Origin of the sequence: Cellvibrio sp., assembly GCF_046347455.1 — a bacterium.
Taxonomy (GTDB): domain Bacteria; phylum Pseudomonadota; class Gammaproteobacteria; order Pseudomonadales; family Cellvibrionaceae; genus Cellvibrio.
The window spans coordinates 1-57671 of the sequence record NZ_JAXMGC010000003.1 but is presented as its reverse complement, the minus strand read 5'-3'; the positions used below and the strand labels follow the sequence as shown (position 1 = coordinate 57671).

The 57671-nt window shown below is 45.9% G+C and carries 51 protein-coding genes and 1 riboswitch (1 of these 52 running past the window's edge); of the genes, 17 read left to right on the top strand and 34 right to left on the bottom strand.

All coding sequences use genetic code 11. The features are described 5' to 3' along the window. Together U1F02_RS06735 and U1F02_RS06730 are read right to left on the bottom strand one after the other, a co-directional pair. Nucleotides 1-51 carry the start of a methyl-accepting chemotaxis protein gene (locus U1F02_RS06735; protein ID WP_409989608.1) on the bottom strand. 1593 nt of this gene lie to the left of the window's left edge, so the window shows 51 of its 1644 coding nt (coding positions 1-51); the start codon lies at nucleotides 49-51; its stop codon lies beyond the left edge, outside the window. Between the two features lie 81 nt (nucleotides 52-132). Continuing rightward, entirely contained in the window at nucleotides 133-1848 is a 1716-nt protein-coding gene (locus U1F02_RS06730; RefSeq protein ID WP_409989607.1) for a potassium/proton antiporter, read from the bottom strand. Nucleotides 1849-2044: 196 nt separating this feature from the next. On the opposite strand from U1F02_RS06730, the gene U1F02_RS06725 reads away from it, so the two are divergent. From U1F02_RS06725 to U1F02_RS06710, 4 genes are read left to right on the top strand one after another with little or no spacing between them, the layout of a single operon-like run. Further along, the gene (locus U1F02_RS06725) at nucleotides 2045-4060 is read left to right on the top strand and encodes a VacB/RNase II family 3'-5' exoribonuclease (RefSeq protein WP_409989606.1); all 2016 of its coding nucleotides are present in this window, start codon (nucleotides 2045-2047) and stop codon (nucleotides 4058-4060) included. Between the two features lie 45 nt (nucleotides 4061-4105). Next, nucleotides 4106-4567 (top strand): EVE domain-containing protein, encoded by a 462-nt coding sequence (locus U1F02_RS06720; protein ID WP_409989605.1) that lies wholly within the window; start codon nucleotides 4106-4108, stop codon nucleotides 4565-4567. Between the two features lie 13 nt (nucleotides 4568-4580). Further along, nucleotides 4581-5099, top strand: coding sequence for an N-acetyltransferase family protein (locus U1F02_RS06715; RefSeq protein WP_409989604.1), 519 nt, complete (start codon nucleotides 4581-4583; stop codon nucleotides 5097-5099). A gap of 19 nt (nucleotides 5100-5118) precedes the next feature. Next, complete coding sequence (locus U1F02_RS06710; protein ID WP_409989603.1) at nucleotides 5119-5865, top strand: endonuclease/exonuclease/phosphatase family protein; 747 nt, start codon at nucleotides 5119-5121, stop codon at nucleotides 5863-5865. 39 nt (nucleotides 5866-5904) lie between these two features. Here the strand turns inward: U1F02_RS06710 and guaA are convergent, their stop codons facing one another. Together guaA and guaB are read right to left on the bottom strand one after the other, a co-directional pair. Next, complete coding sequence (gene guaA / locus U1F02_RS06705; RefSeq protein ID WP_409989602.1) at nucleotides 5905-7482, bottom strand: glutamine-hydrolyzing GMP synthase; 1578 nt, start codon at nucleotides 7480-7482, stop codon at nucleotides 5905-5907. Nucleotides 7483-7704: 222 nt separating this feature from the next. Then, a complete protein-coding gene (gene guaB, locus U1F02_RS06700; RefSeq protein ID WP_409989601.1) occupies nucleotides 7705-9180 on the bottom strand; it encodes an IMP dehydrogenase in 1476 nt (491 codons plus the stop codon). Between the two features lie 161 nt (nucleotides 9181-9341). On the opposite strand from guaB, the gene xseA reads away from it, so the two are divergent. Further along, the gene (xseA, locus tag U1F02_RS06695; protein WP_409989600.1) at nucleotides 9342-10715 is read left to right on the top strand and encodes an exodeoxyribonuclease VII large subunit; all 1374 of its coding nucleotides are present in this window, start codon (nucleotides 9342-9344) and stop codon (nucleotides 10713-10715) included. Here xseA and U1F02_RS06690 read toward each other — a convergent pair. Beyond that, on the bottom strand, nucleotides 10672-12165 hold the full coding sequence (locus U1F02_RS06690) for a sensor histidine kinase (RefSeq protein WP_409989599.1): 1494 nt from the start codon (nucleotides 12163-12165) through the stop codon (nucleotides 10672-10674). The genes xseA and U1F02_RS06690 overlap by 44 nt on opposite strands. A gap of 2 nt (nucleotides 12166-12167) precedes the next feature. Then, a complete protein-coding gene (locus tag U1F02_RS06685; RefSeq protein ID WP_409989598.1) occupies nucleotides 12168-13136 on the bottom strand; it encodes an ABC transporter substrate-binding protein in 969 nt (322 codons plus the stop codon). Between the two features lie 115 nt (nucleotides 13137-13251). Beyond that, a riboswitch (TPP riboswitch) is annotated at nucleotides 13252-13378 on the top strand. Nucleotides 13379-13431: 53 nt separating this feature from the next. Between U1F02_RS06685 and thiO the strand changes: the two genes are divergently transcribed. The 3 genes from thiO to U1F02_RS06670 are packed head-to-tail and all read left to right on the top strand — an operon-like array spanning nucleotide 13432 to nucleotide 15560. Further along, nucleotides 13432-14529: a glycine oxidase ThiO gene (gene thiO, locus U1F02_RS06680; protein ID WP_409989597.1), complete on the top strand. Its 1098-nt coding sequence runs from the start codon at nucleotides 13432-13434 to the stop codon at nucleotides 14527-14529. A gap of 18 nt (nucleotides 14530-14547) precedes the next feature. After that, nucleotides 14548-14751, top strand: coding sequence for a sulfur carrier protein ThiS (gene thiS, locus U1F02_RS06675; RefSeq protein ID WP_409989596.1), 204 nt, complete (start codon nucleotides 14548-14550; stop codon nucleotides 14749-14751). Nucleotides 14752-14753: 2 nt separating this feature from the next. Beyond that, nucleotides 14754-15560: a thiazole synthase gene (locus U1F02_RS06670; RefSeq protein WP_409989595.1), complete on the top strand. Its 807-nt coding sequence runs from the start codon at nucleotides 14754-14756 to the stop codon at nucleotides 15558-15560. Between the two features lie 14 nt (nucleotides 15561-15574). On the opposite strand, the gene U1F02_RS06665 is transcribed toward U1F02_RS06670, so the two are convergent. The 21 genes from U1F02_RS06665 to trmJ all read right to left on the bottom strand — a co-directional run bounded on the left by U1F02_RS06665 (nucleotide 15575) and on the right by trmJ (nucleotide 36664). Further along, nucleotides 15575-16924, bottom strand: a complete 1350-nt coding sequence (locus U1F02_RS06665) for an HD-GYP domain-containing protein (RefSeq protein WP_409989594.1) — start codon at nucleotides 16922-16924, stop codon at nucleotides 15575-15577. A gap of 20 nt (nucleotides 16925-16944) precedes the next feature. After that, nucleotides 16945-17838 carry an AEC family transporter gene (locus tag U1F02_RS06660; RefSeq protein WP_409989593.1) on the bottom strand — a complete coding sequence of 298 codons (894 nt, stop codon included), beginning with the start codon at nucleotides 17836-17838 and terminating at the stop codon, nucleotides 16945-16947. A gap of 66 nt (nucleotides 17839-17904) precedes the next feature. Continuing rightward, nucleotides 17905-19299, bottom strand: a complete 1395-nt coding sequence (gene der, locus U1F02_RS06655) for a ribosome biogenesis GTPase Der (RefSeq protein ID WP_409989592.1) — start codon at nucleotides 19297-19299, stop codon at nucleotides 17905-17907. A 151-nt stretch (nucleotides 19300-19450) separates the two neighbouring features. After that, complete coding sequence (bamB, locus tag U1F02_RS06650; protein WP_409989591.1) at nucleotides 19451-20662, bottom strand: outer membrane protein assembly factor BamB; 1212 nt, start codon at nucleotides 20660-20662, stop codon at nucleotides 19451-19453. Further along, nucleotides 20659-21363: a YfgM family protein gene (locus U1F02_RS06645; RefSeq protein WP_409989590.1), complete on the bottom strand. Its 705-nt coding sequence runs from the start codon at nucleotides 21361-21363 to the stop codon at nucleotides 20659-20661. The genes bamB and U1F02_RS06645 overlap by 4 nt, the downstream gene beginning before the upstream one ends. Before the next feature lie 35 nt (nucleotides 21364-21398). Further along, the gene (hisS, locus tag U1F02_RS06640) at nucleotides 21399-22670 is read right to left on the bottom strand and encodes a histidine--tRNA ligase (protein WP_409989589.1); all 1272 of its coding nucleotides are present in this window, start codon (nucleotides 22668-22670) and stop codon (nucleotides 21399-21401) included. A 24-nt stretch (nucleotides 22671-22694) separates the two neighbouring features. Beyond that, complete coding sequence (ispG, locus tag U1F02_RS06635; RefSeq protein ID WP_409989588.1) at nucleotides 22695-23819, bottom strand: flavodoxin-dependent (E)-4-hydroxy-3-methylbut-2-enyl-diphosphate synthase; 1125 nt, start codon at nucleotides 23817-23819, stop codon at nucleotides 22695-22697. A gap of 23 nt (nucleotides 23820-23842) precedes the next feature. Beyond that, the gene (locus U1F02_RS06630; RefSeq protein ID WP_409989587.1) at nucleotides 23843-24793 is read right to left on the bottom strand and encodes a helix-turn-helix domain-containing protein; all 951 of its coding nucleotides are present in this window, start codon (nucleotides 24791-24793) and stop codon (nucleotides 23843-23845) included. Nucleotides 24794-24803: 10 nt separating this feature from the next. Next, entirely contained in the window at nucleotides 24804-25595 is a 792-nt protein-coding gene (gene pilW / locus U1F02_RS06625) for a type IV pilus biogenesis/stability protein PilW (RefSeq protein ID WP_409989586.1), read from the bottom strand. Between the two features lie 37 nt (nucleotides 25596-25632). Beyond that, nucleotides 25633-26829 carry a 23S rRNA (adenine(2503)-C(2))-methyltransferase RlmN gene (gene rlmN / locus U1F02_RS06620; protein ID WP_409989585.1) on the bottom strand — a complete coding sequence of 399 codons (1197 nt, stop codon included), beginning with the start codon at nucleotides 26827-26829 and terminating at the stop codon, nucleotides 25633-25635. Nucleotides 26830-26853: 24 nt separating this feature from the next. Further along, nucleotides 26854-27279, bottom strand: a complete 426-nt coding sequence (gene ndk / locus U1F02_RS06615; RefSeq protein ID WP_409989584.1) for a nucleoside-diphosphate kinase — start codon at nucleotides 27277-27279, stop codon at nucleotides 26854-26856. A gap of 129 nt (nucleotides 27280-27408) precedes the next feature. Continuing rightward, the gene (locus U1F02_RS06610) at nucleotides 27409-27828 is read right to left on the bottom strand and encodes a SufE family protein (protein ID WP_409989583.1); all 420 of its coding nucleotides are present in this window, start codon (nucleotides 27826-27828) and stop codon (nucleotides 27409-27411) included. A 56-nt stretch (nucleotides 27829-27884) separates the two neighbouring features. Then, the gene (gene sufT / locus U1F02_RS06605; protein WP_409989582.1) at nucleotides 27885-28421 is read right to left on the bottom strand and encodes a putative Fe-S cluster assembly protein SufT; all 537 of its coding nucleotides are present in this window, start codon (nucleotides 28419-28421) and stop codon (nucleotides 27885-27887) included. 60 nt (nucleotides 28422-28481) lie between these two features. Then, nucleotides 28482-28844, bottom strand: a complete 363-nt coding sequence (locus U1F02_RS06600; RefSeq protein WP_409989581.1) for an iron-sulfur cluster assembly accessory protein — start codon at nucleotides 28842-28844, stop codon at nucleotides 28482-28484. A gap of 36 nt (nucleotides 28845-28880) precedes the next feature. Continuing rightward, on the bottom strand, nucleotides 28881-30122 hold the full coding sequence (locus U1F02_RS06595) for a SufS family cysteine desulfurase (RefSeq protein WP_409989580.1): 1242 nt from the start codon (nucleotides 30120-30122) through the stop codon (nucleotides 28881-28883). Next, nucleotides 30119-31420: a Fe-S cluster assembly protein SufD gene (gene sufD / locus U1F02_RS06590; protein WP_409989579.1), complete on the bottom strand. Its 1302-nt coding sequence runs from the start codon at nucleotides 31418-31420 to the stop codon at nucleotides 30119-30121. The genes U1F02_RS06595 and sufD overlap by 4 nt, the downstream gene beginning before the upstream one ends. A 3-nt stretch (nucleotides 31421-31423) precedes the next feature. Next, entirely contained in the window at nucleotides 31424-32209 is a 786-nt protein-coding gene (sufC, locus tag U1F02_RS06585) for a Fe-S cluster assembly ATPase SufC (protein ID WP_409989578.1), read from the bottom strand. A 312-nt stretch (nucleotides 32210-32521) separates the two neighbouring features. Beyond that, nucleotides 32522-33958 (bottom strand): Fe-S cluster assembly protein SufB, encoded by a 1437-nt coding sequence (sufB, locus tag U1F02_RS06580; RefSeq protein ID WP_409989577.1) that lies wholly within the window; start codon nucleotides 33956-33958, stop codon nucleotides 32522-32524. A 9-nt stretch (nucleotides 33959-33967) separates the two neighbouring features. Then, nucleotides 33968-35170 (bottom strand): aminotransferase class V-fold PLP-dependent enzyme, encoded by a 1203-nt coding sequence (locus U1F02_RS06575; RefSeq protein WP_409989576.1) that lies wholly within the window; start codon nucleotides 35168-35170, stop codon nucleotides 33968-33970. A gap of 32 nt (nucleotides 35171-35202) precedes the next feature. Continuing rightward, nucleotides 35203-35691 (bottom strand): Fe-S cluster assembly transcriptional regulator IscR, encoded by a 489-nt coding sequence (iscR, locus tag U1F02_RS06570; RefSeq protein ID WP_409989575.1) that lies wholly within the window; start codon nucleotides 35689-35691, stop codon nucleotides 35203-35205. A gap of 139 nt (nucleotides 35692-35830) precedes the next feature. After that, nucleotides 35831-36664 (bottom strand): tRNA (cytosine(32)/uridine(32)-2'-O)-methyltransferase TrmJ, encoded by an 834-nt coding sequence (trmJ, locus tag U1F02_RS06565; RefSeq protein ID WP_409989574.1) that lies wholly within the window; start codon nucleotides 36662-36664, stop codon nucleotides 35831-35833. A gap of 477 nt (nucleotides 36665-37141) precedes the next feature. Here trmJ and U1F02_RS06560 point away from each other — a divergent pair, with 477 nt between their 5' ends. The 3 genes from U1F02_RS06560 to U1F02_RS06550 are packed head-to-tail and all read left to right on the top strand — an operon-like array spanning nucleotide 37142 to nucleotide 42664. Next, nucleotides 37142-40432, top strand: coding sequence for a PAS domain S-box protein (locus U1F02_RS06560; protein ID WP_409989573.1), 3291 nt, complete (start codon nucleotides 37142-37144; stop codon nucleotides 40430-40432). Next, the gene (locus U1F02_RS06555) at nucleotides 40425-40886 is read left to right on the top strand and encodes a response regulator (protein ID WP_409989572.1); all 462 of its coding nucleotides are present in this window, start codon (nucleotides 40425-40427) and stop codon (nucleotides 40884-40886) included. Before U1F02_RS06560 ends, U1F02_RS06555 begins: the two co-directional genes overlap by 8 nt. A gap of 17 nt (nucleotides 40887-40903) precedes the next feature. Next, complete coding sequence (locus tag U1F02_RS06550; protein WP_409989571.1) at nucleotides 40904-42664, top strand: putative bifunctional diguanylate cyclase/phosphodiesterase; 1761 nt, start codon at nucleotides 40904-40906, stop codon at nucleotides 42662-42664. Here the strand turns inward: U1F02_RS06550 and U1F02_RS06545 are convergent. Continuing rightward, a complete protein-coding gene (locus U1F02_RS06545; RefSeq protein WP_409989930.1) occupies nucleotides 42651-42860 on the bottom strand; it encodes a DUF1289 domain-containing protein in 210 nt (69 codons plus the stop codon). The two genes, U1F02_RS06550 and U1F02_RS06545, sit on opposite strands and share 14 nt — an antisense overlap. Before the next feature lie 191 nt (nucleotides 42861-43051). On the opposite strand from U1F02_RS06545, the gene trxB reads away from it, so the two are divergent. Continuing rightward, the gene (trxB, locus tag U1F02_RS06540; protein WP_409989570.1) at nucleotides 43052-43999 is read left to right on the top strand and encodes a thioredoxin-disulfide reductase; all 948 of its coding nucleotides are present in this window, start codon (nucleotides 43052-43054) and stop codon (nucleotides 43997-43999) included. Between the two features lie 80 nt (nucleotides 44000-44079). Here the strand turns inward: trxB and U1F02_RS06535 are convergent, their stop codons facing one another. The 3 genes from U1F02_RS06535 to U1F02_RS06525 all read right to left on the bottom strand — a co-directional run bounded on the left by U1F02_RS06535 (nucleotide 44080) and on the right by U1F02_RS06525 (nucleotide 48884). After that, a complete protein-coding gene (locus U1F02_RS06535; RefSeq protein WP_409989569.1) occupies nucleotides 44080-45591 on the bottom strand; it encodes a SpoVR family protein in 1512 nt (503 codons plus the stop codon). After that, nucleotides 45588-46862: a YeaH/YhbH family protein gene (locus U1F02_RS06530; RefSeq protein WP_409989568.1), complete on the bottom strand. Its 1275-nt coding sequence runs from the start codon at nucleotides 46860-46862 to the stop codon at nucleotides 45588-45590. Before U1F02_RS06530 ends, U1F02_RS06535 begins: the two co-directional genes overlap by 4 nt. Before the next feature lie 99 nt (nucleotides 46863-46961). After that, the gene (locus U1F02_RS06525) at nucleotides 46962-48884 is read right to left on the bottom strand and encodes a PrkA family serine protein kinase (protein ID WP_409989567.1); all 1923 of its coding nucleotides are present in this window, start codon (nucleotides 48882-48884) and stop codon (nucleotides 46962-46964) included. A 326-nt stretch (nucleotides 48885-49210) separates the two neighbouring features. Here U1F02_RS06525 and aat point away from each other — a divergent pair, with 326 nt between their 5' ends. From aat to infA, 3 genes are all read left to right on the top strand, one after another. Beyond that, nucleotides 49211-49936 (top strand): leucyl/phenylalanyl-tRNA--protein transferase, encoded by a 726-nt coding sequence (aat, locus tag U1F02_RS06520; RefSeq protein WP_409989566.1) that lies wholly within the window; start codon nucleotides 49211-49213, stop codon nucleotides 49934-49936. A gap of 17 nt (nucleotides 49937-49953) precedes the next feature. Further along, entirely contained in the window at nucleotides 49954-50661 is a 708-nt protein-coding gene (locus U1F02_RS06515; protein ID WP_409989565.1) for an arginyltransferase, read from the top strand. A gap of 107 nt (nucleotides 50662-50768) precedes the next feature. Beyond that, nucleotides 50769-50987, top strand: coding sequence for a translation initiation factor IF-1 (gene infA / locus U1F02_RS06510; protein ID WP_189416300.1), 219 nt, complete (start codon nucleotides 50769-50771; stop codon nucleotides 50985-50987). Between the two features lie 91 nt (nucleotides 50988-51078). Here the strand turns inward: infA and clpA are convergent, their stop codons facing one another. Then, the gene (clpA, locus tag U1F02_RS06505) at nucleotides 51079-53379 is read right to left on the bottom strand and encodes an ATP-dependent Clp protease ATP-binding subunit ClpA (RefSeq protein WP_409989564.1); all 2301 of its coding nucleotides are present in this window, start codon (nucleotides 53377-53379) and stop codon (nucleotides 51079-51081) included. Between the two features lie 36 nt (nucleotides 53380-53415). Beyond that, on the bottom strand, nucleotides 53416-53790 hold the full coding sequence (clpS, locus tag U1F02_RS06500) for an ATP-dependent Clp protease adapter ClpS (RefSeq protein ID WP_409989563.1): 375 nt from the start codon (nucleotides 53788-53790) through the stop codon (nucleotides 53416-53418). A 268-nt stretch (nucleotides 53791-54058) separates the two neighbouring features. On the opposite strand from clpS, the gene cspD reads away from it, so the two are divergent. Beyond that, complete coding sequence (cspD, locus tag U1F02_RS06495; protein WP_409989562.1) at nucleotides 54059-54310, top strand: cold shock domain-containing protein CspD; 252 nt, start codon at nucleotides 54059-54061, stop codon at nucleotides 54308-54310. A gap of 93 nt (nucleotides 54311-54403) precedes the next feature. Here the strand turns inward: cspD and U1F02_RS06490 are convergent, their stop codons facing one another. Continuing rightward, the gene (locus U1F02_RS06490) at nucleotides 54404-56629 is read right to left on the bottom strand and encodes an NADP-dependent isocitrate dehydrogenase (RefSeq protein ID WP_409989561.1); all 2226 of its coding nucleotides are present in this window, start codon (nucleotides 56627-56629) and stop codon (nucleotides 54404-54406) included. 187 nt (nucleotides 56630-56816) lie between these two features. Here U1F02_RS06490 and U1F02_RS06485 point away from each other — a divergent pair. Continuing rightward, nucleotides 56817-57671: pseudouridine synthase (locus U1F02_RS06485; protein ID WP_409989560.1), on the top strand; the 855-nt coding region annotated here is incomplete at its 3' end.

The following is a 57671-nucleotide window of genomic DNA, read 5'->3' as shown; positions in this document are numbered from 1 at the left end:
GAGTGGGAGCCCAAGCTTCCATCTAAAAGAGAGATTTGTGTACCAAGCCATAAGAGCCGCTCCTATCTTCCTGATTAAATATCTCCCTAAAGCTTAGTACAAATTCTCTGAAACAAAGGAAAACGCGTAACACTATCTATTAAGCTTCAAACTCACCTTAATTAATCTCCGGTTACGCATCGATAGCACGACAAATTCCACTTGACCAAGCGCTACCCGATCACCCACTACCGGGTGACGATATTTACTTAAAATGTAACGCGCGATACTCCAGTTCGCCATTTCGGGCGGAACGGGAAAGTTGTAAACCATGCCCAAATCAGCCAGTTTCGCACGGGAAGTAAGAACGAATTCGCCAAAGAAGGCTTGGGCAGAAAGGCGCTCGTTTTCTTGCATGCCCACGAGCAATTTATCCAAGGTTTCCAGCTCCGTCGGCGTACTCAACAAAAAGATATGATCGTTGGCTAAAAGCTTTTGCTCCGGAATTAAGGCAACCGGCTGTCCTTCGCGGAGTAGACACAGCAGTTGTACCTTATTGGGCAAGTTCAGGTTACCAACGGTTCGACGCAACGCAGGGCTGCCATCAGCCAATTTGTAACCAACAAATTCGTGACCCGCCTGCCCCGGCACACCTAACTCAACGCGTTGAACACGCGAACTACTTGTAGGAACGTTAAGGTTTAACCATTTCGCCAGCGGACCAACTGTCCACCCCTGCACGAGAAGAGAAATCAGCACAATAAAGAAGGCAATATTAAAAAAGAAATTCCACTCTGGCACACCCGCGAGCCACGGGAACATGGCGAGCACAATCGGAACCGCGCCTCGCAACCCTACCCAACTGATGAAGGTCTTTTCCTGCCACGAAAATTGAAAGGGCAACAAACACGCCCACACCGCCAGCGGGCGCGCAACAAACATCAACAAACCAGCAACGAGCAGAGCGCTGGATGCGTACTCCATTAGGCGATGAGGTGACACCAGCAAACCCAACATCAAGAACAAACTGATTTGGGCAAGCCACGCGATACCATCATGGAACCGTTGGATATTAAACAAACCGCGAGTTACGCGATTACCCACCATCAAACCAGCGAGGTAAACAGCGAGGAAACCGCTGGCGTGCATAACAGCAGCAAGGCCAAAAATAAAAACGCCGCCGAAAAGTGCGAGCAGCGGATACAGGCCTGGGCTCAGCTGCAAACGCTCCACCCCATAGGCTAAAAAGCGGCCTCCCAAAATACCCACCACCGAACCCGCGCCCATTTCCCACAAAAAATCACCCAGCATTAACCAACTGAAATTGGCCTGCTTGGTAACCATCAACTCGACCAGCATAATGGTAAGGAAAACCGCCATGGGGTCATTAATACCGGACTCGATTTCCAAGGTGGCACCGACACGGGATTTAAGCGCAAGACCTTGCATGGTTAACACGGAGAATACGGCAGCGGCATCAGTAGAACCGACGATTGCGCCCAATAACAATCCGTGAACCCAAGACAACCCCAAAAGCCACGCCGCCAGCGCGCCACATACTCCAACGGTAATCACAACGCCAATCGTTGCCAATGAAAGCGCAGGCCGCAAGCCGACACGGAAAAGATGAATTTCAGTACGCAAGCCGCCGTCAAACAAAATCACGGCAAGCGCCAGAGTGCCCATAAAATAGGCGGCTTTTACGTTTTGGAAATGAATACCTAAAAAACCATCTTCACCAGCCAACATACCGATGATTAAAAACATCAACAGCAACGGCATTCCCATGCGCGGCGAGAGCGTGGTAGCAAGAATGCTAATGATGAACAGCGCACCACCGAATAGCAGCAGCTGGTTTAATACTTCCATTCACTAAAACCTGTAAAAACAATCGATTAATCAAAGTCTTCCACGATCTTACTACAATCTTAGCCCATAGCGCCCCACCAATTTGGATAATTCACGCCACACCTAAAAAGCCCTCTCAACAAGCCCGCCTTTTGTTCTGACGACTCTCAAATGCTGTTATGATTCGCCCCATTATTTCTCTTATTAAGTTGTCCTCATGCTCAATAACTCTGCGCTGCAGCAATTAGCTCAATTAAAGAACACCCTCGTCGCTCAAAAAGATATAGCCCAAGGCGTAGTACGCTCTACCACCAAACGTTTTGGCTTCGTTATTTTGGATGACGGGCGCGAAGCGTTTCTCGATCCTGAACAGATGTTGCGCGTATTACCCGACGATCGAGTTGAAGTTGAGATCACTAAAAACGCTAAAGATCAGCTGGAAGCGAAACTGGAAAAACTGCTGAGCAGTTCATTCAAAGAATTTGTTGGTCGTTACGTGAGTAAAGGCAATAACTTTTTTGTTGAACCCGATGTAATTAATTTCAACCGATGGTTATTTGTTCCGCCGCAAGATCGCAAAGGCTTAACCGAAAATGATTTTGTGCGCTGTACGCTAAGCCGCCATCCATTCAGCGACGGAAAAGCGCAAGTAAAAATACTGGCACGACTCGGCTCTGCTGAAGAACCCGGCATCGAAAACCGTTATACGGTTGCCAAATACCAACTACCTAATGAGTGGACAGCGCCTGCACAAAATCACGCTAGCAGCATCAATTGGTCGCCCATGGTATTTGAAAACGGCGAGCTGGATTTAACGCACTTAGCTTTTGTAACCATTGACGCTGAAAATACGCGCGACATGGACGATGCCATTCACATCAGTAAAAACGAAAATGGCTGGGAATTAATCACTGCCATCGCAGACCCAAGTAAACAAATCGATATAGATAGCCCCCTTGAATTAGCGGCACGTGAACGGGCGAGTACTGTTTACCTGTTGGGGCAATCTATCACTATGCTGCCGCCGGATTTATCTCACGACACCTACTCCTTGGTGCCGGAAAAAAAGCGCCCAGCATTGATTTGTAAAATTCAAATCGCTAACGACGGCGCTATTACTGATTATGAATTTGCAGAAGCGCAAATTCGCTCGCAACATAAATTGAGTTACCAAGCTGTAGCCGACCATTTAAACGGTGTTAAGAGTTTGGATGATGGTGGTTACAACCTAAGCGATGAAACCAAGCAGATGCTAGTTACCCTGCAAGAGTTCGCTCAAACTCGCACGGAGTACCGTTTGGAAAACGCATTGGTGATGGATGAAAAAGCGGATTACTTTTTTATTCTGAACGACCAGAAAAAAATTGACCATGTCGATAAACGCGAACGCAACATAGCTCACCGCATGATTGAAGAAGCCATGTTGGTGACCAATATCTGCGCGGGCGAACTTTTTGTTAAAAACCCAGGCTACGGAATTTTTTCCACGCACGTCGGGTTCCGCCCGGAGCGCCTGAACGATGCAATTAGTTTAATAACGGAAGATCGCCCGGATTTAATTGAAGCAGGCCTAAAGGCAGAAGATTTAACCAAGCTCGACCAGTTCCAAAAATTAATCAAAGAGCTACGCATCAACCCTAATAAAAACCCGAAGAACAGCCCGCTCTTATCTCTGCTGCAGCGCATGTTGCAAGCAGGCTCTTTATCCGTTGAACACGCACCGCATTTCGGATTGGGTTTCAATGCCTACGCGATGGTGACCTCCCCTATTCGCCGCTACAACGATTTTTATAACCATCTCGCCATCAAACGTATTTTGCGAGGTGAACCTGCTATCGAAATTGATACGGCAAATTTATCGGCTCAACTACAAGATCAACTAAACCTCGGACGCCAAGCATGCCGTTACTTAGAGCTTTGGCTGCAATGCCAATTTATGAAGCAGCATATCGATACCTTACATTCAGGTACTATTGCGCTGGTTAATTCTAACGGCATTGGTGTTCGCTTGGACGATTGGGGCATTGAAGGCTACGCCATGCTCGCGCCACGCGATAGCGAAGTAAAAGCCCAATTTGATTCGCGTCGCTTAAGCTTAACGATCGAGGGCAAAACCTATCGGCTGGACGAAAAAGTCCACGTACTAGTGAAAGAAGTGGATGTTGAAAAACGTAAAATCGCATTTGAAGTGGTCGATCAGGAAACCGCAGATCGGTTAAGTGCTTGGTTGTAAGAAAAAAACATTGAATGACATGCCCCTATTTAGGAGGTTCACACCATGAGCAAAAATTACTGGCTCTTCAAAGCAGAACCGCACATTTATGGAATTGATCACCTAAACGCAGCGCCGAAAAAAACGGGGCGCTGGGACGGCATTCGCAATTACCAAGCGCGCAATTTTTTGCGTGACCAAGTCGCACTTGGCGATGAAGTATTTATTTATCACAGTAGTTGCAAAAATATTGGCATAGTCGGCACCGCAAAAGTTGTTAAGACGGCATACCCAGACCCTACGCAATTCGATCCTGAAAGCAATTATTACGACCCTAAATCCATGCCCGAAAATCCGCGTTGGGTTTCTGTGGATATTCAAGTGACCAAAACCTTTCCGCAGATTATTTCTCTTGCCAATATCAAAGCCCAATTAGAATTGGAGAACATGGTCTTAGTAAAACAAGGTCGCCTTTCAACACAACCTGTTACCAAAGCCGAATGGGATTTTATTTTGGGTATGATTTAAAAAGGAAAACGTCATGCAATTTATTGACTGCAGCTACGAACAACACGCACCTGAAATTCTCGCCATTTTTAACCACGCCATTCTCAACACAACATCACTCTGGGAATACAAAGCTCGCACACTGGACACCATGAAAACCTGGTTTGAAACCAAAGCCGCCGGAAATTTTCCTGTCATTGGTGCACTCGATAAAGATGGGAAACTTATCGGCTTCGCAAGTTACGGAACCTTCCGCCCTTGGGCCGCTTACAAGTACAGCGTTGAACACTCCGTTTATCTCCGCAACGATCAACAAGCCAAAGGCTTAGGAAAGTTGTTTATGCTTGAACTCATCGAACGAGCGAAAGCCCAAGGCTACCACACCATGATTGGCGCCATAGATTTGGACAACAAAGGCAGCATCGCCTTACACGAAAAATTAGGATTCGAACACGCAGGCACACTCAAACAAGCAGGATACAAATTTGGCCGATGGTTGGATTTTGTTTTTTATCAGCTGGTTTTAGATACGCCTCAAAACCCAACTGAGTAGCAGGAAAAAGGAGATCCTAATGCGGATAGTGAGCTGGAATTGCAACGGAGCCTTGCGCAACAAGACAAAACTTTTGGATGATCTGAACGCCGATATATTAGTCATACAAGAATGTGAAAATCCTGAAATATCAAATGAGGACTATAAAAAATGGGCTGGTACATACCTGTGGGCAGGAAAAAATAAAAATAAGGGTATAGGCGTATTTGCGCGCAACGAACATAAGTTAATGATGCTCGACTGGGCAGGAGAATTTAGGTTTAAAATCGAGGGGGTAAACCACAGATCACTCAATTGGCAAAGCGAACAACTTGAATCCTTTTTACCTTGCATGATTGATAACAGAATACCTTTGTTGGCAGTTTGGACAAAACAAGTGCCATCAAAAAGCTTTAGCTACATCGGCCAACTCTGGATTTACCTACAAATTCACAAAGCGAAATTAGACCACCCAAACCAAATAATTTGTGGAGACTTCAACAGCAACAAAATGTGGGATGAGGAAGATCGATTATGGAATCATTCAGACGTGGTTGCTGAGCTCAAAAATATGGGGCTTGAAAGCCTCTATCACACAAAAACTGGCGAAGCCCAAGGTAGAGAGACACGTCCGACATTTTTTCTCCACAGAAATAGAGAAAAGCCATACCACATTGACCATGTTTACATTCGTAGCGACAAAATCCAAAACAGCACGCTAAAATTTAACAACGCCGACATTTGGCTTAAATATAGCGATCATTTACCTATTGAATTTGAAACCTAAAAAAAAGCCGAGCAATTGCTCGGCTTTTTTATTCGGGGATCATTCCCATTCAATCGTCGCCGGTGGTTTGCTCGATACGTCGTAACATACGCGTGACACACCGGAGATTTCGTTGATGATACGGCCAGACACTTTTTCCAACAACTCATAAGGCAAGTGCGCCCAACGTGCGGTCATAAAGTCGATGGTTTCTACTGCACGCAATGAAATCACCCACTCATAACGACGGCCATCACCTACCACGCCTACCGATTTAACAGGTAGGAATACAGCGAATGCTTGAGATGTTTTGTGGTACCAGCCAGACGCATGTAGCTCCTCCAAGAAAATCGCATCTGCTTCGCGCAGAATATCGGCGTATTCTTTTTTTACTTCGCCGAGAATGCGCACGCCCAAACCTGGGCCAGGGAATGGATGACGATAAACCATGTCATAAGGCAAACCTAATTCCAAACCGATTTTGCGCACTTCGTCTTTGAATAATTCGCGTAAAGGCTCTACGAGTTTGAATGCCATATCTTCTGGCAAACCACCCACGTTATGGTGCGATTTAATGACATGAGCCTTGCCGGTTTTGGCAGCAGCAGATTCAATCACGTCTGGATAAATAGTGCCCTGTGCTAACCATTTAACATCTTTTAATTTGGTTGCCTCTGCATCGAATACGTCAATGAAAGTCCCACCAATAATTTTGCGTTTTTTCTCGGGATCATTTACGCCTGCGAGCTTGCTGAGGAATTGTTCTTCTGCGTCGGCGCGAATAACACGAACGCCCATATTTTTGGCGAACATGTCCATCACTTGATCGCCTTCGTTTTTACGCAGCAAACCGTTATCCACAAATACGCAAGTCAGTTGATCGCCAATCGCACGGTGCAATAACGCGGCCACTACCGATGAATCCACACCACCAGAAAGACCAAGCAATACTTTGTCTGTACCCACTTGTGCTTTTACTTTTTGAATGGCGTCTTCAACAATATTGGCGGGTGTCCACAAAGGTTCGCAGCCACAAATATTCAGAATGAAGTGTTCGTAAATGCGCTGACCTTGGAGTGTGTGCGTAACTTCTGGATGGAATTGCACACCGTAGAATTTTTTGGCTTCGTTATACATACCCGCAATTGGGCATGATGGTGTTGATGCAAGAATGCTGAACCCGGCAGGCATTTTGGTAACTTTGTCGCCGTGACTCATCCATACATCAAGCAACGCACTACCATCGGAATCAACATGATCTTTAATATCTTTAAAGATTTCACTTTCGCCAAGCACTTTAACTTGCGCATAGCCAAACTCGCGAATATTTGAACCTTCAACTGCACCACCCATTTGTTCGGCCATGGTTTGCATACCGTAGCAAATGCCGAACACAGGCACACCCAAATCAAATACTGCTTGGGGTGCACGCGGCGAATTTGCTTCATGAACCGATTCCGGTCCGCCCGCGAGAATAATACCTTTGGGATTGTAAGCGCGAATTTCTTCGTCGCTCATATCCCATGCGCGAATTTCAGAAAAAACACCAATCTCACGCACGCGGCGTGCAATCAATTGAGTATATTGCGAACCGAAATCGAGAATTAGAATTCGCTGTGCGTGAATATCGTGAGTCATGTTGAATCCTGAAAAGAAATAAAATTAGGTTTTCCCCTACCCCCTCTCCCGCAAGGGGCGAGGGGAACTCCAGACTCTCGCTACAATCTGTCCCTCTCTCCACAGGAGACGAGGAACTATTAGACTCTGTTCCCTCTCCCCTTGCGGGAGAGGGTTAGGGAGAGGGGTAAATAAAAAACTCGGGCGCACCCGAGTTTTTACGTCAATCCTGTGCGAAGAAAATTATCTTCCACCAATTGGATAGTTTGGAGCTTCTTTCGTAATCTGCACATCGTGTACGTGGCTCTCGCCCATACCCGCAGCAGTTACTCTTACAAACTCAGGTTTGGTACGCATGGTTTCAAGGTCAGCGCAGCCGGTGTAACCCATAGCAGAACGGACGCCGCCCATCATTTGGTGAATGATGGCAGTCAATGCGCCTTTATAAGGAACACGGCCTTCAATACCTTCCGGAACCAATTTCTCAGCGCCAGCACTAGCGTCTTGGAAATAACGGTCTGATGAACCTTGGGTTTGCGCCATAGCGCCCAAAGAGCCCATACCGCGGTAGGCTTTGTAGGTACGGCCTTGGTACAACTCTACTTCGCCTGGAGCTTCTTCGGTACCGGCGAACATTGAACCCATCATCACAGCGTGTGCGCCGGCAACTATAGCTTTGGCGATATCGCCAGAATAACGAATACCACCGTCTGCAATTGCAGGAACGCCAGTACCTTTCAAAGCAGCCACAACATTGGCGATTGCTGAAATTTGTGGAACGCCTACCCCACTCACAATGCGAGTAGTACAAATAGAACCTGGGCCTATACCCACTTTCACCGCATCCGCACCCGCTTCAACCAGGGCCAAGGCCGCTGCGCCTGTGGCGATGTTGCCGCCAATAACTTGTACATCGGGGTATTTGGTTTTGATTGCACGCACACGATCCAATACATTCTTGGAGTGGCCGTGAGCTGTATCTACTACCAATACATCCACACCCGCTTCAACCAGTGCATCAACGCGCGCATCTGTATCGCGGCTGGTGCCCACGCTAGCGCCTACACGCAGGCGACCTTCTGGGTCTTTACAAGCGTTGGGGTATTTTTCGGCTTTGTTGATGTCTTTTACAGTAATCAAACCGCGCAACTCAAAGTTGTCGTTTACAACCAATACTTTTTCAATGCGGTGTTTGTGCAATAGGTTGCGAACTTCTTCCGCTGACACACCTTCTTTCACAGTTACCAACTGAGACTTAGGGGTCATGATGCTGGAAACGCTAGCGTCCAAATTGGTTTCAAAGCGAACATCGCGGCCAGTCACTATGCCCACGAGGTTGCCGTTGTCCATAACAGGGACACCGGAAATGTTGTTTTTGCGGGTAAGTGCAATCAGCTCGCGAATAGTCGCGCTGGATTCAATCGTGATGGGGTCTTTAACGACGCCGGCTTCAAACTTTTTAACCGCACGCACTTCAGCTGCTTGCTGCTCAATGCTCATGCTTTTGTGGATGATGCCAATGCCGCCGTCTTGCGCGATGGCTATCGCCAAGCGAGACTCAGTGACTGTATCCATTGCGGCGGAAATAAGAGGAATGTTCAACTGAATTTTGCGGGTCAGCTGGGTTTTCAGAGATACGTCTTTGGGCGTCACATCGGAAAAACCGGGCACCAACAAGACATCATCAAACGTGAGGGCTTCTTCAGCAATTCGCAACATACCAACCAACCTCAACCCTAAACGGGCACACCGTAGAAAATAAACGCGGAATTATAAACACTTAGGCCATTAGGGTAAACCCAAAACACAATAGCTAGTGGTAATCGCCCCGCTAAATTCAAGCTATCGAATTGGCTGCGCATCCCCTAGAATGCCTCACCATGACAACTTCTGATTTCTTCTCAAATCCTGCCGCTTCAGGCTTTCCAGAGCGCCAAGTGATGAGCGTTAGCCAGCTCAATCGCCGCGCAAAGCAATTGCTGGAAACCCATTTGCCGCTTCTGTGGGTGGAGGGAGAGCTATCGAACGTATCTGTTCCCTCTTCCGGCCATTGGTACTTCACCCTCAAGGACAGCGAGGCGCAAGTGCGCTGTGCGATGTTCCGCAACCGCAACATGATGGTGAAGTTCAGACCACAGCAGGGACAACACGTTCTCATCCGTGCGCGAGTAAGCCTGTACGAAGGCCGTGGCGACTACCAGATTATTGCCGAACACATGGAAGAAGCTGGCGCGGGTGCCTTGCAGCGCGCTTTTGACGAACTCAAAGCTAAGCTCGCGCACGAAGGTTTGTTCGACGAGCAATACAAAAAACAAATTCCGCTGTTGCCGAAACACATTGCCGTTATTACGTCACCAACAGGCGCAGCGATTCGCGACATTTTAAATGTACTGGAACGACGTTTCCCCGCAATCCCCGTCACCATCTTGCCCGTGGCCGTGCAAGGTAAAGAAGCCGCTCCGCAAATTGTAAGAGCCTTGGAGCTGGCGAACCGCGCCAATTTGTTTGACGTCATTATCCTTGGCCGTGGGGGCGGCTCGCTTGAAGATTTGTGGCCTTTCAACGAAGAAACTGTCGCGCGCGCTATTTTTGCCAGCAATTTACCCGTGGTAAGCGCCGTGGGCCATGAAGTGGATTTTACGATTGCCGATTTCGTTGCTGACCTGCGAGCACCGACTCCCTCAGCCGCTGCTGAACTTGTGACGCCCGATGGCGAAGATTGGCTGGATAAATTTATTGGTTTTGAAGTCTTGCTAGAAGAAGCTTTACGAAGAAAGCTGGATCACTGGCAACAAAAAATTCAGTGGTTACGCTCGCGGCTGCGTCACCCTAAAGACAAACTGGAACAGCAATCCCAGCGTTGCGATGCCTTGGAAATGCGCTTGAAAAACGCCATTCAAAAATCGCTAACCCAAGCGCAAAATCAGCTGAATACTTTAATGCTTCGCCAGAAAGCGCAGCATCCGCAAACACGGTTATTGCAACTGACTCATCGCTTTCAACTGGCGCGCCAACAATTAATCAAAGCGCAATCCAACATTCTTATTCAAAAAAATCAGCGTTTTAACGAAGCGGTACGAATGCTGAATACTTTGAGCCCACTCAACACACTTGAACGCGGCTTTGCTTTGGTCACACAAGACAATGGGGAAAAGCCAGTTACTGCCAGCAACCAAGTTAAGCCTGGCGAGAAAATAAAAGCAAAATTAGCTAAGGGAGAATTGCTGTGCTCTGTGGAGAAAATCCTAACTTAGGTATAAAAAAGAAAAATTCCGTATAGGAATTCTCTTCACTGACAAAATCGATCGAACCTTGGTGATATTCAATAATCAATTTAACAATACTTAATCCCAAACCAGTACCGCCTTTTTCACGAGAGTCAGAACTATCAGCTTGAGCAAAGCGCTGAAAAATACGCTTTTTAAATTTCTCAGGTATCCCTCTACCTTTGTTGATGATGCCAACTCTATAGTAATCACCAGCATCTGAAAGATTCATACTCACGGAAGACTTAGGTTCTGAAAATTTGATCGCATTGGATAGCAAATTAGCAAACACCTGTTGCAAGCGATGAACATCCGCCAGAACTGGGGCACGCTTCAGTGAATTGGTTACACTGATACTCACCTCATGACGCTCACCGTAACCATCATTTCTAACCTTGGCCTGCAATAACTGCTCAACCAGATCGGTTTCTACGAAATCAAATTCTAATTTTCCCGACGCCATTTTTTCCAGATCTAACAAATCGTTAATCAAGAGCGTTAATTGCTCCGAATTTCGACTTGCCATACCAATCAGATTCAATACCTTGTCTGGTATTTGATCGCCAAACGCTCCCAACACAATCCCTAATGAACCGCGAATAGCAGTCAGCGGTGTACGCAACTCATGACTCACCGTTGACACAAATTCAGATTTCAATTTGTCCACCTCATCAGTCAACTCAAACAATTCGTTAAAGGTTTCACTTAAGGTGGTTATTTCGTTATTACCGCTAACAACACACAAGGCCTTTTCGCCCTGCTTACGCCGATTTAACACCTCCAATATTTTAAGCTGTGGCCGGCTAACACGAACCGTGAAGAGAACAACCAGCGCAGCGAAAATAATGCCACTCATTGTCAACATAACAGCGGTCATAACCAAGGAAAACTTTTTAAAATCTCTAAAATAATTATCGGTATTGATTGCGATATACAAAACACCCGCACCAAGAGGTTTACCATCGACAAGCACGCCGGTTATGTTGAGTGGCGTTAAGAAGCGAAGCCCATTTTTGTCAGTATCGTCATAAAAATCGTACTGTGTGTGTTTTGTTTTTTTTACATTGGCTACCGCAGCCGATTCAGTTGCACTCAGAAGACTCTCGGCACTGTGCCCCACGGATGCAAGCTTGGTTGACGCAATAACGGTGAGTGAATCTCCCGCCATAATTGTTATTGAGTCAAACTCCGGTTCTGCACCCATAGCTGCCACAAAGCGCTGAATACCGCCCAAGGTGTTTGAGGATTCTGCAGAAAACTGAATACTGTGGCTTGCCAAGTTGGCGCGAACGATCAGCTGTTCTTGAAAGCTCTTTGAAATAACGTGATAAATAAAAAACGCGCCCAGCAAGCACACGCAAAGGATAATAACTGCCAGAGAAATACTGAGTTCCCAAGCAAGCTTTCGACGAAAAAAATTTATCGTTGATATAGCCACACTCATTTACTCGGGGAATGACTCAAAAAATCACTGGGGCTCATTGGCGTGCTAATCACTTGGGACAATGTCAGCGCTTCAATTGCAGACCGGAGTGCAATTTCCGCTTTTCCACCAGCAAAATAAGCGGGCTGATCCAATCTCCCTAAAATTTGCATTTCATTGGTTGCTTCTATAAATGCAGCTCCCGATACACCTTCACGTTTTCCCATTATTTCCGCCGATTCTTCTTTGTGCGCTGCAAAATATTCAAAGGCTTGAAAGTATGCTTCCAAAAACCGATCCAACTCGGCTTTATGCTGTTGTAAAAATTCTTTTTTGACAGAGAGCGTATCGACTATTTGACCGGGAATGGATGTGGTATCAAAGATAATTTTATATTTTTGGGTAGCCAAAAGTTTGATTGAGTATGGTGGGTAAGTTTCCAATGCATCCAACTCTCCTGCTTCGAGTTTTGCTACCAAATCATCTTGCGCACCGGTCACTACATCCACGTCACTCAACTTTAACCCAATGGATTTTAATGCGGCAGAGGCAACCAAAACATCAACCGTAGCGGCTTCCATTCCCACCTTTTTTCCTTTTATGTCACTTAAGGCTGTTAGGCCACCTTCACGCCTTGTGAGTAACACATCGGCACCAAACGAGGCATCAGTAACGGCTAATAAACTAATTGGCTGCCGCGTTGATTCCGCGGCAACAATCGTTTCCACCATAGTGCTCGCCATAATATCAATTTGCCCGCGCTCAAATGCCCGGCGCACATCGCCCAACGAATTTAGCTCAACCATTTTTACGCGCAAACCTTGCGCTTCGTAAAACCCTTTTGCATTCGCCAAATAAATAAATTCGTAGCCCGGCCATGTATTAAAACCTATACGAAGCACGGTGGGTTCGGGAGCTTTTGAGCAGGAGGCGGAAAAGACAGCGATCATAATGATGCCTAACCTAATCCAGAAAAATCTATTCATAATTTACTCCCGACGAGTTATATCCCTAGCAATAGTGTAGCTGAGCATCAGGAATACGCCTTTTGTTTTGCATCTGCGAGATTGCGCTGGATGCTGCCAATCAGTATATTAAGAACCTTTCTTGTCGGAGCGCCTTGGTGGCTCACTTATCAGTGAGGCATACGGAGGCTGAGATGGGTTCGGCCCAATCCGTAGAACCTGATCAGGTTGAGACCTGCGGAGGGAACAAGGTGTCTTTGGGCTTCCCCAACCTCGTTTCACATCCTCAGCCTCAACGCAACATCTTCGAGGCAAAATGACACTTTCATCTCCACAGCATATAGCCATTGCCGGCGCAGGGCTTTTGGGGCGATTGCTCGCGTGGCAATTACTGCAAGCGAATTGCAAAGTCACTCTCTTTGAAGCGGGCAGTTTTACACCAACGGAGCCGCAGACCTCGCGCGCCGCTGCATTTACGGCAGCCGGAATGATTGCGCCGCTGAGTGAAGCCGTTGTCTCGGATGAGGGCGTTTATTGCATGGGACAATTTGCGCTTGAGCGCTGGCCACAATGGTTGCAAGCACTTGGGACCGATCAAAACTACTTTTTTAAGCACGGGAGCTTGGTAATTGCGCACCAGCAAGATTTCAGCGAGTTGGATCAGTTCGAACAGGAATTGAAATTTGTGATTCCGCACTGCCAGAGCTACCACCGAGTTAATCAACAGCAAATTCACGAATTAGAACCGGACATAAATCCACACTTTAACCACGGATTATTTCTGGCCGAAGAAGGCCACGTGGATAACCGCGAGCTGCTTGCAGCCATTGGCACAGACATTATCTCAAGAGGTGTAAAACTTCGTGAACATACGCCTGTTGAAGTTTCTGCAAATAAAATCACCACGGAAACGGGTGAAGAAATTTTTGATTTGGTGATTGATTGCCGCGGCTTGGGCGCAAAAACGCAGCAAAAAATGCTACGGGGTGTGCGCGGCGAAACTCTGCATGTCGAAACAAAAGAAATCCACTTAAACAGACCAGTGCGATTAATGCACCCGCGCTACCAACTTTATATTGTGCCCAAGCCAAACCATCGTTTCATTATTGGCGCCACTCAAATTGAAAGCGAGGATCGTTCACCGGTTACGCTTCAATCTTCACTGGAATTGAGCAGCGCTCTTTACACCTTGTCGCCCGCATTTGCCGAAGCGCGCATTATTGAAATGGATTCTAATTTGCGTCCTGCCTATATGGATAACTTACCCAAGGTTCAAGTTCAAGATGGATTGATTACCGCGAACGGTTTATTTCGGCATGGATACTTATTAGCACCTGCAGTTGTGGAAAATATTCTGGCGCACATTTTTAAGAAAGATGAAAAAGTTTTTAACGATCTTTTGATGAGATCATAACCCTGAGCATTTGCCTGCATGATCACTATTAGTTTAAACAATGAACCCAAACAAATCTTAGCAAATACCTTGCTGAGCGATGCACTTATACAGTGGGGTTTTGGCGAAATAAAAATTGCGGTAGCAATTAACAGCGAGTTCGTCCCCCGCTCTACCTACAGCGAGCGCAAGCTTCAAGATGGCGATCAAATTGATATTGTTAAACCTGTTGGAGGCGGCTAGCCATGAGTTTTAAACCTACACTACCTGCCAAAGATTTCACACTTTATGGCGAACGTTTTTCCAGCCGGTTTTTATTGGGTACTGCGCTTTACGCGTCACCGCAATTAATGCGCGATTCAATTATTCAATCGCGTGCGGAAATTGTAACGCTGGGTTTGCGTAGGCAAAACCCCGCAGATCGTTCCGGCGATGCGATTTGGCAGTTTATTCAAGAAAGCGGTTGTCGCCTGTTGCCAAACACAGCTGGCTGTAAATCCGTTAAGGAAGCGGTCACGCTTGCAGAAATGTCGCGCGAAATTTTTGAAACAGACTGGATCAAACTCGAAGTGGTCGGCGATGATTACAACTTGCAACCCGATCCTTTTGGTTTGGTTGAGGCATCCGATATCCTCATTAAAAAAGGATTCAAAGTATTGCCGTACTGCACGGACGATTTAATTTTGTGCAAACGTTTATTAGATGTGGGTTGCGAAGTGTTAATGCCATGGGGAGCACCTATAGGAACCGGGCAAGGATTATTAAATCGTTACAACCTACGCACCTTGCGCGAGCGCATAAAAGATGTGCCTATGATTATCGATGCTGGCCTAGGCGCGCCATCGCAAGCGACGGAAGCGATGGAAATGGGGTTCGATGGAATTTTATTGAATACCGCCGTTGCAAAAGCGCACAACCCGCCATTAATGGCGGAAGCATTTGCAGACGCGATTGATGCAGGCAGAAAAGCCTACAACGCAGGCCTCATGCAAAAACGCCAAACCGCTAGCCCTAGCACACCAACCATCGGCCAACCTTTTTGGCACCAATAATTTGGGATGACCCATTAGCGCGGAAGTTCTTTAATTCGCGCTAATGCGTTTATCAGAACGTCCTTGATATGTGCGGGCTTTGTATCGTTTGAATCGATGTAAAGCTGCATCATGCGATTGAGTCGTTGCAAGTGAAAAATAATTTCCTGTTGTTGTACGTGCGCTTTTTCGATTTTTCGGTAGTCCTCCTCATTTTTTACAAAGTCTGCCGTACGCAACCACTGACTCACGACTTCATCAAAAATACCCGAGCCACTCACCGAACTAGACACATGTAACATTACGTTTTGCAACGAATGTAAATGACGATCACCGTGTGTAAAACCTAAAGAAACCAAACTTTCTTTTAATACCTCATACCAAGCTGAAAGGTATTCCCGCTCACGCAAAAGCTCTGCCACGAACTCTGGTAATTCATCACCATGCACAACATTTTTAACCGGCATTTCACTCCGGCGCCAAATGATCGCCAGGATTTCATCGTGCCGGTAGAAATAGGCTTGCGCGTTCATTTGAATAACGGGTATGACTTCGCGCCATGACATGTGCTGGTTTTTAAAACGATTGTGGTAAATAGCAATGATAGAATCTGCCAGGCCTATAATTTTTCCCGCGTAACTTAGCTCACTTTCCACAGCTCCAGTGGGGTAGCCCGTACCATCGCAACGCTCGTGATGTTGAAACACGGCTTCCACCACTGCCGCAGGCATAGCGTCCATTTGCCGTAACAAACTTGCACCTATAAATACGTGCTGTTGAATATGCAACCAATCATCTGGCGTAAGCTGGCCTTTTTTCTCCAACACAAAAATATCAAGATGGAGCATACCTATGTCATGACTCAACGCCGCCAAAAAAATATCTACGCAATCCTCTTCGCTAAACCGCATTTCTTTTGCAATAACAACGGAGAACCATGCGCAATAAAGCGTGCGAAGAAACAAATCTGGCATAGCGAAGGCCATGACCGATAATTTTTGTTTGAGCAGCGGAAATTTATCGTAGTACGCGAAATAATTCTGGATTAACTCAATAATATTTTGATGCTCATTCAAGGCTGTCAAAAGATCATCTTGTTGCAAAACTTGTATTAGCGCTTGTTCCAAATCCGATGCTGAAAACTCACGCTCAAGGTAAATGGATTGTTCTATTGGCTTTTTTAAACGGTGTACGCGAAGAATTTCGGCAATCTCAGGTGTTATCAAAACACCTTGTTTCACCAAGAGGGCGTTCTGCGCGCTGAATATGTCCTCAGCGGAAAACACACCGCATTTTGTGCTGATTGCAGCCACGCGCAATAAATATGCATCGGGCAATAAAGGGTCGTATGCGTAAGTTTTATTATTGGTTACGAGTTTTAGCATGTATCACCCATATTTAGTGATTATATAAATTGCCTCCATGCCCATACTGTCGCTAATGACAGTAACAAACTGTAACCCACCAAGCTCGATGCTAAGCGCGGCGCCAGCTGATAATTAACGGCCAATACACCTGCAGAAATCATGGCGGGCATAGCGGCTTCCAACACCACAGTTTGCGCAGCAAGATTGCTAACACCAAGAAGATGCAAGAGCACCCACGCCAACAGCGGTGTTAAAAACAAGGTGGTAATCACACCTACCGCGAGCGGCATGACCATCTCACGCTCTAATCGCAATCGCCACTGCATGCCCACCGCAACCATGACGACAGGTACAAGTGTAGATGAGATTCGCTCGAATACACTGGATAACACATCAGGAAAGTGCAAAGGAAATGTAACGAAGGCAAGTACGAGCGCAATAAACGGCGGGAAGCTAACAATGGTTTTTACAAGCTTTTTGCCCGAGGCCACGCCGCCGCTGTAGTAGGCTGCGGCAAAGCTTCCCCAGGTATTTAGTGCGATAAAAGTACCGAACTGGTCATAGAGGATTGCGTAAGGAACTGCTTCATTACCAAGGAAAGCCTCTATCAGTGGAATCCCCAAAAAACCGGTATTACCTAGAGGGACTGTCAACATTAAGGCCCCTGTAACCTGACGCGACCACCCAGCTCGCTTGGCTACAAACCAAATAAATACAGCGCTTGCAAACATCATCACCCAAGCAAACGCCACCGGTAAAAGTGCACGAGAATCCAAGGTGAGATGAGGAATTTCGAACAATATAAGCGCAGGAAGCGCAACATAAATTACATAGGTATTAAGCGAAAGCGCAAACGAATCGGGTAGCTTGGAATTTCGTTGCAGCAACAAACCAATGGCTAAGCAAATAAGAATGACGAGTAAATTGCTCATATAAAACGCGGGGTGCGTAACTCAGAAAATGGGTAGCTCGCACACGAGTTGCGAGCGGTGAAAGGATTACTTTTTACGCGAGTGCGCGTTCTCAAGGCGACGCTTCTTAATAAATTCACGCTGGGTGACTTTCTTTTTCGTTTCCGCGAAGGGGTTTTCACTGGTACGGTATTCAATGCGAATGGGTGTACCGTGCAAATCCAGCACGCGCCTAAACGTCTTTTCCAAGTATTTGGTGTAGTGACTGGGAATGTCGGCCGTTTGGTTGCCGTGAATAACCACAATCGGTGGATTGTGCCCACCGGGGTGCGCGTAGCGTAATTTAATACGACGACCTTGAATCATTGGTGGCTGATGTTCACGCACAGCGTCTTCCAGAATTCGTGTTAAATAATTCGTGGAGAATTTGTCGGTTGCAGATTGATAAGCCTCTTCAATTGATTTGTAGAGATTACCAACACCTGTACCGTGCAATGCCGAAATAAAATGTATTTTGGCAAAATCAACAAACCGCAAACGACGTTCGATTTCATTTCTCACATATTGTTTGTGAGAGTCGTCCAAACCATCCCATTTATTTAGCGCGATAACAAGTGCGCGCCCAGCCTCAATGGTTGAACCCATCAAATGTAGATCTTGTTCAACCACACCTTCGCTGGCATCCATCACTAACACCACAACGTTTGCATCACTAATCGCTTGCATGGTTTTTACGATAGAAAATTTTTCTACCATAAGGTCAATGTTTTTGCGACGGCGGACGCCTGCGGTATCGATAATGGTGTAATTTTTTCCGAAACGTTCGTAGTTGATATAAATACTATCGCGCGTTGTTCCAGGTTGATCGTAAACAACCACGCGCTCTTCACCTAAAAGGCGATTTACCAAGGTGGATTTCCCCACGTTTGGGCGCCCCACCACGGCCATTTTTATGCCTTTTGCTTTTTCAACTTCTTCGCCTTCGGTAAATTCTGGTACCTCTGCCAGAACTTCTTCCATCATGGATTTTACGCCGCGACCATGGGTTGCTGTAGTCGCAAAAATTTCGCCCATTCCCAATTCGTAAAAAGGCGCGAGAGCAACGTCTGGATCCATTCCGTCAATTTTGTTGGCGACAAGATAAGTTTTTTTGCCATGCACACGTAGGTGTTTTGCGATCATATGATCTGCGGGTTGCACACCGGCGCGGCTATCTAAGATGAACAACACAATATCTGCTTCTTCAATCGCCATAAGCGACTGACCGGCCATCATGCTATCAATGCCCTCTTCTTCACCGCTGATACCGCCGGTATCTATAACGATAAATCGACGCTCTTCAAATGTTCCTTCACCGTATTTTCGATCGCGCGTTAGACCGGGGTAATCGGCTACGAGCGCATCACGGCTACGCGTGAGGCGATTAAATAGCGTTGATTTTCCAACGTTGGGACGGCCGACAAGTGCAATTACAGGAATCATAATGAGTACATCATTTAATTGAGCTAACGAAGTGTGTTCTAAAGTCGTTCAAACCTAGAAATAGCTTAGACAAAAACCAACACACTACAAAAAAATCAACCACTTAGGGCTGTTATTCCCTAAGTGGTTTGAATACAAGAACAATTTACGCCTATTTTTTAGCGCTGGCGGTGAACGCCATCAGGCTCCCACCATTACCGTAAACGTAAAGTGTTTTACCATCAGTCAACATAGGCGCGCGAACCCCTTTACGGTCAACGCGATCGCGTGCTGCAAGCTCACCGTTCGATTGATTTAGCACGTGCATGTAACCTTCAAAGTCGACCACAGCAACATAATCACCAAAAACTTGCGGCCCACCTAAACGACGACGCAATAGTTTTTCGTTCTGCCAAAGTTGTTCACCAGAGGTCAAGCTATAAGCTACAACTCTTCCATCACTTTGACTCACGAATAACTTATCGTCAGACGCGGAAAGTATTTCACTGGTCGAGCCATCAGTACCCCACACACTTGCGCCGGTGCCGCGAGCAACCGCCGCTATACGCCCCTGATAAGTACCCACAAATAAGATACCGTCTTTTAAAAGAGGACTCGCATGAATATCTACCATACGGTCTAAATCAGAGCGACCTTTGGGTAATGCCATACGTTGTTCCCAAAGAATCAAACCATTGGCCGGATTAAAAGCCATTAAACGACCATTAGCAAAACCGGCATAAATTGCAGTATCCAAAACCAAAGGTGCGGCTGACCCACGCAGTGTCAACAACGGTGGAGGGTTTTCGAAAAACCACATATCGGCGCCTGATTTTGCATCGAGCACAAACATTTTCCCGTTCATGGTTTGAACGGCAACAACCTGCCCATTGCTTTGCGGAACAGACGATATTTCGCCTTTAATTTGCTTACGCCAAACTTCTTTACCATTTGCGGCAGAAAGTGCAATCACTTCACCGGCGTAGCTGCCGATGTAAAGCATTCCATCCGCGTAACTGATACCGCCGGTAATGCTGTGATTTAAATCTTTATCTTTAAAGAAATGAACTACTTTTCCACTCACGCCAGTCAAATCTTTGGTTACATTTTTTGACCAAAGCCTGCTGCCTTTTTGGCGATTCAAAGCAGTCACTATGCCTTCGTGATCAACCGTGTAAATTTTTTCGCCATCAATTGCGGGAGTGAGTTGGGTTAGACCTATACCTTGGCCCGCACCCACATCGGTACTCCAAACTTCCTTAAGCCTTGCGGTTTCTTTAAAGCCGGACAATTCCATGGGTTCTTGGCCTGTTTTTTTAGAAAACCAAGAACAGCTGGACATCAAAAGGGCACAGAGCAATAAGCCCCATTTCAAGTGCCTCATTGTGCTTTCTCCTGAGTGGCTGGTGCAGCAGCAGGGGCCGCCTCAGCAGTTTTTAATTCATCAATCTTCATTTGAAGAACCATAGCGCGCTCTTGATGTTGTGGATCTGTTGTTTCCAGCGCTTTTTTGTAAGCAGTTGCAGCAGCGGCTTTATCACCCTGAGCTTTCAAAATATCACCACGAACTTCTGAATATTCAGACGCGAAAGCCTTGCTTGGTTCTTCTGATAGTTGCGCGAGAGCTTCGGGGTAAGAACCTTTAGCAACGTAAACGCGAGCCAAACGCGCGTGAGCCAATTGGGCTGTTGCGAGATCAGGTTTGCCAGCAAGAATCCATCGTAATTCAGTGACGGCTTTATCTAAGTTGCCTGCATCAACTGCAGCTTTGGCGAGATAAAAAGCGGCGCCCTGTGCATACAAGCTTTTGCCATTTTTTTCTTTCAATTCGTTAGCAATATGCTCGGCGTTTGCCTTGTCTGCATCAGTAAGTGTTTTACCTTGTTCAACGTTTAAAATTTTAATCAGCTCATCATATTGTACGGATGCTGATTCAGCCTTACTGTGTTGTTTTTCTTGCCAAGTTGTCCAAGCAAAATAAACCACGACAGCCGCTACAATCCCGGTGATCACTGTTTTGCCGTAATCTTTCCACCAGCGCTTTAGTACTTCTAATTGTTCTTCTTCGGTTAAGTGTACGCTCACAATGAACTCCTAATGATTCACATCTAAATTAAAATTTATACAAGATTTTTTAAAAAACTAATTAGATCACTGCTAGAAATAATTTGCTGAGGTTGCTCTTCACGCAGGAACTTAACAGCTACAACTGATTTGGCGACTTCATCTTCACCTAAAATCAAGGCCAACTTAGCCGTGCTTTTGTCAGCTTTTTTCAACTGATTTTTAAAATTGCCACCACCGCAGTTATTAATGACACGCAGTGCGGGTATTTCGCTACGAATACGTTCCGCCAATTGCAATGCCTCTTTCTGCACATCACCAACCGCAACCAGATAAACGTCAGCAATTTGGCTTATGTTTGCGGGTATGGCTTGAATTTCCTGAAGCAAAAGCACAAGGCGCTCTAACCCCATACCAAAACCAACAGCGGGTGTAGATCGACCGCCCAACTGCTCAACTAAACCATCGTAACGCCCACCGCCACACACTGTGCTTTGAGCGCCTAATTTATCGGTTACCCATTCAAACGCTGTTTTGCCGTAATAATCCAAACCGCGAACAAGGCGCTGGTTCACTTCGTACTTAAGACCTGCCGCATCCAGAAGCGCTTTAAGCTGCTCAAAATGTACACGCGAAGCTTCGTCCAGATAGTCCCACAAAACAGGCGCATCGTTTAGAAGCACTTGTGTATTAGCATCTTTACTGTCGAGAATACGCATGGGATTTGTTGTTAAACGGCGCTGACTGTCCTCGTCCAATTTATCTTTATGCGATTCAAGATGCGCAACAAGCGCTGTCTTATAAGCACTACGCGACGCCGAATCACCAATCGAATTAATTTGCAGTGTGACAAAATCTGCTGCGCCAAGTTCACGAAGAATGCGAGCACTTAATAATAAAATTTCAGCGTCAATGTCCGGCCCTTCCATGCCAAAAGCTTCAACGCCCACTTGGTGAAATTGACGATACCGACCTTTTTGTGGACGTTCATGACGAAACATGGGACCCATGTACCATAAACGTTGAGTTTGGTTGTACAGCAATCCGTGTTCTTCACAGGCACGAACACAACACGCAGTACCCTCTGGACGCAGGGTGAGGCTGTCGCCATTGCGGTCATCAAAAGTGTACATTTCTTTTTCAACGATATCGGTCACTTCACCGATAGAGCGCTTAAATAAATCCGTTGATTCCATAATGGGAAAACGAATTTCTTGATAAGCATAGCGCTGCAGAATCTGAGTAATTGTATTTTCAACGTATTGCCAAACCGCCGAATCGCCTGGCAGTAGATCATTCATTCCGCGAATAGCTTGAATCTTTTTCAAAATAATTTTCCAATCTCAGCCCGCTTACGCGCGAGCGATAATATTCTTTTCATCTTCCGCCATTTGAATGGCTTTTCTCTCAGCTCTTGCGCGAATAAGTTTTTCCAAATTATCCACCAAGCTTTCGTTGCCAATTTTGTGGTTTGGCTCACCGTCAATATAAACCAAGTTACTAGGTGTACCACCGGTTAGACCGAGATCAGCTTCTTTCGCCTCACCCGGACCATTCACCAAACAACCAATAACGGCCACATCAATAGGCGTTGTAATATCCTCTACTCTCGCCTCTAGTTCATTCATGGTTTTGATAACATCAAAATTTTGGCGAGAGCAACTTGGACAGGCAATAAAGTTCACACCCTTGCTGCGCAATCTCAAACTGCGCAGCAAATCCCAACCCACTTTAATTTCTTCAACAGGATCAGCAGCTAATGAAATACGAATTGTGTCGCCGATCCCATCCATCAACAACGCACCTAGACCCACAGCAGATTTAACTGTTCCCGCACGAAGCACGCCCGCCTCTGTAATTCCCAAATGCAAAGGCTGTTCAATTTGCGTGGCAAGCTTGCGGTAAGCCGCTACCGCCATAAATACATCAGACGCTTTTACGCTGACTTTGAAATTATGGAAATTGAGCGCATCTAAAATTTCCACGTGACGTAAAGCTGATTCAACTAATGCGTCGGGGGTTGGCTCACCGTATTTTTTTTGCAGGTCTTTTTCCAACGAGCCCGCGTTAACGCCGATGCGAATAGGGATATTAAGATCACGCGCTTTATCTACTACTGCACGCACACGATCTTCACGACCTATGTTGCCGGGGTTAATGCGTAAACAATCTACACCCAAATCTGCAACGCGAAGCGCGATTTTGTAATCAAAATGAATATCCGCCACGAGCGGAATATTCACTTGCTTGCGAATCTGACCAAATGCTTCGGCAGCATCCATAGAGGGAACTGACACACGAACAATGTCCGCGCCTGCTGCTTGAATACGCAAAATTTGCTCAACAGTTGCAGCCACATCGGTTGTTTCAGTGTTTGTCATGCTCTGCACAGATATGGGCGCATCGCCACCGACGGGCACATTTCCAACCATAATTTGGCGCGACTTGCGACGTTTGATAGGTGATTCACAATGCATAAATTTATCCTGACAAGATCGGGCTAATTACCGATCCTCATTATCAAAACGTTGGACCCCATTAAAGGAATCACTTCAATTTTCTTACCGTTCAACTGCACATCTACAGCAGGAGCATTCCCCAACTTCACATCAAAAGGAGCCATACCCACTAACTTAAGCTTGCTACCAGCGGATTGCAGTTCTGTTGCTAAAACATCTCCACGAGAGTCACTCACTTCTATCCATGACTCTGCGCGAAATGAAAGATTAAGCTCGTCCAACCCAGCTTTCTTGCTGCTTAATGAACTGCTTTGCTCAACAAGACTGCTCGCAGACTCAGCAGAAATTGTTGCGTTTGTTTCAAGCGAAGAAGCTGCAGAACTCGCAGCACTGCTAGAAGTAGCCTCGGTTGTGGCCGCTTCCGACATGGCTATCGATGACACGCCCAAATTTGAAGAGCTAGAAGCAACTGCCGAAGCAGGTGCAGGTAAAACAATTTTCGCTTTTTCAGACATCGGAAGCGACGAAATACGATCCGACGCTACAACGTATTGCGTATCACTGTGGTTATCAAAGAACCAAACCGAAATAATCCAAAGCCCGAGAAAAAATGCCGCGATTATCGCTAAAAAATGCCACGCACCACGATGACCCGGTTCTTTCTGCGATGCCGCCTTTTGTAACACAACCGGTTGCGGCCTAAGTTCTTCCATTAATTTGTCATACGCAGCCAAGACTGCAACAACATCTAGCTTTACCAAGTTTGCGTAAGCACGAATGTATCCACGCGCAAAGGTATCTGAATTTAGGCGTTTGTAATCGTCAGTTTCCAAGGCCTTAACCTTGTAGACCGTCATATACAAATCTTTTGCAACCTGTTCCTGAGTTAAGCCCGCTTTGATGCGTGCTTGCAACAACATTTCTCCCGGCGATTCTTTTTTGGGCTGCGCATTTTCTACAGCGGAACCGGAATCAATCCCCTCATCAACCATAAGAGGAACCTCAGTTAAAATTCTTCTGCTTATATTCCAAATATTCTTTGGAATATGGGAAATTGTTTTTCAAAATAAGCGCCAAGCTTGCCTCTTTATCTTTGTTACCAAACACCTTTTCCAACTGGATGCCCAACATCAAACTACGCGGTGTGTGATTAGCAAGGAACACAAACATATCTAAATTTCGCTTGGCGTCGGCGTATTCCTGATTTTGCAAATTAATATCTGCCAACTCGATAAATGCATCTGCATTTTTACGGTCCAAAATACAAGCGTGTTCGAACGCAGATTGAGCACGGGCTTTGTTGTTAAGTTTCAAAGCTGCTCGCCCCAAATTGGTGAGCGCTTGCGAGCGATTAACGTAACCCAAATCTGCTGATGCCACCTCAAACTGTGCAAATGCCTCTTGATAACGTTTTTGATTAAACAAGAAAATACCGTAATTGTTGTGTGCGACCGTTAATTTTTTGTCGCGCTTTATAGCTAACTTAAATTGCTCTTCTGCTAGCGGTAACTCGCCTTCCAATTGATACAGCATCGCCATCGCATTGGTTGCTGCGGCTGACTCCCTATCAATTTCAAACGCTTTTGCAAGGTGATGTCGTGCAGACTCACGATTACCTTTTTCAACATAACCCAAAGCCATTTGGACGTGCAGATCCAAGGCTTTGCCCTTATCTTGTGGAGCTTTTTTTTCTGTACCTGAGACTTGCTCTGAAACACAACCAAGTAATAACGTACTTGCCAACACGAAAATCAATACACTTTTGAAACTTAACAACAACTTATTATTCTGCATTGTGTTACTCCGAAAGTATTAAAAAACGCCGTCCAGCTTAGTTAAGAATTCTTATTGGTTGAGCTTCATCAAAACGCGCTCTGTGGCGCTCACTACGTTTTGTAATATCGTTAACGCTACCCGCAAGTTGGCCACAGGCCGCATCAATATCGTCACCACGGGTTGTGCGCACGGTAGTGATGTAACCTGCTTCCATTAAAATTTCTTGGAACTTGCGAATGGCGTTATTGCTAGCGCGTTTGTAGTTCGACAAATTGAAAGGATTGAATGGAATTAAGTTGATCTTGACTGGTACATCGCGCAAAAGTTCAGCCAATTCATGGGCGTGATGTGGACGATCATTAACTTGATCAATCAAGGTATATTCAATGGTAATTTTGCGATGCGTATCTGGCATTGATTGGATGTAACGAGTTGCAGAATCTAACAACATTGCAATTGGATATTTGCGGTTGATAGGCACCAATTCATTACGCAATTCATCGTTTGGTGCATGCAAAGAAATAGCGAGACATGCATCAGTGAACTGACTTAAGCGATCTAGCTGCGGAACAACGCCAGATGTACTCAAGGTAACGCGACGCTTCGATAAACCATAAGCATTGTCATGCATCATCAAATTCATTGAATCGACAACGTTATCGAAATTCAATAGAGGTTCGCCCATCCCCATCATAACGACATTGGTAACTGTGCGCGGACCATTCATGGTTAGCTGACCAAAAGATTTTGCAGCAATCCACACTTGGCCAATAATTTCTGCGGCAGTTAAATCGCGATTGAAACCCTGCTTACCGGTTGCGCAAAAGCTGCAATCCAAAGAACAACCCACTTGTGAAGAAACACACAAGGTTCCGCGATCACCGTCCGGGATAAAAACCGTTTCAACAACATTATTGCCCGACACACGAATCAAAAATTTACGTGTACCATCAGCAGAATCCAATTGTTTAACAACTTCCGGTGGGCGGATTTCAGCAACAGCACTTAATTTTGCGCGCAAGCTTTTGCTCACGTTCGTCATGTCTTCAAAGTTGTCAGCACCCAGTTGATGAATCCACTTTAAAACTTGCACAGCGCGAAATTTTGGTTCGCCCAAAGTGGCAAAGAATTCGATTAATTTTGCTTCTGATAAACCCAGCAAATTTACCTTGGTTGAGCTGCTTGCAACCTCGGTAGTACCGGCAACGGTGTTCTGTGCGGCATCAGAAGTTGGGGTGGATTGCTCGCTCATGGTAATTCCTGGAAAAACAAAAAATTAACGAAGGATGATGTCGCTAGACGCAAAGAAGTAAGCAATCTCGCGCGCAGCTGACGTGGGTGAATCTGAACCGTGTACACAGTTGCGATCGGTTGCCTCCGCGAAATCGGCGCGAATGGTTCCCGGTGCGGCGTTGGCCGGATTGGTAGCTCCCATTAACTCACGGTTTGCCAAAATAGCGTTCTCACCAGAGAGCACTTGAACCACAACGGGCCCCGAAATCATGAACTCAACCAAGCCTTCAAAAAATGGGCGCCCTTTGTGTTCTGCATAAAACCCTTCAGCTTGAGCACGGCTCAGTTGCAACATGCGTTGCGCAACGATTTTCAGGCCAGCCTTCTCAAAACGACCCACGATTTCACCGATCAGATTGCGGCTAACGGCATCTGGCTTAACAATGGATAGGGTTTGTTCAACTGCCATGTGTGTCTCCCGAATTAGCAAAAAACGGCTCGGGGCAATTTGCCCAGCGGCCCATAAATACAAAACCCGCGATTATACGCGGGTTTGGCCGGATTTTATATGCACCAAAAGGGAAAAAATCGCAGATTATTAAAGACTTGCAGCGGTATCTTGAATACGTTTCACCATTGCTTTTAGCCCGTTCCCCCGGGTTGAGCTCAGGTGCTGCATAAGGTCCAGACTGGTGAAATAAGCCTCTATATCGAAGGCTTTGATCTCATCGGCAGTCTTACCGTTGTAGGCTGCCAAAACCACGCCTAGCAGGCCTTTTACGATAAAGGCATCGCTATCAGCCTCGAAATAGAGACGGTTATCACGCACTTGATGAACCAGCCAAACCTGACTTTGGCAACCGCGCACTATGTTTTCGTCAGTCCGGAATGACTCCGGCATGGGCGGTAATTCTTTACCCAAATCGATAATGTACTTGTACCTGTCTTCCCAGGAATCAAAAAAACCGAGCGTATCGACTATATCTTCGGCGCTAACATCTATACCAAATTGGGTCATGGGAATATCCGGTTGACAGGTGGGCTTCGCGGAGCGCGGCATTATGCCCACAGCGGCTAGAAAAACATACCTGTTTCGAGTTGGGCTTCTTCGCTCATCATATGGCGGGCCCAAGGCGGATCGAATACGAGTTCAACTTTAACTGACTTCACGTTGGGAACCTTGCGGACGCGATATTCGACATCGCCAACCAACACCGGGCCCATACCGCAGGCGGGCGCGGTAAGGGTCATTTGAATATCCACATGCTTGGTTGCTTGGTTAACCTTAACACCGTAAATCAGCCCGAGATTTACCAAATCAACAGGAATTTCCGGATCATAGACGCTACCCAAGGCTTGCCACACCTGAGACTCAATAATTTGGTCATCGACGGGTTCGGGAAAGCTGATTAACTCAGCCTCAAGCCCCAACTTGTCCGCGTCAGTACCGTCTACACGAACCATTTGGCCGTGGTAGGTCACGGTGTAGTTGCCACCCAAAGCTTGGGTAATGGTTACGAAGGTATCTTGCGGAATTGTAATAGGCGTTCCATCGGGAACTCGGCGCGCGGGGCAATCGGCGAGCGCAACAACCATACGTCTTTCAGACATAACAAGTCTCAATCATTACCCCTCCCCCTTTTCAAAGGGGGAGGCAGGGAGGGGTTTAACTTAACTAGCGACGCTAAAGCTTTCGCCGCAACCGCAGTAATCTTTTACACGCGGGTTATTGAATTTGAGCTGGCGATTTACACCCTCGGTCACGTAATCAATTTCAGTGCCGCTTACAACCGGTAAAGCAGCCGGGTCAACTAACAGCTCTGCACCGTCACCTAGGGTAATACGCAAATCTTCCACTTTGCCTTCGGGCACCAAATCGACAACATACATCCAACCCGTACAACCGCTTTGCTTTACACTGAGGCGAACGGCTTTTGCATCGGCATTTTTGGCAAGCTCGCGCCTGAAATGGGCGGCCGCTGCATCAGTAACAAACACTGAATCTAGCTGTGGATTAAATGTTTCAACACTCATGGTGCACCTCTCAACGTACCGGCAAGATACCGGGCACTACAACAAAAACATCTTCGCTTTTTCGATAGCCGCAAACAGACGGTCTACTTCGTCAAAGGTATTGTAAAAACTAAAACTTGCGCGCACGGTTCCGGGAATGCCGAACTGATCCATAATCGGTTGCGCACAATGATTGCCCGTGCGCACAGCGACGCCCTGCTTATCCAATAAGACACCAACATCTGCAGGATGTGCACCGCGCAACATAAAACTCATGACACTCGTTTTACGCTCTGAGGTTCCGATTAATTCGATTCCATCAGTCGCTCGCGCCTTTTCTTCAGCATAAACGAGTAAGGCTTGCTCATGGGCAGCAGCAGCGGCGCGATCTAGCTGATTCAAATAATCTATCGCCGCGCCAAATCCTATTACGCCCGCGATATCCGGCGTACCCGCCTCAAACTTGTAGGGCAATTGATTGAACGTTGTGCCCGCAAAACTCACGGTTTCAATCATTTCACCACCACCTTGATAGGGTGGCATGGATTCCAGAATATCGCGCTTGCCATAGAGCACACCCAAACCTGTTGGGCCAAACAATTTGTGCGCAGAGAAAACATAAAAATCGCAATCCAGCCGCTGGACATCTACTGCCCAATGACTCACTGCCTGCGCACCATCAATCAACACTTTTGCACCCTGCGCGTGTGCTGAAGCGATAATTTCTTCAACAGGGTTGATACTGCCCATGGCATTGGAAACATGACCAACGGAAACCATCTTTACCCGTTCATCTAACATGGAGGCAAACGCCTGCATATCAATAGTGCCCGTGACATCAACGGGAATCGCTTCGACACTTGCGCCTGTTTCCAACGCAATTAATTGCCAAGGCACAATGTTGGAATGGTGTTCCATTGCGGAGACCAAAATTCGGTCGCCTTCTTTTAAATTCGCTCGCCCCCAGCTCGCCGCAACCAAATTAATACTTTCCGTTGTACCACGCGTCCAGATGACTTGTTTTGCGTCCGGCGCATTAATAAATTCAGCAACCTTTGTTCGAGCCGCTTCGAATTTAACCGTCGCTCGATCTGCCAACGCGTGAGCACCGCGGTGAACATTACTGTTGTCATTGCAATAATAATCGCTGATTGCATCAATCACAGCGTTGGGCTTTTGGGTAGTGGCAGCGTTGTCGAGATACACCAGCGGTTGCCCATTCACTTCTTGATGCAGAATGGGAAAATCCGCACGAATCTTTTCAACATCAAATGCTTTCACAACAGCACCTACCATCATTCATCCGCCATGCTTAACAAGGTTTGATCGCGACCAAATAGTTCAGCCAAACGGGGGAACAGATAATCGTGCACTGCAGGTTCTGAAATTTGTTCCAGCAGTTCATTGATAAAGCCAAAACTCATCATCACTTCTGCTTCAGTGCGGGAAACGCCACGGCTTTGTAAATAGTAAAGTGCAGTTGCATTTAACTGACTCACCGTTGCCCCGTGGGCACATTTAACATCGTCCGCGTAAATTTCCAATTCTGGTTTGGTATTGATTTCTGCTTTTGCAGATGTGAGCAAATTTTTGTTGCTCAGTTCCGCCAGCGTTTTTTGCGCATCTTGATGGATATAAATACGACCGTTAAAAATCGCTTGAGCTGAATCACCAATAATACCGCGGAAAACTTCGCTGGTTGTGCAATTCGGAACCCAGTGCTGCACATTGCTGTGGTAATCCACCATTTGGTTATTACGCGGCAAATAAACACCTTGAAGATTTAACTCAGCCCCCTTCCCTCGGTGATTAATCTGATAATCAATACGTTTTAATTTGCTGCCTAAGGCCAAGGTAAATGCACGTAACCGCGCGTTGCGCTGCAAGTTTACGTGCACTGCGCCTATGTGTTGAATATTTTCTTCTTCTAAATTCAAACGGTAATGCTGTAAGTTCGCATTATCGCCAACCACAATCTCGGTGAGAGCGTTAACAAAACTGTTTTGTACGTCGGAAGTTGAAATATAGTGCTCAATAATTTCTGCTTGTGCTGACTCTTCCAACACCACTAGCACACGCTGGTTAACTGAAACAGTTTGGGATTCCGCCGTAGAAACCTGTACCACATAAATCGGTTTAGCGAGCACTTGATTACGCGAAACATGCACCAGAATGCCGTCATTCAACCAAGCACTATTCAAGGTTGCAAACAGATGCTGACCACCTTCAACGACTTTTCCGAGATGTTGTGCAATCACCTCTTGTTGTGCAGAACTTGCTTGTGAAAAACGCACAACCTCCGAAGGTAGCTCGCTTGAACTCGCTGGATCAAACACACCATTGATAAACACTAAACGTGTGGCATCAACGGAAATCATCTGCGATTCGTTCAACGGCGAACTTGACTGAGCGGACCATGTGCTAGGAATATTTTTTTGCAGCGACGCAAGCGGAGTGTATTTCCAATGTTCTGTTTTGCGCGTTGGCCAAACCACGTTACTCCAGTCATTTGCTGCTCGCGCACGAATATCAGCCAACCACGCAGGGCTTTGTTGTTGCGCGGCGAGTTTTAAGGCCTGTTGCTGAAAATCGCTCATCAATTACACAGCCTCTTCTTCAAGCCATGCATAACCTTTTTGCTCCAACTCCAGCGCCAATTCTTTTCCGCCAGTTTTTACAATGCGGCCGTTGGCGAGCACGTGAACAAAGTCTGGCACTATGTAATCAAGAAGACGCTGGTAGTGAGTTACTACGATAAAGCTACGATCAGGTGAACGCATTTCATTTACGCCATTTGCAACAACTTGCAAGGCGTCGATGTCCAGACCCGAATCGGTTTCATCGAGAATACAAAGCTTGGGTTCAAGCAACATCATTTGCATAATTTCGTTACGCTTCTTTTCGCCGCCGGAAAAACCTTCGTTTACGCCGCGCTTTAAAAATGCTGCATCAAGGCTGACTCGCTTGCTGGTTTCGCGGGCGAGCTTCATAAATTCAACAGCCGTTAATTCTGGCTGACCTTGATGTTTACGCTTTGCATCTACCGAAGCTTTTAAAAATTCCATGTTGCTGACACCGGGAATTTCCACCGGGTATTGGAAGGCTAAAAACAAACCTTCACGAGCGCGCTCTTCAATGTCCAATTCGAATAAATCTTTGCCATTGAACTCAACAGAGCCACCAGTAACTTCGTAACCTTCGCGACCAGACAATACATTACCCAAGGTGCTTTTACCTGCGCCGTTTGGTCCCATAATGGCGTGAACTTCACCAGGATTGATGGTGAGATTCAGACCTTTGAGAATGTCTTTTTCTTCTACTTTGGCGAACAGGTTTTCAATACGTAACATAAAGTTTTTAATCCGATAATGTTCAATCAATTTCATTTAGCGGGGAGTCGTCATCCACGCGCAGCGGGGATCTACGGGGCCGGCTTTCCAGCTCTTGCTTTTCAATGTCATATTTACAAGATCTTTTTCGCCTCTTGGCGAGTTCCTTTTCTTTGCTTCGCCAAAGAAAAGGAACCAAAAGAAAGGCGACTCATCTCACTCCTGATCCTGCGCGTTTCGAAAACTTGCTGTCGTTCCGACGCGACATCCTCGTCGCGTAGTCACTAAAACAAACATCCTGTTTGTTTTACACCAACTTTTCTCCAATGCTCGGGGAGCTCGCATGAGATGTTGGCGGACAATAAAAATTTACCCGACAGAACCTTCCAAACTTACTTCTAACAATTTGCCAGCTTCAACCGCAAATTCCATGGGTAATTCTTTAAACACTTCGCGGCAGAAACCATTGACGATCATGGACACCGCTTTTTCGGCGTCGAGTCCGCGTTGTTGGCAGAGGAACAATTGATCGTCGCTGACTTTTGACGTTGTGGCTTCGTGTTCGATAACGGCGGTTGGGTTTTTACTTTCGATATAGGGGAAAGTATGCGCACCGCATTTATCGCCAATTAATAGCGAATCACACTGGGTGTAATTACGTGCACCTTCTGCGCCGGGATTCATACGCACTAAACCACGATAGGCGTTTGAGCTTTTACCAGCCGAGATACCTTTAGAAATAATCGTTGAGCGAGTATTTTTACCAATGTGAATCATCTTGGTGCCGGTGTCGGCTTGCTGATAATTGTTGGTAAGCGCTACGGAATAAAATTCGCCCACGCTGTTATCGCCACGCAAAATGCAGCTGGGATATTTCCAAGTCACTGCTGAACCTGTTTCAACTTGCGTCCATGAAATTTTCGCATTGGTGTGGCATACACCGCGCTTGGTTACAAAGTTGTAAATACCGCCCTTGCCTTCTTCGTTGCCGGGGTACCAGTTTTGTACGGTGGAGTATTTAATTTCGGCGTTATCGAGCGCAATTAATTCCACAACAGCGGCATGCAATTGATTTTCATCGCGCATGGGCGCGGTACAACCTTCAAGGTAACTCACATGTGAGCCTTCGTCGGCAACAATTAAAGTGCGCTCGAATTGGCCGGTGTTTTGTTCGTTGATGCGGAAGTAAGTCGACAACTCCATGGGGCAACGCACACCTTTTGGAATGTAAACAAATGAACCATCAGAAAACACAGCAGAGTTTAACGCAGCGTAGTAATTGTCTTTTTGCGGCACCACTGAGCCGATATATTTTTTTACCAGCTCGGGATATTTATGAACCGCTTCGCTAATGGAACAGAAAATAACACCAGCTTCGAGCAATTTTTCACGGAAGGTGGTTACAACAGAGACCGAATCGAAAACCACATCCATTGCCACACCAGCTAGCGCCGCTTGCTCGTGCAACGGAATACCAAGTTTTTCGTAGGTTTTCAGCAACTCTGGATCAACTTCATCCAAGCTTTTGGGTTTTTCGTCCATAGACTTTGGTGCGGAATAGTAAGAAACCGCCTGAAAATCTATATCGTCATATTTCACATGCGCCCATTCCGGCTCGGTCATTTCCAACCAGGCTTGATAGGCTTTTAATCGCCATTCGAGCAACCATTCTGGTTCATTTTTCTTGGCGGAAATAAAACGAATAACATCTTCATTTAAACCGGGAGGCAAGGTTTCAGAAACAATGTCCGTGGTAAAACCAGCGGCATATTCTTTCTTGATGAGATGTTCAACTTGTTCAGACATGTTTTTACCTTAAGCTTTTTGCAGCTTGGCGATAACACTACGAATGTGTTCAATCGCAAATTCAATTTCTTCGCGCGTGGTGTAGCGCCCGAGGCTAAAACGCAGCGAGGCTTGTGCTTGGGCATCACTCAGACCAATCGCTTTGAGTACGTAGCTCGGCGACATGCTGGCGGAGTTGCACGCGGAACCACTCGACACCGCCAGATCGCGCAGCGAAAGCAGAAGCGCTTCGCCGTCATAACCTTGGTTTGCGTCTGTCGCAAACGCCACATTCAAAATTCCGCTCACACATTTGGTGCTGGAGCCGTTGCGTTGAACATTCGGCAAATCGGCAATGCCGTTCCACAGCAAATTTCGCAGCTCTGAAATACGCTGGGCATCCGTTTCCAGATTAACTTGAGCCAGGGCAGCAGCTTCACCCATACCAACGCATTGATGGGTTGCCAAAGTACCGGAACGCATATTGCGCTCGTGGCCACCACCATGGATTTGCGCGGCGATTTTTACATCGCCCGCACGGCGCACGTAGAGCGCGCCTACGCCTTTAGGGCCGTAGAACTTATGGGCAGACAGCGACAGCAAATCTACACCCAAGTCTTTAACATTAAGTGCGATCTTGCCTGCGCTTTGCGCCGCATCGCTGTGAACTAAAATACCCCGCGGCTTACACACCGCTGCAATCGCTTTGATATCGTTAATGCAACCCAACTCATTGTTGACCTGCATAATGCTCACAATAAAAGTGTCATCACGCAAAGCAGCTTCTACTACAGCGGGTTCTATCAAGCCATCCTTATTGGGTGACAAGTAGGTGACCGCAAAACCTTGCGACTCTAGCCAACCGACTGGATCTAAGACTGCTTTGTGTTCAATAGCCGATACAAGGATGTGACCGCCGGTTTGATGTGAAGTGCGATAAGTTTCCGCAGCACCTTTTAGTGCAAGGTTATTGGCTTCGGTGGCACCGCTGGTCCACACAATTTCGCGCGTATCTGCGCCAATCAAATCCGCAACCTGAGCGCGGGCATCTTCTACTGCTTCTTCTGCCTGCCAACCAAACAAATGAGAACGCGAAGCCGGATTGGCAAAGTTGCCCTCTAGTCTTAAGCATTCCGCCATTTTAGCCGCCACTTGGGGCGCTACAGGCGTGGTTGCCGCGTAATCCAAGTAGACCGGTTTACGGAAAGAAGCGGGTGCAGGGTTAAAAGTCACGCTATGTCTCGGGGTTGAATCGTAAAAACAGACTATAAAATTTCGCTGAGAGCGATGTGATTCTCAGGCTTGCCTTGCTGTTGCAAGCGTAAATCCTGCCGCTCGCGCACCGCTTGAATATCCGCGCGAGCCACCAAATCAGCCAGACTAATGCCGCTTAAAAACTGGTGAATTTGTTCGCTCAGGTTTTCCCACAAATGATGGGTAAGACAAACCTCGCCCTCATGGCAGTTACCCTTACCTTCACAACGGGTGGCATCCAGCGATTCGCTCACTGCATCTACTACTTGAGCCACAGAAATATCCGCCGTGTTACCCAACAGACGGTAGCCACCACCTGGGCCGCGAACACTTTGCACCAAGTTACATTGACGCAAACGGGCGAAAAGCTGCTCCAAATACGACAGGGATATCCCCTGACGCGCAGAAATATCCGCCAAACTTACGGGCCCTTGCTGAGTATGCAGGGCCAAATCCAGCATGGCGGTAACCGCATAACGTCCTTTGGTGGTAAGTCGCATAAGAAAACCTGTTGAGGATGGGCAAAGCTATAACCTAGCATTTTACTCAACTATTAAGTGGTTTTCCAAGTTTTTAACACTACAGCCAGTAGGGGCATTTATAAAAACGCCCCAATCTTGCCCGTTGGAGGCGACCTTCTTAGCTGTTTGAAGGCTTATCTTCGGCCTTGGCAGCCTCACGTAATGCATCGATGCCGGAAGAAATGCCGAGCTTCCCTACCACCTTGTTGGTGTAGTAAACATAATTCTGCATAGCAGTCAGCACACCCCGAAGGATATTCAGCTCCATTTGATCCATACGCACGCGGTTATACATGCGGCGCAAGCGAGTCATGGTTTGTTTGGGATTTTCCGGATCGAGGAAGCCAAGTTCGGCAAGGGTTTGCTCAAGATGCTCGTAATAATTTTCCACTGCACTTGAGTCTGCAGGCGGCATATCCCAGGTGTGCCCGGGCAGGGTTTTACCCTCTATTGCCTTCAAGAAGGCCATGCGCACCTCGTAGCAGATAACCTGTACGGCAGTGGCAAGGTTCAACGACGAATACTCTTCGTTAGCAGGAATATGAACGTGGTAGTTGCATTTATGCAGCTCTTCATTTGTTAAGCCGCGATCCTCACGGCCAAATACGATCGCCACTTCGTGGTGACCGGCTTCTACCCAAACGCTTTCACCACATTCGCGCGGATCAAGCAACGGCCAAGGGATGCGACGTTCGCGGGCACTGGTGCCCACAACCAACGAACAGCCCCCGATAGCTTCGTCCAAGGTTTCCACAACGACAGCACTATCCAGAACATCGGTCGCCCCAGCAGAACGCCAAACCGCCTTATCGGACGGATACTCTTTTGGGGCCACTAAATATAGACGCGACAGCCCCATGTTCTTCATGGCGCGAGCAGCCCCGCCGATATTCCCGGGGTGGGTGGTACCAACCAGAACAATACGGATATTGGCGAAGTTATTTGTCGACATGATAGGAATCTCAAAAATGCGTGAATGGCAATACAAAGGGCGCGCAGTGTAACAAATTGCCCGCGGAGGTGTAGCCCGATCTATTTATCTCCCTAGCAAGCCGGTTTATCAGGCAACCTGAATTTACGGACCCGTTAAAATCCAAAAACATACTCCATCCAAAATTAATGTGTGCTTGGTTATAAACAAAATCCGCACAATCATTTTATCAATTTGAATGACCAATCAAAAAAATAACCGTACATTTTTCGTGGCTATTTTGGTGTAACGCCGAGTAATAATATTTACATTCAACACACCTGTACTATTGGAGGAGAGGTTATACACTTATTTAATCTATTGAACTTAATGCATCTCTGCTTCATCAGAAGAGTCTGACGACACAGCGTGAACGCGCTAATTCTGCGGAGCAAAAATGCGGCAGGCGATCCAATTTAAATTGCGATTGAACTACATAGATAATGGATGCCAAAACGCATGAATGCTCCTGTTAATACATATGGAACTCCTCATACATATGGGACTCCGAAAACAATATGGGTCGTTGCTTCGATCGCAATAAGCCTATTTTGTTTGGGTATCAGCGTTATTTTCGCGTGGCACAACCCCTCCGCTTTTGGCGAAAATCAAATTGTTATAGTGCGCATGGCATATAACACCGCTGTTTGCATTTTTTTATCTTCCATATCCCTATTTTTTGTATTAACACGACAATTTTTCTTGCTAAAAATATGCGCACTTATTATGGCGATTTTAAGCGGAGCGAAACTGCTGCAAGTGGCCACAGGTGTTAATTTGGATGGAGATTACTGGCTTATTTCGCAATCTAACGCGGTTAAAATCAATGGCCAAACGATGGCGCCAGCATCGGCCTTTTGCATTGCAATCATAAGCTTATCCTTACTGCTGCTCCGGCAAGATCTACTACGAACTATACCCACTGTTTTTTTAAATCTAATTAACATCATCGTTACGCTAGTTGCGCTAGTCGGCAACGGTGTAGGAAGTATTCCTGCATTTGTTTGGCTAGGCATTAAAATGGCACCCCACACTGCGCTTGGTTTGAGTCTGTTTTCTATTGCAATTACGTTGTATCTATACAAACCCACTGTGGATGCATTTAATCAACTCAACTTCTTTAAACGAATCGTATCCGGTTTCGCTTTCATGGCCGTATTGGTTGTAGGCATTGGATCCATCGCGATTATGCAAATCCAAACGGTGTCTAATCTGGCGCATGAGCTCTATGAAAACCCTTTAAAAACAAGTAACACATCGCAGCGTATAAAAAACGATATCGAATCTTTAAACCGGCTGTTGAAAAATGTTGCTGTCGAAAAAGCAATTGCTGAGTTTCAAGATGTTCCTTCTGCTATTTCTAAGACTGAGAAGCGGTTCCAAGATGCTGTCCAATCGATACACGATACATCGCTGAATCGAGATATTGAAAAATTAACCGCCAACTTCAATGCATGGATCACATTCACGCAGATTTCATGGGCAGCTCTTGAAAAGGGCGATATTGAAACCTTTTCATCGCGCACCGTGTACGAAGGTCAGGAATATGTTTTGTCTATGGAGGAGACGCTCGAAAAAATAAGTTATCAGTCACAACAAAATATTGCTGGCATAAATAACTCTGTTGCTCGAATTGAAACTCAAGCCAAGCAGTTAGTGATTATCTTCGTGATAGGTTTTTTAATTGCCGGACTACTGGTTACCAGCTTAATAACTCGTAGCCTTACTTCCCAGCTAAAGAAAATACAAGAGACAATGACGGCCATAGCCCATGAAAACGAAGCCCAAGAGATACCTTATTTGGAGCATAAGGAAGAAATGGGAGAGATGGCGCGTACACTTAGCGTGTTTCAGGACAGCCTCCTTGCCCGCAGAGAACTTGAAGCACGGCTACTACAAGTGATCGAGGCCATGCCCACCGGAATAATAATGGTCAACACTGACGGCGTAATTGAAATTGTTAACGCACAAGCAGAAAAAATATTTGGCCACAATCGAAGCGAATTACTAAATAACAAAGTAGAAAAACTTATTCCATCCGGTGCCGCAAAAGCGCACGCTGAAAATCGAAATAACTTTTTCTCCAATCCTTCCCCTCGTCAAATGGGTGCTGGGCGTGAGCTGTGTGGCCTTCATAGAGATGGCACTGAGTTTCCTATTGAAATTGGTTTAGCACCATTACAAACAAATTCAGGACTAAAAGTACTGGCTTCAATCGTAGATATTACCGAGCGACGCAAAGTAGAAAAAGCATTAAACGAGAGCCGCGAAAAGTTAGAGATTACAACCCGCATCAACCAAATTGGCGTTTGGGAATATATTGTTAAGGAAGGAACGCTAATTTGGAACGAAACAATGTTCGAAATTTATGGCAGGAAGAAAAATTACTTTACCGCGGACTATAAAGCTTGGAAACAAAACATTCATCCTTCTGATATTGAAAATGCCGAAAGGCAATTTCAAAATGCCATCAAAAATCTTGGCTCTTTTGATTGTAAATATCGCATCATTCAACCAGACGGCACCATCAAATACCTACATGCGAAAGCTAAGATTGAGCACAAAGATAAAGTACGCGTGCTAGGTACCTGTATCGATGTTACACGTGAAGAGTTAGCTCTTGCGAAAATCCACGATTTAGAAATGTTACGCTCTGCAATCGTGGAATTTTCGGAAGATGCAATTATAAGTAAAACGCCGACAGGCATTATAACCAGCTGGAATTTGGGCGCGGTTAATATGTTTGGATTCACGGCAGAAGAAACAATTGGAAAACCCATTCGAGACCTACTATTTCCTCACGATTTAATTTATGAAGAAGAAAACCTACTCTCACAAGTACGCGCTGGCTTAGTGATAAAACACTTTGAGACACGACGCTTATGCAAAGATGGCCGAGTTATCAACGTGTCAATTACTCTTTCGCCAATTAAAGACGCGAGCGGAAATATTATTGGCGTATCTGCAATTAATCGTGACATAACAGAAATAATCAAAACAGCGAGCATGCTAGCTAACCGCAAAGCAGAATTAGAACGCAGCAACCACGAACTTGAACGAAGCAACAAAGAGCTAGAAACATTTGCTTACGTTGCATCCCATGACCTCAAATCACCTTTGCGCGGTATCGCTCAACTATCCACGTGGATTGAAGAGGATCTGGCAAGCAATGAAATACCTACAGTCATTGAACATACTCATCTTCTGCGCAATCGCATTCAACGCATGGAAAAACTGTTGGATGATTTACTTATATTTTATCGAGCCGGAAAAACGGAGGGCCAACTGGTTAATATAGACGCCAACCAAATGGCAACGGATATATTCGACATTCAAAACACTAAACCTGGATTAAAGTTAGAAATTTTAAATAAATTGCCAACATTTATAACACTAAGCACCCCCTTTGAATTAATTATTCGCAATCTATTCTCCAACGCCATTAAACATCATGATAAAAACGAAGGCCTCATTCAAATAAGCTCCAAAGAATTAGATAGTCAATACTTTGAATTTACCGTTTGCGACGATGGACCTGGAATCCCGGAAAAATTCCACAAACGAGTATTTGGTATGTTCCAAACTTTAAAACCGCGTGATGAACTGGAGGGGAGCGGCATGGGATTGGCGCTCATTAAAAAATTAGTTGAGACATACGGCGGCTACATCACCTTAAAATCCAGTGGCCGAGGTACTTGCTTTAGCTTTAGCTGGCCTCAACATATCCAACGGAGAGCAGAAAATGATTGAGCGAGTTTACCCACCATCAGCCGATAAAGATTGTAAAGAGGTCAGCTTATTTTTGATTGAGGATGATGATATTGATGCAACATCGCTCAAGCGTGCTTTGCAGAAGCTTAAGTTGCTCAACCCTATTTATCGCGCTCGCGACGGTTTGGAAGCTATAGAAGTCTTACGATCAGGTGATATTCCATCCCCTTATATTATTTTGTTGGATCTCAATATGCCTCGCATGAGCGGCTTGGAGTTTTTAGAGGAATTACGCTCTGATCCTGAACTTACACAAGCAATTGTGTTTGTATTAACCACATCCAAATCTGATGAAGACATCCTTGCCGCATACCGCGAGCACGTTGCAGGCTACTTATTAAAGCAAAGAATGGATAACGATTTTTTGCAGGTTGTTGGCCTACTAAACCATTACTGGCGCATTGTCGAAATGCCGAATGCAGCTCTTCAGTAGTTAACGGAGCCCATGGGATGAAATTGCTATTAATTGATGACAATGAATTGGATAGACAAGCAATCGTTCGCACCTTCAGAAAAGCGGAGTGGAATATTCAAATAACGCAAGCATCATCTGCCAATAATGGCTTGGAAGAATTTGAGTCTGACGATTTCGATGCCGTGCTACTTGATTATCGTTTGCCCGATATGGATGGCCTCGACACGCTCCGCATGCTGGTTCGTAATCCGAATCACCACGCCGCTATCATCATATTAACAGGAGCCATGGAAGACGATCTGCTTGAACAACAATGCATAGAAGCAGGTGCGCAAGATGTATTGTTTAAATCCGAAATCTCTCATAAACATTTAACCCGCGCCATTGTTCATGCGCGAACGCGCCATTTACTTGAACGTGAATTGCATGAGAGTCATCAACGCTTGCGCACTCTTGCGGAGAACGATTCATTAACAGGTTTGGCAAATCGTTATTATTTTGATGAAAGTTTGCGTACAGCGATTCCTCGCGCTAATCGTTTGAACGATCAGCTAGCACTTTTATTTCTCGATTTAGATAATTTTAAAATTATTAACGACAGCATGGGGCATGACGCGGGAGATCAGTTATTAAAAGAAGTTGCTCGCCGTTTACTCCACGTTGTCCGCAACGGCGATATCGTCTGCCGCCTAGGCGGCGATGAATTTGCCATACTCGCCCATAACTTCGAATCGCAAGACCCTATTATTCAACTCGCGGAACGTATCCTTGAAGATCTTCGTCGACCCATTGTTATCAAAAACACCGAGCAATTTATATCTGCCAGTATTGGGGTGGCAACCTATCCTGATGCTGGAAATAATGCAGGGGACATGTTGAAAGCGGCAGACTTGGCCATGTACAGAGCCAAGCGCGATGGAAAAAACAACTACCATTTCTTTTCATCTGCATTACAAGCGCAAGTGCAGGAGCGAATTCGTCTTGAAAAAGAATTGCGCTCGCTCATCCCTACAGATCACTTCCTCGTTTACTACCAACCCATTATCGATGCGAAGACACTAGAAATAACCGGGGCCGAAAGTTTAATCCGCTGGGATCACCCTACTCGCGGAATATTACCGCCCGGTGAATTCATTGCCCTTGCTGAAGAGATTGGGCTGATAGTTGAGATTGATTCGCGCAGCCGGTTAAAAGTGTGTCAACAACTCGCCAAGTGGCGAAATCAAAAACTCGTTTCACCAAACTTTACAATTCGTATCAACGTGTGCGCCCAGATGCTTACAGATGAGGAACTTTTCAACGCCATCAAAGCAGATTTGGATAAAACGGAGTTACCGGGATCCTGCATTGGACTGGAAATAACAGAATCAGTATTGATTGAGAACTTCACGATTGCTGCAGAACTTTTACGCAAAATACAGGACCACGGGTTGGAAATTTCCGTGGATGACTTTGGCACAGGCTATTCCTCAATGGCTTATCTAAAAGCACTGCCCGCAAGAACCTTAAAAATTGACCGGACGTTTGTGCAAGGCGTACCTGAAAATAGCGATGACAGCAGAATTCTGCGCGCCATGATCGTATTTGGTAAAAGCCTGAATTTAAAAATTGTGGTGGAAGGCGTTGAAACCAAAGAGCAAGCGAAGTTTTGTCGTGACTGCGGGGCAGATTTCTTACAGGGCTATTTATTTTCCAAGCCTATTGCCCATGATCACTTTGAGCAATTACTTGCAAGCCACAAAGCCGATGCATGGAAAACACTATTAAGCATGGACAGTGGAATTATTCCGAGCTAGTTCCCTGCGAGTTTTTAGCATCCGCACGCAACTGGCGCCGCCTAGCAGCGGCAGAGAGGATGAACTGTTTTTCAACATTGTTACTGGTACTCCAGCGAGTAATTTCACCCAAGCTCCGCCCACACCCCACACATATGTCTTGGTCATCCAAGCAACAGTTGCGTATACAAGGCGAAGCAACTTCTTGGTTTAGCATCATGAAAAAAGGCTCGTTGAATTCTTGTGCAAACTTTGTAAGTAAGGGCGGATTGTCGCAAATATAAGCTCGTCCTTATAGCTTTACCCAATGCCTCGCATTAACACAGACAATTTTGCGCCAACCCCGGTATTCGCCTATGATGCACCCACTTGAGTAACAATTATCGAACACCAGCCTAAGGAAACACCATGAGCGACGTACAACACCATCGTTTAATCATTCTCGGTTCTGGCCCTGCGGGTTACACCGCCGCCATTTATGCCGCGCGTGCCAACCTCAAGCCGGTCATCATTACAGGTATGCAACAAGGTGGTCAATTAACCACCACAACTGAAGTAGAGAACTGGCCAGGTGGCGTTCACGACCTGCAAGGCCCTGATTTGATGGTTCAAATGCAGGAACACGCGGAACGCTTTAACACCGAGATCATTTTTGATCACATCCATGAAACCGTGTTGACCGAGCGCCCTTTCAAGCTCATTGGCTCCAACACTTACACATGCGATGCGTTAATTATTGCGACGGGCGCGTCTGCTCAATATTTAGGCTTGCCATCGGAAGAAGCATTCCAAGGCCGCGGCGTAAGTGCCTGTGCAACTTGTGACGGCTTTTTCTATCGCGGCCAAAAAGTTGCCGTTGTAGGCGGCGGTAATACTGCTGTAGAAGAGGCTTTGTATTTGTCCAATATCGCCAGCGAAGTGACTTTGATTCACCGTCGCGACAAGTTGAAGTCAGAGAAAATTCTGCAAGACAAATTGTTTGCAAAAGCGGCCAATGGCAACGTGAAAATTATTTGGAACCATCAATTGGAAGAAGTTTTAGGTGGTGATGCAGGTGTAACAGGCTTACGCTTGAAAAGCACCCAAGATAATTCCACACAAGAAATTGATGTTGCGGGTGTGTTTATAGCAATTGGCCACAAACCCAACACCGATATTTTTGCCGGTCAATTAGATATGAAGGACGGCTATTTGATAGTGCAAAGCGGATTACATGGCAACGCCACTGCAACCAACATCCCTGGTGTGTTCGCAGCGGGCGATGTGGCTGACCACGTATACCGTCAAGCGATTACATCATCTGGTGCGGGCTGTATGGCTGCGTTGGATGCTGAGAAGTATTTGGACAATCTCTAAAGACATCTTAAGTTCCAATAAAAAAGCCGCTCACTGAGCGGCTTTTTTATTGCTTTAAATGACTAAATCTTTAATTCGATTCAGGCGTGTGCTGGGCAATGAAAACTCTGTTGAATGACATCACCATCAAACGAATGTAAGTGAACATCAAATCCCCACAACCGATGCAAATGCTTTAAAACCTCATCTACCGAGTCCGCCAAAGGTTTGCGGTTATGCATAGCGTGATGCAAAGTCAACGCGCGATCACCGCGAACATTAACGTTATAAATTTGAATGTTCGGCTCGCGATTTCCTAGGTTATATTGACCTGCTAAGATTTCACGCAGTTTTCTAAAGCCGCCTTCGTCATGAATCGCCGAAATTTCAATTTTTTCTTCGCGATCGTCATCGACAATACTGAATAGTTTCAAATCACGCATCACTTTCGGCGAGAGAAACTGTAATATGAAACTTTCATCTTTAAAGTTTCGCATTGCAAATTGCAAGGTGTCCTTCCAATTGCTACCCGCAATATCAGGAAACCAATCGCGATCTTCCGCAGTTGGATTTTCGCAGATGCGACGAATATCCATCATCATCGCAAAACCTAAGGTGTAAGGATTAATCCCGCTAAAATACGGGCTATCGTAAGCGGGTTGTGCGATGACGCTTGTATGAGACTGCAAAAATTCCAGCATAAAGCCATCTGTTACCAACCCACGGTCATACATTTCATTCAACAATGTGTAATGCCAAAAGCAAGCCCAACCTTCATTCATCACTTGAGTTTGGCGTTGCGGGTAAAAGTATTGGGCGATTTTCCGAACTATACGAATCACCTCACGCTGCCAAGGCTCCAGTAAGGGTGCATTTTTTTCCAGAAAATATAAAATATTTTCCTGCGGCTCGGTTGGAAAACGCGGCATGTTTTTTTCTGACTTACCGGCAACTGACTTAGGGATCGTTCGCCACAAATCGTTCACTTGTTTTTGAAGGTATTCTTCGCGCTCAGCTTGACGTAACTCTTCGTCGTGCGCGGAAATGGGATAGGGTCTTTTGTAACGATCAACACCGTAGTTCATGAGCGCGTGACATGAATCAAGAATCGCCTCAACTTCAGCGATACCGTAGCGCTCCTCACATTTACTAATATAATTTTTCGCAAAAACTAAATAATCAATAATGGAATCTGCGTCTGTCCAGGTTTTAAATAAATAGTTACCTTTAAAGAAAGAGTTATGCCCGTAACAAGCATGAGCTATCACCAAGGCTTGCATAGTCATCGTATTTTCTTCCATCAAATACGCAATACACGGATTTGAATTGATGACTATTTCGTAGGCCAACCCCATCTGCCCGCGCTTATATGAATTCTCCGTACTTAGAAACTGCTTGCCGTAAGACCAGTGATGGTAGCCAATTGGCATACCCACAGCCGCGTAGGCATCCATCATTTGTTCGGAACTGATAACCTCAATTTGATTAGGGTAAGTATCCAGCCCAAACTCACGGGCTATTTCGCCAATGGCCTGGTCGCATTCACGTATCAACTCGAAATTCCACTCGGATGATGTGAATAGCGGTGCCTTTTTTCTATCAGCTATTTTCATGCGACCTTCTTATGAAAAAGTTCTCGAAACACGGGATATATGTCTTCAACACCTATAATGTGCTGCAATGAAAACTTATCAGAATGCTCCCGCTGAATTTCCTCATAGGTATGCCAAAGAGCTTGGCGATCGTGTGGCGTAATTTCAATATAGGAATAATATTGGCACAAAGGTAAAAGCTCTTCTTCCATCAATTCTTTACACTTAGCAGAGTCGTCACCCCAGTTATCGCCGTCTGACGCTTGCGCACCGTAAATATTCCATTCGCTAGGTGAATAACGATCCTCAATAATTTCTTGCATTAACTTCAACGCACTGGAAACCACGGTCCCGCCCGTTTCACGTGAATGAAAAAACTCATCTTCATCAACTTCTTTCGCGCTTGTGTGATGCCGTATAAAAACAATTTCCGTTTTTTCGTAGTTACGTTGTAAAAATAAGTAGAGCAAAATAAAGAATCGTTTAGCTATGTCTTTAGTCGCCTGATCCATTGAGCCAGAGACATCCATAATGCAAAACATCACGGCTTTCGAGCGAGGTATGGGTTGTTTTATTTGAAGGTTATATTTTAAATCGAAGGTATCTAACCAAGGAGTTCGTTTTATCGCTTGGGCAAGCTTTGTCATTTCTTCTAACACAAGTTGCCGTTGAACCAGATCGCGACTGGATTCTCCAGCTTGGTCAATTTCGCGTAACTTCTCTTCCAACTCCAACAATCGCTTACGCTTACCCGCAGTTAAGGCAATGCGTCGCATATTGGCGGCGCGCAAAGAACGTACTATGTTAATACGCCCTGGCTGCCCTTCATTGGCAATGCCACCACGAACTTTTTTAAACTCTTCAATGCCCGATAACTGGCGTTTTACAAGATTGGGCAGCTCTAAGCCATCGAACATAAAATCGAGAAATTCTTCTTGCGAGAGCGTAAATGAAAAATCATCTTCTCCCTCGCCCGAATCACTAGCGCTCTTTCCCCCTCCGCCCGCCGCACCGCCTTCTGGCCGGTTGACTTTATCACCCGTTGAGAATTGCTTGTTACCGGGAAGGACGCGCGTATTGTGGCCACCATTGCCATGGTGAATAACAGGCTCACCAATATCTTTGGTGGGAATACTGACCTTTCCACCTTTATCTATATCTTTTATCGAGCGATTACTGATGGCATCTGAAACGGACTTTTGAATTTGTTCCCGATAACGACGTAAAAATCGTTGCCGGTTTACTGCACTTTTATTTTTTGAGTTAAGGCGTCTGTCGATGATATAACTCATGATGAACCCTTATACAGAAAATGTATCAAGCCTACTAATTACCACGTGTCGGATACGCTTAACGCAAGTCGCTTCACACGGAAACGACCTGCGTAAAGACTACTGAGATTTTCTTACACGCAAATACCATTCCGACAAAAGCCGCACTTGTTTCTCGGTGTATCCTCGCTCAACCATGCGTTGAACGAAGTCCTGATGTTTTTTCTTATCTTGCGCAGATGCTTTTGCATTGAAGGAAATAACTGGTAGCAAATCCTCCGTATTGGAAAACATTTTCTTCTCAATCACGGTGCGCAATTTTTCATAGCTACGCCAATCCGGGCTTTTACCAGAGTTATTTGCTTTAGCGCGCAACACAAAGTTCACGATTTCGTTGCGGAAATCTTTTGGGTTACTGATACCAGCAGGTTTCTCTATTTTTTCGAGCTCTTCATTCAAAGAAGCACGATTGAGTATTTCTCCGGTTTCATGATCACGATATTCTTGGTCCTGAATCCAAAAATCGGCGTAGGTAACGTAACGATCGAAAATATTTTGGCCGTATTCAGCGTAGGATTCCAAATAAGCGGTTTGAATCTCTTTACCGATAAAGTCAACATAGCGAGGAGAAATGTATTCTTTTAGACCATTAAGATATTTCTCTTGCACCTCTTTGGGGAATTGTTCCTGCTCAATTTGCTGCTCAAGCACATACATTAGGTGCACAGGGTTCGCTGCAATTTCGGTGGGATCAAAATTAAATACTTTTGACAATATCTTGAATGCAAAACGCGTTGATAAACCGTTCATGCCTTCGTCGACACCGGCAGCGTCTTTATATTCCTGCAATGATTTAGCTTTGGGATCTGTGTCTTTTAGATTTTCGCCGTCGTAGACACGCATTTTCGAAAAGACATTGGAGTTTTCCGGTTCTTTAATGCGGGATAAAATTGAAAATTGCGCCAACATACGCAAAGTATCAGGTGCACAAGGCGCTTTCGATAGAGAACTGTTCTGTAAAAGCTTTTCATATATCTGCATTTCTTCTTTAACGCGCAAGCAATAAGGCACCTTAACAATGTAAACACGGTCAATAAACGCCTCATTGTTTTTGTTGTTGCGGAAGTTTTGCCACTCAGACTCATTTGAGTGAGCCAAAATAACACCGTCAAACGGAATAGCACCCAAGCCTTCAGTGCTATTGAAATTACCTTCTTGTGTCGCCGTTAATAGTGGGTGCAACACCTTAATCGGCGCTTTAAACATTTCCACAAACTCCATCAACCCTTGATTCGCGCGGCACAAACCGCCGCTGAAACTGTAGGCATCAGGATCATTCTGCGGAAACTCTTCCAGCTTACGAATATCTACTTTACCGACCAGCGATGAAATATCTTGGTTATTTTCATCCCCCGGTTCAGTTTTGGTAATGGCGACTTGGTTGAGAATTGATGGATAAACTTTAACGACTTTGAACTGGGTAATATCACCGTGAAACTCTTGTAAACGCTTGGCGGCCCAAGGCGACATAATGGTTTTCACGTAACGACGAGGTATGCCGTAATCTTCCTCAAGAATTTTTCCATCTTCATCGGGATTGAATAATCCCAAGGGGGATTCAAAAACAGGGGAACCTTTAATGCAGTAGATGGGCATTTTTTCCATCAAACTTTTCAACATTTCCGCGAGAGAAGATTTACCACCACCTACGGGACCAAGCAAATAAAGAATTTGCTTCTTCTCTTCTAAACCTTGCGCGGCATGTTTAAAAAACGACACAATTTGCTGGATACTTTCTTCCATTCCGTAAAAATCACCAAAGGCTTTGTAGCGCTTAATAATTTTATTGGAAAAAATTCGGCTGAGTCGGGGATCAGATGATGTGTCTATCATTTCTGGCTCACCAATCGCCATCAACATGCGCTCGGCGGCAGAAGCATAGACACTGGGGTCTTTCTTACATAACTCCAAATACTCCTTAATGCTGAGCTCTTCCTGCTGGGTGGCTTCATAACGCTCACGATAGTGACTGAAAATGCTCATAATGTACCTCAACTAAGCGATTAACCCTGCGAATTGCGTAAACCTAAAGTCGTATTGCAAACACAAATAAACCGAAGCTGAAAAGCGATTACTTCAATTTCAAAGCGCTTTGTAAAGCATAGCCTTAAAAATCTCTTCACACTGCAATTAAATTCAAAATATTGACGCTTACACGCATTAAAGCCACTTATCAAATTACACACAAAAATCACGCCAATCTACTAACAAACTGAAAATTAATTCTCTTATTACTTTCGCTCTTCCCGAAGCTGTCGTTTAAGCCTTAAACTTATTACACATTTTTTCTTGCGTTAATAAATTGTCCCATGGCTCAAATTCCTTGGTTAGATCCTTCATCTATTTTATTCCCTTCACCTGCACTGGCCCTGAATGATCCCAATGGATTGTTAGCCATTGGCGGAGATTTATCGCCCGATCGAATTTTGTCGGCCTATCGTCAAGGAATATTTCCTTGGTTTAATCCAGGCGATCCCATTTTGTGGTGGAGCCCTAGCCCACGCACGGTCATTTTCCCCGAGCATTTACACATATCGAAAAGTCTACGCAAAGTTATACGCAGTGGAACTTACAGAGTCTCATTTGATCATTGCTTTACGGACGTTATGCGTGCATGCGCAGCACCTCGCGCTTACGCAAGTGGCACTTGGATCAGCGAAGAAATGATTGCTAGCTACACAGAACTCCACAAGCGCGGCCACGCTCATTCAGTAGAAGTGTGGAAAACCCAAGGCGAAAATGAAGAACTGGTTGGCGGCTTGTATGGAATGGCTTTGGGAAAGATTTTTTTCGGTGAATCCATGTTTAGCCGTGCCGATAACGCGTCAAAAGTGGCCTTGGCATTTTTAGTAGATCAACTCAAAGTATGGGACTTTAAATTAATTGACTGTCAGGTCGCCAATGATCACCTTTTTAGTTTGGGTGCCGTTGAAATTCCACGTGAAGAGTTTCAGCAACTTTTGGTAGACTTTGCTAGGGTTGCCCCTAATTATCCTCTGCACTGGTCCAACCTGAAGCCCGAGGATGATCACTGAAATATGGCGAGGCCGACATGACTGATCTATCTACACTGAAATTGTTTGCGACTCAGCCGCATCCTTGTAGTTATATCGACGGCGAGCAAGCAACGACCGTTTTTGTTGACCCCGAAGCTACCATAGACATCACGCTTTACAGCCAACTCTCTTTGCTTGGGTTTCGCCGCAGTGGTGGTCATCTCTATCGCCCGCAATGTGCCAGTTGCCAAGCGTGTATGTCTTGTCGCATTCCCGTCGGATTATTCCGTCCCAACCGTAGTCAACGTCGCTGCTGGCTCAAGAATAAGGACATTAGTATTTCCACAACCAGCCGAATAGATACTCTTGAGCACTACAACCTCTACTCTCGCTACATCGAAGGTCGTCACCAAGACGGCGATATGTACCCGCCCTCTGAAGAACAGTACAAAGCATTCTTAACCAGCGAATGGGGCGCAACGCGTTACCTTGAGTTTCGCTTGAACGGTATCCTGATAGGCGTTTCTGTGTGTGATTATCTGGAGGATGGGATTTCGGCTGTTTACACCTTTTACGACGCAGCTTTAAGCGAACGCAGCCTGGGGAAATTTGCCATTTTGGCGCAGATCGAAAAAGCAAAAGAGCTGGGGCTGAGTTACGTTTACTTGGGGTACTGGATTAAACAATGCGAGAAGATGAACTACAAAACTGACTACCGCCCCTTGGAATTGTTGGTAAATCGTCGCTGGTTACGTCTTAATTAGAGAAAAAAGCTCCCTATTTCCGCTTTCCTCTTGGCTCAGCTGGCTATTTCAGGCACAATTCGCGCCTATTTTTAGCTCCCACACGTTTTAGCCGAGGACTGTGCCGCATGGCAAAAGAAGACAATATTGAGTTTGATGGTGAAGTTGTAGACACACTGCCAAATACCACCTTCCGCGTTAAGCTGGAAAACGGTCACGTAGTAACTGCCCACATTTCTGGAAAGATGCGCAAAAACTACATTCGCATCCTGACTGGCGACAAAGTAAAGGTTGAAATGACACCTTACGATTTGACCAAAGGTCGCATTACCTACCGCGCTCGCTAATTCGTATCTCGCGTTAATGAGTATCTAGCGAATAAGACACGCAATAAAAAAGCCGCTTTTCAGCGGCTTTTTCGTTTTTGGCTTGAAGCAATTAGGCTTTGGCCGTTTGCGGGTTGGATTGCTTGGCAGTGATATGGATGTCCAACTGATCGGTGATCGGGTCAAGGTCAACCTCAACCGTACCGCCACCTTGTGACAACTCCCCAAACAGAATGGCCTCGGCCAGCGGCTTCTTCAGTTTGTCCTGAATCAAGCGAGCCATTGGACGCGCACCCATCAGCACATCGTAGCCATGGATTGCCAGCCACTCGCGCGCCGTCTCGGTAATCTCCAAAGTAACGTGCTTGTCGTCCAGCTGAGTTTGCAGTTCCATCAAGAACTTATCCACGACCGTTTTGATGGTGGCCAAGGTTAACGGACCAAACTGTACGATGGCATCCAAGCGGTTGCGGAATTCCGGGGTGAACATTTTCTTGATCGCTTCCATACCGTCGGTAGAGTGATCTTGATGGGTGAAGCCTATAGAGGCCCTGCTCATCACATCTGCACCGGCGTTAGTGGTCATAATCAATATTACATTACGGAAGTCAGCTTTACGGCCATTGTTGTCGGTAAGCGTACCGTGATCCATCACTTGCAAGAGCAAGTTGAATACTTCGGGGTGCGCCTTTTCGATCTCGTCCAACAACAACACACAGTGGGGTTGTTTGTTGATTGCATCAGTTAACAGGCCACCTTGATCAAAACCAACATAACCTGGAGGTGCACCAATCAAACGGGACACGGTGTGGCGCTCCATATATTCGGACATATCGAAGCGGATCAACTCCATTCCCATGGCTTTCGCAAGCTGACGAGATACTTCGGTTTTACCAACCCCGGTTGGGCCAGAGAACAAGAAGGAACCGATCGGCTTTTCAGAAGCACCCAAACCAGCGCGCGACAACTTGATCGCAGTAGCCAAAGTATCGATCGCATCGTCCTGACCGAAGACTGTCATCTTCAAATTCTGATCCAGCTTACGGAGCTGCTCTTTATCAGAAGACGAAACACTTTTTGGAGGGATGCGTGCAATTTTCGCAACGATATTTTCTACGTCGGTTACGCCGATGGTTTTCTTACGCTTACTTGCCGGTTGCAATTGTTGATAAGCACCCGCTTCATCAATTACGTCAATTGCTTTATCTGGCAAGAAACGATCATTGATGTAACGTGCAGCTAATTCCGCCGCAGAACGCAAAGCAGCATCGGTGTAACGCAAATTGTGGTGTTGCTCGAAACGGCTCTTTAAACCTTTCAAAATGTGATAGGTTTCATCAACACTAGGCTCATCTACATCAACTTTTTGGAAGCGACGAGAAAGCGCGCGATCTTTATCAAAAATACCGCGGAACTCTTGGTAAGTTGTTGAACCCATGCAACGAATTTCACCCGATGAAAGCAAAGGTTTTAACAAGTTCGATGCATCCATCACACCGCCAGACGCCGCACCGGCGCCAATAATGGTGTGGATCTCATCGATAAACAAAATTGATTTCTTTTGCTTTTTAAGTTCGTGTAACAAACCTTTAAAACGTTTTTCAAAATCACCGCGATATTTTGTGCCAGCCAAAAGCGCGCCCATATCCAGCGAATAAACAACGCTATCAGACAGGTTTTCCGGAACGTCGCCATCGACAATGCGTTTCGCCAAACCTTCGGCAATTGCAGTTTTACCTACACCAGATTCGCCCACTAACAAGGGATTGTTTTTACGGCGACGAGATAAAATTTGGCACACGCGCTCAACTTCATCGGTACGACCGACCAAGGGATCTATACGCCCCTGCATTGCCATCTCGTTCAAATTGCTCGCGTAATTTTCCAAAGGATTAGAAGAGCTTGATTCGCCGGATGAGGTTTCCTCATCGTGATTTTCTTGTGCTTGATGATCGTGATTGTGCTCAGAGTGACCAGACACTTTGTGAATGCCGTGAGTAATAAAGTTCACCACATCAATGCGTGCGATACTTTGTTGTTTCAAATAATAAACAGCTTGGCTTTCTTGCTCGCTAAAAATAGCTACCAATACATTCGCGCCCGTAACTTCTTGCTTGCCGGAAGATTGCACGTGAAAAACGGCGCGTTGCAGCACGCGTTGAAAGCCCAAGGTAGGTTGAGTTTCACGCTCAGCATCATTCTCAGGAATTAAGGGTGTAGTGGAATCAACGAATTCAATTAATTCTTTGCGCAAGCTAGACAAGTCTGCGCCGCAGGCGCGCAGCACGCTGGCTGCGGAGTCGTTATCGATAAGTGCGAGCAACAAATGCTCGACGGTCATAAATTCATGGCGCTTCGAACGCGCTCCCTTGAAGGCGAGATTCAAAGTTACTTCTAGATCTTTGCTTAACATCACTCATACCCTCTTGATCAGAAAAAGCACACCCAACTACTTTTCGTCATCCTCCACTGCTTCGATATCACACAGCAACGGATGTTGATGCTCTCTGGAATATTCATTGACTTGCGCAGCTTTTGTTTCTGCAATATCTCGAGTATAGATGCCACAAACCGCTTTTCCATGTACGTGCACTGTTAACATCACATGCGTTGCTTTTTCACGATTCATTGCAAAAAATTTTTCTAAAACTTCAACTACAAAATCCATTGGTGTGTAGTCGTCGTTGAGAAGCATCACCTTATACATCGGTGGGCGTTTTAACTTAGGTTTGGACTCTATGACCGCAAGATTGCCATCAAGATCCCCACCCTCGGAATCGCCGTCTTTGTTTAAGGTTAGTTGAAGCTTAGTTAGATTGCCCATAGAGTTTTAACAAGAAAATAAAATGGTTGGATTGTTGACGGCATTGTAACTCATCGGCATAACCACCATGAATACGCTGAAAACTTGACATTGGAGCAAATGTTGGATAAAAAACGCGTCACGCTGAACAAATTATCAGCAGTTTGGCGCTAATTTTTTCATTTAGCATCAATCCAATGCGTAAGCCTACAAGTCCCAAAACTCTTTGGGGTAATAATAACGAAGGCAACATATATACCAATATGGTGCCAAGGCGCAGGAATTCAATATGCCCACAGGTACAGTTAAGTGGTTCAATAACGCGAAGGGTTACGGCTTTATTTTAGCCGATCAAGGCAACGAAGATTTGTTTGCGCACTATTCAGCAATCAAGATGGAAGGATACAAAACCCTCAAAGCAGGTCAGCAGGTTTCGTTCGATATCACCAAAGGTGACAAAGGTCTGCATGCGATAAATATTTGCGCACCCGACATGGAAGAACATTCGAGCCTAAGCGGACAAACCGTAGAACCCGCCTAAACCCGTTTACCCGCAAGCCGTTAAAAAGAACCATCAAATAAAAAACCCCTTGGACTCACACCCAAGGGGTTTTGTTTTACGGCTATCGACTAATTAGCCTAAGGTAGCCAAAGCTGCATTGAAGGTCGCGCTTGGGCGCATTGCCTTAGAGGTTTTGTCGAAGTCTGGGCGATAGTAACCACCCAAGTCCACTGGCTTACCACCCGCAGCAATCAACTCAGCAACGATTTTGGCTTCGTTCTCAGTCAAGGCTTTCGCTAAAGGCGCGAACTGCGCCGCCAGAGCTGCATCTTCAGTCTGTGCAGCCAAAGTTTGTGCCCAGTACATGGCTAAGTAGAAATGGCTTCCACGGTTGTCGAATTCACCTACGGCACGGCCAGGAGATTTGTTGTTATCCAGGAACAGACCGTTAGCTTGATCCAAAGTTTTGGCGAAAACTTTGGCTTTCGCATTGTTAGTCACGTTGCCGAAGTGATCCAAGGATTCTGCCAAGGCGAGGAATTCACCCAAAGAATCCCAACGCAGGTGACCCTCTTCCACGAATTGCTGAACGTGTTTAGGTGCTGAACCGCCTGCACCTGTTTCAAACAAACCGCCGCCGTTCATGAGCGGAACGACTGACAGCATTTTTGCAGAAGTGCCGAGCTCCATGATGGGGAACAAATCGGTGAGGTAGTCACGTAATACGTTGCCCGTTACTGAAATGGTGTCTTTACCAGCGCGGATACGATCCAAAGAGTATTGAGTCGCTTCTTCTGGAGTCTTGATGTAAATCTCAAGGCCACTGGTGTCGTGGTCTTTCAAATAGGTTTCAACTTTTTTGATCAACTGTGCATCGTGCGCACGTTTTGGATCTAACCAGAAAACGGCTGGAGTGTTAGAAGCGCGCGCGCGGTTTACCGCAAGCTTCACCCAATCTTGAATGGGAGCATCTTTCACTTGGCACATACGGAAAATATCGCCAGCTTCAACATTTTGCTCCAACACAACCTTGCCCGCTGCATCAGTTACGCGCACAACACCGTTTGCAGAAATTTGGAACGTTTTATCGTGTGAACCGTATTCTTCTGCCGCTTGCGCCATCAAACCTACGTTGGGCACGCTACCCATAGTCACAGGATTGAATGCACCGTTCTTTTTGCAATCGTCAATTACTACTTGGTAAACACCTGCGTAGCAACGATCTGGAATACAGGCTTTGGTATCTTGCAGTTTGCCTTCCGCATTCCACATTTTGCCGGAATCGCGAATCATGGCTGGCATAGATGCATCAACAATCACATCGCTTGGTACGTGCAAGTTGGTAATACCTTTATCGGAATTCACCATCGCCAACTGTGGGCGAGTTGCGTAAAGCGCTGCAATATCAGCTTCAATTGCCGCTTGTTTTTCCGCTGGCAATGATTTGATTTTGGTGTAGAGGTCACCAATACCGTTGTTAACATCAACACCGAGTTCTTTAATTTCTGCAGCGTATTTTTCCAACACTGGAGCGTAAAACACAGATACGAAATGACCGAAAATAATCGGGTCAGATACTTTCATCATGGTGGCTTTCAAGTGAATAGACAAAAGCACGCCAGATTTTTTTGCATCTTCAATTTGCGCCGCGATAAAAGTACGCAATGCATTTTTGCTGAGAACCGATGCATCAACAATTTCACCTGCTAACACTTTTACCGATTCTTTCAATACTTTTACGCTGCCATCTTGCGCAACCAATTCAATTTTCAAACTACCGGCGTCAGCAATAAGCGCTGATTTTTCGCTACCGTAGAAATCATTTGCATCCATATGCGCAACGTGTGATTTGGAATCTGCTGCCCAAGCGCCCATTTTGTGGGGATTCTTACGTGCGTAGTTTTTTACAGACAAAGGCGCGCGACGGTCTGAGTTACCTTCACGCAATACTGGGTTTACCGCAGAACCTTTGATTTTGTCGTAACGGGCTTTTGCATCTTTCTCAGCGTCGGTGCTGGGTGACTCCGGGTAATCTGGCAAGGCATAACCTTGAGATTGCAATTCTTTGATAGCGGCCTTCAATTGCGGAATAGAGGCACTGATGTTCGGTAACTTGATGATGTTAGCTTCTGGCAATGTTGCTAGCTTGCCAAGTTCGGCCAAGTGATCGCCAATACGTTGGTCTGGCTTCAGGAATTCAGGGAAGGCGGCGATGATGCGGCCTGAGAGCGAAATGTCGCGGGTTTCGATGGCAATGCCGGATGATTTGGTAAAGGCCTGAACTATGGGGAGTAAAGAGTAAGTGGCTAGTGCAGGGGCTTCGTCTGTCTGTGTATAAATAATTTTAGAATCGGTCATTTTTTACTTTAACTCCGTGGATTTCATGAGACTTACCATGGGACTGGGCCTTTTGAGCTTTGCCATGAGATTATGAAAAGGAAAGAAATAGCGGGCGGGCTCATCAAAACAGCAAGCGCTGCCGTCAAAAAAATCGCGCGCATTATAACAGTGCTGTAAACTTTTGGCATTCGCGGGAGTCATCAAAATGGCTCCCTATTCTTCTATTCCTATTGGATTTGACTGTTCCATGTCATCACTGATTTTATTCAACAAGCCTTATGGCGTGATATCGCAATTCAGTCCCGGTTCTACCGGCGACCAAAATCGCCCTACTTTGGCGCAATACATCAAGCTACCGAATGTATATCCAGCAGGCAGGCTCGACCACGATTCCGAAGGGCTTTTGCTCTTAACTGACGATGGGCAGGTACAACACCATATAGCCCACCCTGCGCACAAATTACCCAAAACTTACTGGGTGCAAGTTGAAGGCGCGCCCAATAGCTATGCCTTGACCAAACTGCGCCAAGGCGTCGAGCTAAATGATGGCATTACTTTGCCCGCCGAAGCACGCTTAATCCCCACCCCCAAATTGTGGGAACGCGACCCGCCGATTCGCAGCAGGGTGAATATCCCCACGCAATGGATTGAGATTGTGATTACCGAAGGCAAAAATCGCCAGATTCGCAGAATGACCGCTGCCGTTGGTCACCCGACTTTACGTTTAGTGCGAGTGAAGATTGGGAATTGGACACTGGAAGGAATAGCACCGGGGGAGTATAAAGCGACCACAGTTAACTTGCCTAAATCGGCGATGACGGAAGCTCCGCGCAATCGCAACAACAGACCCAACCAAAATCAAACGCGCAAGCCATCGTCTGGAGAACAAGCAAAGGATGGACAACAGCGTCCATCCCGTAATAATGCCAACGGACCTGCTGGCGACAACAAACCTCGACCACGCAAACCCGGCGGGCCTAGACCGGCTGCATCTAAAACAAGCGCGCCTAAAACGGCGCCGAATCCTAAGATTGCGACCAAGGTGATTGTTAAGCCTTCG

Coding starts and splice junctions, on each gene's coding strand:
- U1F02_RS06730 (WP_409989607.1), bottom strand. CDS start 1,848: ATGGAAGTATTAAACCAGCTGCTGCTATTCGGTGGTGCGCTGTTCATC.
- U1F02_RS06725 (WP_409989606.1), top strand. CDS start 2,045: ATGCTCAATAACTCTGCGCTGCAGCAATTAGCTCAATTAAAGAACACC.
- U1F02_RS06720 (WP_409989605.1), top strand. CDS start 4,106: ATGAGCAAAAATTACTGGCTCTTCAAAGCAGAACCGCACATTTATGGA.
- U1F02_RS06715 (WP_409989604.1), top strand. CDS start 4,581: ATGCAATTTATTGACTGCAGCTACGAACAACACGCACCTGAAATTCTC.
- U1F02_RS06710 (WP_409989603.1), top strand. CDS start 5,119: ATGCGGATAGTGAGCTGGAATTGCAACGGAGCCTTGCGCAACAAGACA.
- guaA (WP_409989602.1), bottom strand. CDS start 7,482: ATGACTCACGATATTCACGCACAGCGAATTCTAATTCTCGATTTCGGT.
- guaB (WP_409989601.1), bottom strand. CDS start 9,180: ATGTTGCGAATTGCTGAAGAAGCCCTCACGTTTGATGATGTCTTGTTG.
- xseA (WP_409989600.1), top strand. CDS start 9,342: ATGACAACTTCTGATTTCTTCTCAAATCCTGCCGCTTCAGGCTTTCCA.
- U1F02_RS06685 (WP_409989598.1), bottom strand. CDS start 13,136: ATGAATAGATTTTTCTGGATTAGGTTAGGCATCATTATGATCGCTGTC.
- thiO (WP_409989597.1), top strand. CDS start 13,432: ATGACACTTTCATCTCCACAGCATATAGCCATTGCCGGCGCAGGGCTT.
- thiS (WP_409989596.1), top strand. CDS start 14,548: ATGATCACTATTAGTTTAAACAATGAACCCAAACAAATCTTAGCAAAT.
- U1F02_RS06670 (WP_409989595.1), top strand. CDS start 14,754: ATGAGTTTTAAACCTACACTACCTGCCAAAGATTTCACACTTTATGGC.
- U1F02_RS06665 (WP_409989594.1), bottom strand. CDS start 16,924: ATGCTAAAACTCGTAACCAATAATAAAACTTACGCATACGACCCTTTA.
- U1F02_RS06660 (WP_409989593.1), bottom strand. CDS start 17,838: ATGAGCAATTTACTCGTCATTCTTATTTGCTTAGCCATTGGTTTGTTG.
- der (WP_409989592.1), bottom strand. CDS start 19,299: ATGATTCCTGTAATTGCACTTGTCGGCCGTCCCAACGTTGGAAAATCA.
- bamB (WP_409989591.1), bottom strand. CDS start 20,662: ATGAGGCACTTGAAATGGGGCTTATTGCTCTGTGCCCTTTTGATGTCC.
- ispG (WP_409989588.1), bottom strand. CDS start 23,819: ATGCATTGTGAATCACCTATCAAACGTCGCAAGTCGCGCCAAATTATG.
- U1F02_RS06630 (WP_409989587.1), bottom strand. CDS start 24,793: ATGGTTGATGAGGGGATTGATTCCGGTTCCGCTGTAGAAAATGCGCAG.
- pilW (WP_409989586.1), bottom strand. CDS start 25,595: ATGCAGAATAATAAGTTGTTGTTAAGTTTCAAAAGTGTATTGATTTTC.
- rlmN (WP_409989585.1), bottom strand. CDS start 26,829: ATGAGCGAGCAATCCACCCCAACTTCTGATGCCGCACAGAACACCGTT.
- ndk (WP_409989584.1), bottom strand. CDS start 27,279: ATGGCAGTTGAACAAACCCTATCCATTGTTAAGCCAGATGCCGTTAGC.
- U1F02_RS06610 (WP_409989583.1), bottom strand. CDS start 27,828: ATGACCCAATTTGGTATAGATGTTAGCGCCGAAGATATAGTCGATACG.
- sufT (WP_409989582.1), bottom strand. CDS start 28,421: ATGTCTGAAAGACGTATGGTTGTTGCGCTCGCCGATTGCCCCGCGCGC.
- U1F02_RS06600 (WP_409989581.1), bottom strand. CDS start 28,844: ATGAGTGTTGAAACATTTAATCCACAGCTAGATTCAGTGTTTGTTACT.
- U1F02_RS06595 (WP_409989580.1), bottom strand. CDS start 30,122: ATGATGGTAGGTGCTGTTGTGAAAGCATTTGATGTTGAAAAGATTCGT.
- sufD (WP_409989579.1), bottom strand. CDS start 31,420: ATGAGCGATTTTCAGCAACAGGCCTTAAAACTCGCCGCGCAACAACAA.
- sufC (WP_409989578.1), bottom strand. CDS start 32,209: ATGAAATTGATTGAACATTATCGGATTAAAAACTTTATGTTACGTATT.
- sufB (WP_409989577.1), bottom strand. CDS start 33,958: ATGTCTGAACAAGTTGAACATCTCATCAAGAAAGAATATGCCGCTGGT.
- iscR (WP_409989575.1), bottom strand. CDS start 35,691: ATGCGACTTACCACCAAAGGACGTTATGCGGTTACCGCCATGCTGGAT.
- trmJ (WP_409989574.1), bottom strand. CDS start 36,664: ATGTCGACAAATAACTTCGCCAATATCCGTATTGTTCTGGTTGGTACC.
- U1F02_RS06560 (WP_409989573.1), top strand. CDS start 37,142: ATGAATGCTCCTGTTAATACATATGGAACTCCTCATACATATGGGACT.
- U1F02_RS06555 (WP_409989572.1), top strand. CDS start 40,425: ATGATTGAGCGAGTTTACCCACCATCAGCCGATAAAGATTGTAAAGAG.
- U1F02_RS06550 (WP_409989571.1), top strand. CDS start 40,904: ATGAAATTGCTATTAATTGATGACAATGAATTGGATAGACAAGCAATC.
- U1F02_RS06545 (WP_409989930.1), bottom strand. CDS start 42,860: ATGCTAAACCAAGAAGTTGCTTCGCCTTGTATACGCAACTGTTGCTTG.
- trxB (WP_409989570.1), top strand. CDS start 43,052: ATGAGCGACGTACAACACCATCGTTTAATCATTCTCGGTTCTGGCCCT.
- U1F02_RS06535 (WP_409989569.1), bottom strand. CDS start 45,591: ATGAAAATAGCTGATAGAAAAAAGGCACCGCTATTCACATCATCCGAG.
- U1F02_RS06530 (WP_409989568.1), bottom strand. CDS start 46,862: ATGAGTTATATCATCGACAGACGCCTTAACTCAAAAAATAAAAGTGCA.
- U1F02_RS06525 (WP_409989567.1), bottom strand. CDS start 48,884: ATGAGCATTTTCAGTCACTATCGTGAGCGTTATGAAGCCACCCAGCAG.
- aat (WP_409989566.1), top strand. CDS start 49,211: ATGGCTCAAATTCCTTGGTTAGATCCTTCATCTATTTTATTCCCTTCA.
- U1F02_RS06515 (WP_409989565.1), top strand. CDS start 49,954: ATGACTGATCTATCTACACTGAAATTGTTTGCGACTCAGCCGCATCCT.
- infA (WP_189416300.1), top strand. CDS start 50,769: ATGGCAAAAGAAGACAATATTGAGTTTGATGGTGAAGTTGTAGACACA.
- clpA (WP_409989564.1), bottom strand. CDS start 53,379: ATGTTAAGCAAAGATCTAGAAGTAACTTTGAATCTCGCCTTCAAGGGA.
- clpS (WP_409989563.1), bottom strand. CDS start 53,790: ATGGGCAATCTAACTAAGCTTCAACTAACCTTAAACAAAGACGGCGAT.
- cspD (WP_409989562.1), top strand. CDS start 54,059: ATGCCCACAGGTACAGTTAAGTGGTTCAATAACGCGAAGGGTTACGGC.
- U1F02_RS06490 (WP_409989561.1), bottom strand. CDS start 56,629: ATGACCGATTCTAAAATTATTTATACACAGACAGACGAAGCCCCTGCA.